The sequence below is a fragment of the thiotrophic endosymbiont of Bathymodiolus puteoserpentis (Logatchev) genome (assembly GCF_900127505.1).
In the GTDB taxonomy this organism is placed as follows: Bacteria; Pseudomonadota; Gammaproteobacteria; order PS1; family Pseudothioglobaceae; genus Thiodubiliella.
The window spans coordinates 1-41,550 of sequence record NZ_UEXF01000072.1; the positions used below are offsets into that span (position 1 = coordinate 1).

Sequence of the window (41,550 nt, forward strand, 5' to 3'; positions counted from 1 at the left end):
TTTTGTTGTTCGTTTAAATCAAGATAGCAACGGCTTAAACGCTTTGATGTTGTTTAGCACCTGAGTAAGTAAGTCATAATATTGTGCTTGGCACTTAACAATCACTTGTCTGCCATGTTGAAGTACTTTAGCGGCGATAGCATAGAAGCGATTGCGCACATACTTGGCTCTTTTATTGGCAAATTCAAGGGGTAATATTTGACGCATTAGTGCAAACAAGTTGTAAGACAAACTACAAATATCAAAATACAAGGCATTGGCATTAAAATCACCACAAGGCATTTGTCTTGCACCAAAATCATTTTTCAATTCTTTGATACGGTTTTCACTGTCTTCACCTCGTTGGTTGTAAAAATGGATAACCTTGCTGTCACTCAAAGTTTCAAGATTGGTGGCGATAGAGCGATAAATATATTGTCCACTGGTGATTTGTTCAGGGGCTTGGGTGCTGTTATTGCTGTCTAATTCTAAGTCTAATTCTACCTGCCCAGTAACAGAGCTCCTTTGCACGACTAAATCAAAGACTTTGCCATTATTACCCATAAAATGGCGCATTCTAAAAGTGGCTTGCCCATCAATGGCTTTGCCTTTTTTATCAACCAAAGGTTGCCATTGGTTGTCCTTATCTACAAAAATATCTTTAAGAGATTGACATATCTTTGCTCTGATACTAAATTCAATATCATGTTCAAAGCAATAATCAATAATACTGGCTTGATAGCCTGCTGCGTCTATTCTAAGTTTTTTGATGTTAGTGCCTTTAGGTAATGCGTCTTGAGAGATTTTGATAAAGTCAAGGTTGTCTTTTGCTGGTGATACATTACCCGCCCTAAAGTTAGTGGCAACAATCTGCCCTGTTTGGGCGATATGTCCTATTATTGGCATATAGCCCTTGTGTTTCTTATAAGTCCACTGAGCATCAGCTTTATTGGCAATGACTTCACTGGCATCAATATCAAGGGTGATGTTTTTGCAATGATTAAGCGTGGCTTTAAGCACAGTTTTATTGACCTTTTGTAAGGCTTTGATTCCTTGGTTGTCTTCACCTAAACGCCGAAGCCAAATGCCAATAGCCTGTGGGGTTGGCACGCTTTGATTGGTGATTAAGCGTAGCGCCTTGTCTTTGGCAATGTGGGTAGTATCATCTAAGCACTGACCACCTTCATGTTGACTTAATATCAAGGTATTGATAAAAGTGGAGGCTTTGAGTGCACAATTGCTACCAAGGGCTGGGAAGTGTTGATCAATGGTATTAGACAAACTCAATGTGTTAATGGTATGTGCAGTAGCAAGTAATCCAATGCGAGCGGTTAAAAGTTCGTTGGTAGAGGACAGTTTGTAGTTTAAAATTTTCATAAACGCAGTAAGATTTGGTTGTGTATAAAAGGGATGTGGTTGTCTTTTGTGTTTTCACCCAATGGGTGAAGCGGTTTTTTGGTTGAAATCATTATACCAGTTGGGGTTTGTGTGTTTTTTTGATTTCTATTTTTGGATTAGGGTATTTGTATTGTCAGTTACCACATAAAGCGTAAAATTTAATCCATCGTTTTTATTTTAGGATTTATCGTGAGTTCAACTGATTTCTCTTCATTAGATTTAAAACCTGATTTATTAAAAAATCTTAGTAGTTTGGGTTACGAATCAATGACACCTATTCAAGCACTCAGTTTGCCCGCTATTTTGTCGGGTGAAGATGTTATTGGGCAGGGTAAGACTGGCTCAGGGAAGACAGCGGCTTTTGGTTTGGGTCTGTTACAAAAATTGGATGTTAAGGCTTTCAGAGTGCAATCGATAGTCTTGTGCCCAACGCGTGAGCTGGCAGACCAAGTGGCAAGTGAGCTTCGAAGACTTGCAAGAAGTATTCACAATATCAAAGTTCTCACACTTTGCGGTGGTGCACCTTTTGGTCCACAAATTGGTTCATTAGAACACGGTGCACATATTGTTGTCGGTACACCAGGGCGTATTGAAGAGCATTTGCGTAAAGCCACATTAAAACTTGAATTTGTCACTATGCTTATATTGGACGAAGCAGATCGCATGTTAGATATGGGTTTTCAAGATACTATAGATAAAATTATTGAAAAAGTCCCTAGTAGTCGCCAAACCTTATTATTTAGTGCGACTTATCCTGATGGGATTGCCGATATCGCCTGTCGTGCACTTAAAAATCCTACGATACTTGAGGCACCTACTGTCCATGAAGAAGATACGATTAAGCAATATTTTCATCTAACCAATACAGACGATGAGCGTATGGGTGCACTTAGATTGTTACTTGCTAAGCATAAGCCTGAGTCTGCATTGGTATTTTGCAACACCAAAAGTGATACGCAAGATGTGGCAGATGAGTTAGCCCATTATGGATTTTATGCACTTGCCATTCATGGAGATTTGGACCAAAGAGAGCGTGATCAAGCGCTTATTCGATTTTCAAATGGCAGTGTTTCTGTGCTGGTGGCGACTGATGTGGCAGCGCGAGGTTTAGATATCAAAGATTTAGATATGGTGATTAATTTTAATATTGCACATGATGCAGAAGTGCATGTACATCGCATTGGCCGTACTGGTAGAGCAGGGAAGCATGGTGTTGCTTGTACGCTTTTTAGCGATAGAGAAACGCACAAATTAGAGACATTAGATATTGATTTATCTAATGTTAATGACCCACTACCAAGTGCTATATATTTAGATAAGCCGATTAAAAAACCGGTGATGACCACGCTAAAAATTGATGGCGGGAAGAAACAAAAACTTCGTCCGGGTGATATTGTTGGTGGGTTGACAGGTAAGGACGGTATTCCAGGGGATAAAATCGGCAAGATTAGTGTCGCTGGTAATTGGTCTTATGTGGCTGTGAGTTCAGAGTTGGTTAAGACAGCGCTTAAAAAAATTCAAAATGATAAACTTAAAGGCAAGACCTTTAGAGTTAGGATTTTGTCTTAAAATTTGCACAATATATAAAACCCCAACAATTTAAGACAACAAATTAAGATTTCTTATTTCGAACAAGTTAAACTTAACCCAACAATTCGGAGTAAAAAATTAGGGAATAACTTACATTAATACCAAAACCACAACAAATACAATAAAATAGGCAACACTTACAACACTCATGGAGCAACAATGACCCAATACACAAACACCATCAGCACATTTGAACTATTAGAAAGGTTTCCAACCGAAGAATCTGCTCGCCTATATTTTGAACAAAAACTTTGGAACAACAAACCCAAATGTCCATCGTGTGCTAATCAAACACCCGCACAAGTTTATCATCATCCTTCACGCACTGGATTATATCGTTGCAAATGTTGTCAAACCCAATTCAGTATTCGTAGTAACACAGTGATGCATGCCAGCAAAATACCGTTAAGAAAATGGCTTTATGGTATGTATTTAGTTGTGACTGCTCGCAAGGGTATATCCAGTTACCAACTTGCAAAAGAACTGGGTATTACCCAAAAATCCTCATGGTTTATGGGGCACAGAATACGCAAGGCTTGCAAAAATAACGACGCTATTCTTTCTGGAATAATTGAAATGGATGAAACCTATATAGGCGGTAAAGAGAAAAACAAACACCAACATAAGAAAACTCAAGGCACACAAGGCAGAAGCACAAAAACCAAAACCCCTGTGGTTGGCATGCGCTCTCGTGGTGGCATGCTCGTTGCTGCCAAAATGGATAAAGTCAATAGTGCCAATATTCAGACTATGATTGATAAGCATGCTGATGCCAATGCCACGCTTTGCACTGATGAAGCAACAATATATAAAGGCATAGAGGGCTATAAACAGCTAATGGTCAATCATTCTGCTGGGCAGTATGTTAACGGTATTGTGCATACTAATGGCATTGAGAGTGTTTGGGCGTTATTAAAACGCGGTTATCATGGTGTATTTCATCATTTTTCAGATAAACATATCGGGCGTTATGTTGATGAGTTTGTTTTTAGGTTGAATGATGGCAATGTTAAACGATCGACACTGGATAGAATTGATTCAATTGTGTTTGGATTTAGTGGTAATAGACTGTCTTATAAGATGTTGGTATTAATGTAAGTTAGTCCCTAATTTTATCACCCAAAACCCCTAACAACTTTTTAAAATTTCCTATATAAAATGCACTAAGAAACCTTCTTCTTATTCGGGTTCAATTGCGTTCTTTTACGCATATTTTTTACTCCGAATTGTCAGGTTAAGTTTAACTTGCTCGAATTTTTCAAAGTAAACTATGCACCAAGTCCCAAAGAATATGATAAGTGGTTAAATGAGATTCTTGCACTCTGTGAATACTGTCTGTTTCCACGGTTAAACAAATATCTACGCTGTTACTTTTTGCTATTTTTCCACCTGTTTGCCCAGAAAACCCGATAGTAGACAACCCCATTTCTTTTGCACACTCAAAGGCTTTAATTAAATTATCTGAGTTGCCGCTGGTGGAGAACCCAATTAAAACATCGTTTTTTTGAGCCAAACACAATAATTGGCGTAAAAAAATATGCTCACCGCCTACATCATTTGCAACTGCTGTCATTGTAGCAATATCAGCGGTGAGATTGGTGAATCCTAATGCTTTTCTGCCTGTGGTTACTGGGTGCATAAATTCAGTAGCAATATGCGCAGCATCACAAGCAGATCCACCATTGCCCATGGCAAATAAATGTCCATTTTGCTGGTAACATTTTGCAATCATTTGTGCAGCTTGTAGAATCTTACGATCATTTTTTTGAAAAAAATCTTGCTTTGCTTTGACACTATCAGCAACTTTTTTATGGATTGAAGAAAGTAATAATTCTGTATTAACCTCTTTTTTATTTTTATCTAAAAAAGGATATAGCCCTGACAATGTTTTATTGTTATCCATATTTTTCCTCCCTTGCGATGCTAATTGCCGCTTGCCCTAAACTGACACTACCATCGCCACAAGGTAATTTTGAATGCGTCAATAGAGTAATACCTTTTATCTTGGTAAATAATTTATTAACCAATGTTAACAATAATTGATTGTGAAATACTCCGCCTGATAATACTACAGTATTAAATTGATATATTTGTTGTAATTGCAATACAGTATCTACTAGTAATTTGGCAAGTGATAAATGAAATCGGTAGGCAATATCTTCATTTTTAACTTTATTTTCAAGATCTTTTATAATTGAAATCCAGAATTTTTTACTGTCAATATAAAAATGATTTTTTATTTTTTTTAATCCAAATTCATAAGCAGGCTGTTCTCCTGTGGTAATACATGCATCTGCCATATTTTCCAGCTCAATTGCCGCTTGCGCCTCATAACTAATTTTGTCTGTGCAAATATCTAGTAAATAAGCCACAGCGTCAAACAACCGCCCGACTGATGAGGTGTAATTTAGCGCCATATTGCCGGCTAATAATGCGTCAAAATCTGTAGTAGGCTTGCCTGAAAAATAACCATCGGCTGGTATTTTATAGTGTTTTAAGTATGCATATGCCATACGCCACGGCTCAGTTTGTGCCTTGTCTCCGCCCAGCAAAGGAATATATTCAAAATATGCCAAACGCTTAAAGCTTGAGTAATCTGCTAATAGAAATTCACCACCCCATAAATTATTGTCTGCCCCTAAACCAAGTCCATCCCAAGCTACACCAAGCACCTTATCATCGCTAATTGCCCTACCATTTTCAAATAAACAAGCAGCAATATGAGCATGATGATGCTGCACTATACTCAACTTTATGTTGTTATTTTCCGCATAATTATCTGCATATTTAGAGGATAGGTATTCGGGATGCAAATCACACACTAAGTGTTTGATTTTACTTTTGTATAATTGCTGATATAACGCAATATTATCTTGAAAATCTTGATAACTTTCCAAGGTTTTTAAATCACCAATATGTTGCGATATAATAGCGTTATTATTGGTGATCAGACAAAAAGTATTTTTTGATTCTGCGCCTACTGCCAATAAACCTTGATGACCTTCGAAACCATGAGGTAAGGGCAAAGTGCTAGGTGCATAACCTCTTGCCCTACGAATTATGGTAGTTTCATTGGCAACATATTGCACGACAGAATCATCAAGACGGTTAACAATATCACGATTGTGCATTAGAAAATAATCTGTGATATTGGTTAATTCCTGTAATGCAACTTGGTTATCTGTAATTTGAGGATTATGGCTTTTGTTGCCAGAAGTCAACACTAAAGGTTCGTCAAATTGTTGCAATAACAAATAATGTAATGGCGTGTAGGGCAACATAAAACCTAATTTTTTTTGCTTGGGCGCAACTAATGATGAAGGTGTATTATTTTTAATTATTAGCAAGACAATCGGTGCGGCATTGCTGGTTAATAATTGCTCTTCTTGCTGTGAAACTTGACAGTATTTTTGCACCATTTCTACATCTTTAGCCATTAAAGCAAAAGGTTTGTGGGCTCTGTGTTTTCTTTTTCGTAGTTCTGCTACTGCTGATTTAGAGCTTGCCAAACACGCCAAATGAAAGCCACCAACACCCTTAATGGCAATGATTTTGCCTTGTTTTAAAAGATCAGCAGTTTTTTTAATAGTATCATTAGTGACAATATCTTCACCTTCTAAGTCGGTTAATTGTAATTGTGGTCCACACTCACTACAAGCATTAGGCTGTGCATGAAAACGCCTATCGTTTGGGTTTTGGTATTCTTGCTGGCATTTTTGACACATAGTAAAACACGCCATACTGGTAGATTTTCTATCATAAGGGATTTTTTTGATAATAGAAAATCGGGGTCCGCAATTAGTGCAATTGGTAAACGCATAACCATAACGACGATTATTCTTATCAGTAATATCGTTAATGCACTCGGCACAAATGCAGGCATCAGGCAAAACTACTGTCGTATTTTTTCCATTTCTGCTGTGAGTGATATTAAAATCTAAATATGTGTTGATTTGACAATCTTCAATGGCAATATTTGTAATTGAGGCGAGTGTCGGAATGTTGTTTTTGAGCGTTGATAAAAAAAAATTGAATTGCACTTGCGAGCATTGGATAATAATAACTACACCAGCGCTATTATTATAAACCTCACCCACAACGCCTAATTGTTGTGCAGCATTGTAGATAAAAGGACGGAATCCAACCCCTTGAACAGCGCCAGAAACAGTTATTTTTTTATCAACGATTACCCCCATGGAGAGTTTATTATCTTTTAACGCTTGGTTTTTTGTCAAACACCACTTTGTATTGTTTCATGTGCTCTTTAAGCATTTTATTGAATTCCTTGGTGTAGAAATCAACCGCTGAATCAATATTTTTTTGATAGTTTTCTTTTGTCTCAGCAAGAGAGGCGGTAATAAAAGCGCTAAAGCGTGCTGATGCATAAAGCAACGCTGCATTCACAAGTTGATGATCAGGATCTTTGACTTCACACAATTGATTTGCCTCTACAATAAACACATCTGCCATTTCTATAAATCCTTTGTCTACTTGTTCTTTATTGGTTTTAATATTTTTTGTTTTATTCATAATTTTCTCTTGATTTTAATATTAACATTGATATTTAACAAATTCTAGGGAACTGGTCGCCAACAAGTTTATCAATAATCTTAGTGCCGCCAAATAGCGTATTAAGTGCTACAACGCCCTTAGGACTGTCAAAAACTTCACCAATAATACAGGCGTTTTCACCTTCTTTAGTTTGTTGCATGATTTTCAATACTTGGTCGACATATTCTTTATCTACTACACAAACCAAGGTGCCTTCATTTGCCAAATATAATGGATCTAAGCCTAAAATTTCACAAACGCCACGGGTTGGTATCCGAATTGGTAAACTGTCTTCCTGAACCAAAATAGAGACCTTGGAGTCTTGAGCAATTTCATTTAATACTGTTGCAACGCCCCCTCGAGTAGCATCACGCATCGCATGAATAGCGCCTGGAAGATTGAGTGTTTTTTGCACTAAATGATTTAACACTTGGCAGTCGCTACTAATATCAGCAGAAATAGCAAGTTCTGCCCTGTGTTGCATAATGGTCGCCCCATGGTCACCAATAAAACCATTGACAATAATTTTATCGCCAACTTGTGCATTATTTGAATGAATGCTCACATCACCTTCAATCACACCAACACCAGCAGTGTTAATAAATATTTGATCAGCGCTACCTTTTTCTACTACTTTGGTATCGCCACAAACGATTTTAACATCCGCTTCCTCGGCAGTTTTTTGCATAGATTTTATAATTTGGTCTAAAGTCTCAATCGGAAACCCTTCTTCGAGAATCAACCCGCAAGTCAAATACAAAGGCTTTGCACCACTCATTGCTAAGTCGTTTACTGTACCTGTGATAGCAAGTTTGCCAATATCACCACCTTTAAAAAACAACGGGCTAACCACAAAACTATCTGTTGTTAAAGCAAGCTGTCCTTTTGGCATATCAAAACGCGCCTGATCTTCCATTGTAGATAGATAATCATTGTTAAATGTATCCACGAAAATATCTTTTATTAAATCGCTACTTGACTTGCCACCACTGCCATGTGCCATGGTAATTTTTTTACCGTTGTATTTTTTATTCATTACTTTTTGTTGATTAAGTCAATATTTTGCCCATAAGAATAATGTGCTGAACAAGCACCTTCAGTAGAAACCATCAAGGCACCTAATGGGATTTCTGGCGTGCATTCTTTACCAAATACTTTACACTCCCAAGGCTTTAAAATGCCTTTTAATACTTCGCCACATTGACAAACATCTGGGTCAGTTACTGTTACTTCTTTGAGTTTAAACTCAACTTCAGCATCAAAATCACGGTATTTATTATTAATTTTTACCCCTGAGTGGTTGATTGACCCCAAGCCCCGCCATTCAAAAAAGTCTCGCAATTCAAACACTTCTGAGATTGGATCTAATGCACTGGCATTGCCGTCATCCAGTACTAAACGCTTGTACTGATTTTCGATTTTTGCCTCACCATTTTTAAGTTGCTTAAGAATCATCCACACAGATTGTAAGATATCTAAGGGCTCAAAACCTGCCGCAACCAGTGGTTTATGATACTCATCAGCAATAAAATCATAAGGCTTGGTTCCGATAATTAAACTCACATGTCCAGGGCCTAAAAATCCGTCAATTCGCATACCTGGAGAGTCCAATACAGCTTTAATTGTAGGGATAATAGTAATGTGGTTGCAAAATAAATAAAAATTATTTACCTCTATTTTCTTTGCCTGCATTATTGATAATGCAGTGGATGGCATGGTGGTTTCAAATCCCAAACCAAAAAACACCACTCTTTTTTCCGGATTGTTTTTTGCAATTGTGAGTGCATCTAAAGGAGAATAAACCATTCGAATATCAGCACCTTCAGCTTTTAAATCAAGCAAACTTTGTTTACTACCAGGTACACGCATTGCATCGCCAAAAGTGGTAAAAATTACATCTTTATTATTGGCAATGCTAATGCAGTTATCCACCACAGATCTTGGTAAAACACATACGGGGCAACCAGGTCCGTGCACAAAGTCTAATTTTTTAGGTAATAATTGATTTAAACCATAACGAAAAATAGAGTGCGTATGTCCACCACATACTTCCATAATTTGAATGGGGCGGTCTTCCGATAATTCAATTTCCAGACAAAGTATCTCTATCTCTTTTAGAATTTTCTTGGCTTGCTTCGGATCTCTAAATTCATCAACATATTTCATTATTTACTCCCCTGCTTTATATCCTCAATAGCTGCAGATAATTCGCCAATTTCAGCTAATATTTTGAGCGTTTTTTGTGCTTCTTCTTCATCAACTATACTGAGTGCAAAACCAACATGAACCAATACCCATTTATCAATTAAATCTTGTGCTTGATAATCTTTGTTTAATACACAGGCAATGTTTATCTCTCTAGAGACCCCCGATAAATCAACCAATGCAATTTGGTTGTCTGCATCAATAATTTTTTTAATTTGTGCTGGAACGCCTAAACACATTATTTTTTCTCCTTTAATTTAGCCGACAAACTCACATAAGTAATTATATCGGATTCACTTAAAACCATTGTTCTTTGGATTTCATTTTGTAGTTCTCTCACATTTCCAGGCCAAGGATAGCGCTCTAACGCCTTCTTTGCATTGTTGTCAACCTCAGAAATATGCTTATCAAATAACAGATTTCCTTGCTTTATAATATTCATGCAAATAGGCAAAATATCTTCCTTCCTTTCCCTTAAAGGTGGAATTTTAAATTCCATACCTGCCAATCTATAAAACAAGTCTTCTCTGAAATTATTTGCCTTTATTTCTTCTTTTAAATTTTTATTGGTTGCAGAAATGACTCTAATGTCAATAGATATATAACGATTCCCACCTAATTTACGGATTGTTTTTTCCTGTAAAGCGCGGAGTAATTTAACTTGAAAGGCAGGTGATATATCACCTATTTCATCTAAAAAAACCGTACCACCATTGGCACGCTCTAACAATCCTGTTTTATCGTTATAGGCGCCAGTAAAAGCACCTTTAACATGTCCAAATAATTCACTTTCTAGTAAATCATCTGGCAAAGCCGCACAATTCTCAATAATCAAAGGCTTACTTGCTCTAGCGCTATAGTGATGAATTGCACGAGCAAACAATTCCTTTCCCGTGCCAGATTCTCCATAAATTAAAACAGGAATGTCATAATTTGAAAATTTCTGAATATCGGCGCATAAACCATTTAACGGGCTTTTTTCAGAACGCACTAATTGATCAAAAGCATATTTTTTGCAACTGTCTTTTTGTTTTTTAGCGGGCTTAATGGTGGCAGTTGTTCTTTTTGACAAGTTACCTTTAAATTCTAAAGGTGCTATTTTATTTTTATCCTGTAAATTAAAAATTTTAACTGCATTACCAACAATAAGCCTTAAATTATCAGGCCGCCAAGGTTTGTAAAGAAATTGATAAATCCCTGCTGTGTTGCCTAATACACACAATTGCATATTTTCAAAATCTGCAATCATTAGGCGCACAACTTCTGGATATTGCTTTTGAACCTGTATTAAAAAATCTACGCCCGTGGTTTTTTCTATCACTTCATCGGCAATAATAACCTGAATGGGGTACTCATATAATATTTCCCAAGCGTCTTGAATGCTATCAACAAAATAACACTTAAAATTCTGACCAAGTGCCGCTGCATAAAGATCCCTATCAGATTTATGACCATCAACAATTAATATCTTTGCTTTGACTGGTTTTCGATACACTGATTTAGCCTTTAAGTGCAATAATACTGCTCATTTGCGCTTTTAGCCACGCATACCATTTGTTCATACCTTCACCTGTGGTAGCAGATATTTGCAGGATTTGAATTTTAGGGTTGACTTGGCGAGCATACTTTATGCATTGTTCTACATCAAAATTAAGATGTGGTAGTAAATCAATCTTATTAAGTAGCATTAAATCTGATGCTGCAAACATATCGGGATATTTAAGCGGTTTGTCTTCACCTTCGGTAACAGACAAAATAGCCACCTTGCAATATTCACCCAAATCAAACGCCGCAGGGCAGACAAGATTACCCACATTTTCAATAAATAAAACACTATCTTCTTCGATTTTTAAAGACTTAAAAGTATGCCCAATCATATGTGCATCTAAATGACAACCCTTTCCAGTATTAACTTGAATTGCGTCAACACCTGTTTTTTGAATTCTATCAGCGTCTTGAGTGGTTTGTTGATCGCCCTCAATAACTTTTAGACTTATCTCGTCTTTTAGTGCTATTAAACTGGTCTCTAAAATGGATGTTTTTCCTGACCCGGGGCTTGAAACTAAGTTTAGCGCTAAAACACCTTTCTTAGAAAAAAAGGCGCGATTTTCACTGGCATAATGATTGTTTTTTGACAAAATATCCATCTCAACCTGAACAATTTTTTCTTGACTCATTCCTGCAATATGTAATCCCGCATCTCCTTTGCCATAATGATGGTGCTGGGGATGATCATGATGTTCATGTTCGTGAGAGTGCCCATGATCATGGTCATGAGTGTGTTCGGTTTCGTTACATCCACATACTGTGCACATATTATTACTCCTTAATTGATATTTGTTTAATTTTTAACTCTTCACCACCTGTTACAGTTAATTGGCTGGAGTTACATAGTGGGCAAGCGTCGTATCTTTGTTTGACCACCACTGTTTTATCACAACTAAAACACCAAGCATTTGCCTGCGTTTGTATAATTTCTAACTGAGCACCATTCGCAATAGTACCACGAATTGCCACATCAAAACTAAATTCTAAAGCGTTAACTTCCACCCCTGAAAAAGGTCCTATTTCTAACCAAACCTTATTAATAGCTTTATAGTTATTTGCTTTTGCACTGGCTTCTAGGGACTCAACAATACTCATGCAGATACTCATTTCATGCATTGTTAATCTCTATTGTATAGCCAACACAAGGATCAATAGCATTAGTTAACAATGTTATTTTATTAACTAAGTCCTGTTTATTTTGAAAATCAAGGGATTGAATCATTTGCTTTAAAACGCCTTGAGGATGAAAATTCCATTGCGTTGGTGAAAGTATCCGATAACTCTTAATTTCTTCGCCTTGAATTGTTAAAGAGTGCATTAATTTTCCGCGTGCTGCCTCTACCTCAACAACAGCTGTATTAACAACAGTAGAGGTGTTAATATCATAATGAATATCCTCAGAATAAAGGTTCACATAGTTGCGCTTAATCCCCTTCAACAACTCAAATATTTCCAGCAGTTGAGAGGCATATCTGCTTAACACGCCATTGCCATATTTTGCAGATAATTTCTGTATTAATGGATGTTTTTTTTGTCTGCTATATGGTGTAGTTTCATAGCAAATATTTTTATAAGTAGGCTGACCAATAAACCCATCATCATTAAGCAATGTTATTATTTCTTCTGTTGTTATATTTGGCAAAAATAAAGAATCAACGCTACCTAAGCCACTTGATTGAGATTGCTGTATATTGTGTAAAAATAGGGCGCAGTCGCTACTTTGGGTTTTTATCCAATATTCAAAATTTTCACTATTGGAAAGTATTGTCTCTGAACGGAACTGTTCGCCAACAAGCTCAAGCATTAGTTGTTGCTCTAATTTTGCAACTAAAGAATTAATGCCACTAAAAGGTTGTAGTGTTTTTTTTTCTAACGATAAAGGGTTGCCTGTTAGAAATAAAGTGGTATTTATTTCTCTAAGCGTAGCAAATAAATCAACAATATTTTTATTTATTTTATTACTATCATCAATACGCCATTTTGTTGCAATACTAAAACAATGCTCCCTAATAGTCTCTAAATCTAACAATAATTGACAGGCCATTATTTCATTTTTGCTCAAAGAAATCACCTTGCATTTATCCAAAAGGTGTAAAAATGCAAATCTGTGTGCAGTATTACATAATTGATACAAAGCATCGAGTGTTGTTGCGACTTTTTGAATAGACTGTCCTGCAAATAATTGAGTGATATGTAGGGGGCGAGAAGAGCTAATTAAAACTTTTTTAATATCAGAGGCCCCTATAACAACTTTGATTACAATTTTTCCTTCAATTGACATTATAAAACTTGTGTATTGTTTTTATTCCCACGAAGAAAATCTCTTCTTGAGGTAACCTTACTTAAGGTCTCATCGTCCTTAATTTTTTGTACTAGCGCTTTCTTATCCTTTTCTGCTTTCTTGAATTCATCATTTTGCAATAATTGCCCCATCACTGCAGTAGCAGTCTCAACTGCTTGAGTCTGGGTTTTAAATTCAAACATAGGCGAAAACAATGAACAAGTTAAATAAACACCAAATTCATCATCTAATTGGGTTAAAAAAGAATATTCACCATCTGGAAACAATATGTTGGCAGTTTTCCCTACCCTAATTTTTTGTTGCATAATGCCATTTGGCAGTAGAACAATATTCATAAACCAAGGTGTGATTAATACTCCGACTTTAGAGGCTTGCTTACCGCTTTCTTCTCCCCAGTTAACAAAACCCACTACTTCAACTTTAAGTTTATTGTTAACAATCGGAATGTCTTTCATTTTGTGCTTATACACATATTGATAATGACTTTTTAAACGCTCAATATTGCTACCATTCATTTTAATAACTATAAAATATCATTTCTATCGATAACCATAAACTGATCCATAAAACCATCACAATTTGGACAATGCCAATGCCCTGGTAATTGAGTAAATGGCGTGTTAGCTGCTATCTGCCAATAATCATCCCCCTCTTCAGGTTTGTAAACATGATGACAAATTTTGCACTCCATGCAAGCATCATCGGCAATTTTCTCCTCATCTCCTAGATAACTGCCTTCAAAAGTTTTCACAATTCGTCAGTAAACTCTTTTAAGCGTTCAGTGCTTGATTCTATATCTTCTTGTGCAGCACAAGCAACAATAGGTATGTCAACTACCTCAATAGTGCTGAGTATTTCATTGTCAGTAGAGTTAAAATATTTCACCCACCAAATAGCAGAAACACCGGTTGAAGTAATACGACAATTACCATAACCTCTTGACAAGATAACAGTATCACCCAAACCTAAAACATTATTAATAGAGATTAAGTCATCTTCTGTGTGAGGCAACAATGTTAAATTAATAGCTTCTAAAGAAGTTTTTAAATTACCATATTCTTCTCTTTTTTCTTTTAATTCAGTCAAAATTGCGGGTGCGTTAATGACATTTTCTGGCAATAAGGCGCTATTAAATATAACTTTACTAGAGTTTTTTTGATTAAGCATAACAATCGCCTCTGGGATATCACCCACTTCAATACAGTCACTAACAAGATTGTTATCGTTATCAATAATAGTGATTCGCCAAACGCCTGTAAAAATTGACTCTTGAATGTTTACTATTTGTTCTTTTTGATTGATAATTGCACTCACTTCCCCCTCGCCTAGCAGGGTATTAAGGTACGCTAAATTATTTTCATCCAAACCATGAACAACAAAAGACAGATTAGGGTTATCAATTTTATAATTAAGCATTTGAAAATGAATGCGTTCTAAAAATTCTTTACACTGAGATAAGTCTTGACTTTCATCCCATTCATAAATTTTACTATTTACATCAAAGGTAGACATTTCTGTCGGCATTTCCATATATTCTAATTTATCTTCTTCCGATGTAGTTTGTGAACCAGCACCTAAAAAATTTGCTGGAATTGGTGGAATAGGGATTGATGACATTTTTAAACTCCTTCTAATTTTGTTTTAAAGCTATTTTAATGGGTGGTGTTGTTGGTTCCGATAATAACAGTTTTTGTATTGTATTGATATAATCATCCCAGTCTTGCACCTTGGAAATGGCACCTAAATAATTTCCATCTTTAAAAAACACCAAAGAAGGCCAGGTGGTAAAACCATAATTTCGCTGAACTTTCATTTCGTCATCGCGACTAATAATAGCGGGAACAATTGCATGTTTAAAAGCTACCATCAATTCTGGCAATATGACAGCAACATCTAAACTTTCTGGAAAAAGTTTAGCGTCATTGCAAAAAAATAAAACACTATGACGGTGCTTACCGATAAAAGCGTTAACATCGTCTGCCAATAAAAGCGGATATTGATTTTTATCGATAAGTTGCTGTATTAGTTCTGGAAACATCATTGTTTGTCCTCGGGTAAAAAAGGGTTAATAGGCGTTCGATCAATTAAATCACCAAATAAAGCGTGTATTCGCTCGCTCTCATCACTATACATCGCCAAACTGACTGCCTTTAAAGCATTATCAATTTCTTTGGCTCTGTCAGCAGAAATAACCTCTCTGGCAGCATCAATAAAAACCAACACCCAAGTACCTGTCATTTGTGGTCCAACCAATTGCATATTAATGGTTTTATTAACCCCATTATCTTGACAAGTCGCAAAAGTATCGCTCATAGAATCCACAACCTGCATAGGAATACCAATACACATTATTTACCCCTCAAAGTGCTTTCGACCATCCACAAAGACATTAGTGTGGCAAGTATTATCAATCAATTCTTCTTCTCGCTGCTCAAAAGCATTGTCCATTAACACCCGGGCATCTCCTTTTCTGCACGCTATTGCTTCAGGTGGTCGATTAATTTCATAATCGCCCATAGCAATTGTTGGGCTGTTAACACCATCACATTCAGAAAGCGGTGTTATGCGCTTTTTGTAAGTAACACCATAACCATCAAGATATTTCAAACATTCATTAATTGCTGGTTGAATTTGCACTTTAACTTCATCACGCAAACTACCACCAAAATCCTCTAATTGCACAGGTTGAACGCCAATTAAAAATATGTGATCTGGTGTTTCCCCTGTTAATTCAGCGGTAGATAGTACTTCTTGAAAGCCTGTTTGATGTAGACTCATTTTTTTAGCGCCCATAAATTTAGGGACATCTTCATCATGAATAAGTTTCATCGTGCCAGGTTTTAAACCATAATCAATTGCATCAAAAACAATCAATAAATCACATTCTTGTACATGTTGAATTAAATACAACCCCAGTGTGCCACCATCCATTAATTTAACTTCATCATTAAATTCGTATTGCTGATTGATTGCCTCAACTGTGCGCACACCAAAACCCTCATCAGCCCACAATATATTGCCAACACCTAATATTAAAACTTTCATTTTTTACCTTTTTTATATAGATAAAAAGAGCTCCAAATGACACTCTTTTTACTAAGAAAATTAAAATAAAATGACTATCTTCGATCGTCTTTCCAAGTTCTCCAGCCATTAATCATTGTACTAACTAACGATTGCCTTGACATTACATCTTCTCTAATAGCGGCATAAATATGAATCATAACGAATGTCAAAATAAACCACATGCCCAAGTGATGCCAAGTATGCACATCCTGACTTTGTCCAAAGAGTGGAATCAGCCACCCAGCAAAGGCAGTATACCACCAGCTATCCATTCCTTGACCTTCTGCATACAATGCAAATCCAGTAAAAATCATAAAGATAGATCCTGTAACAAACATTAAAAACATAAACAGTGATGCCATAGGATTATGTCCCACATATTTTTTAGGCTCTTTTTCTAAGAAGGCATACCAGCGCAACTCATGCAACACCTCTTTCCACCAAGATATTTGAAACAATGGTGGCACGAAAAGCTGTTTGGCATGTCCATTCCCCACAAATGCCCAATACACCCTACCAATCATACCAATGGCAAACACATAAGCCGCCACAAAATGGAAAAAGCGAATATAGCCCATAACATAAAAATCACTTGCTTCACCTGACATGCTAGGCAATGGGGAGCCGATAAAATAACCCGTCAACGCCAAAACAGTAATAGCACCTGCATTAACCCAATGCCACAAACGCACAGGCGCTTCATATACATAAACTGCCTCTACGGTTGATTCAATACCTGATGATTCTAAGTCACCAATAGCCGAACTCATCTTTTTTGTACTCATAATCTACCCCTTGAAATAAAAGTTTATGACAATAAAAGACCTACACCCAATATTGAACTCATAAGGCCTAATACCATTAATATCGTTGATAAAATTTGCCTGCTATTACAAACAAGGACAGCGCTTACTATCAACACCGCACTCATTGCCAACATTGCAGCGATATGGTATGAGCTACTAAGATAGTGTTTCGCTACCTCAATAACACCCACAAATTCAAATGGCGTATGCCCAGAATGAGCAATCGCAGTGACTGAAAATAACAACGACATTGCAACTAATAATAATTTTTTCATTTTTATACTCCTTATCGAACTTTAACATTAATTAATTCTTCACCTTCTTCACTCATTATATGAGTAGAACAGGCAAGACATGGGTCGAAACTGTGCAAAGTGCGTAAAATTTCAACCGGCTCATTGGCACGCTCAACAGGGGTTCCCATTAAGCTGGCCTCAAAGGCACCAATATTTCCCTCTGGGTCTCGAGGTGACCCATTCCAAGTTGTTGGAACAATACACTGGTAATTGTCAATTTTTCCATCTTTAATCACAATCCAATGCGCATTTGCACCACGAGGAGCAGCTACTGTACCTACACCTTTGGCATTTTTTGGCCAAGTTTTAGGATCCCATTTTTCCATGTTAGCAGTTGAGCTATCGCCACTCTTTATATTTTTGATTAACGCATGCCAATCCTCCACCATCATTTCAGCGCAATATTCGGACTCCAATGCTCTTGCAAGCGTTCTACCTATAGTAGATTGCAGCGCTTGCTTCATATTAAGTTCAGTGCCAGCTAAAGCGTTAAATCCAGAAAGTGCCTTAGTGGTTTGTTCTGTGATGTACTCATGACCTTGTGCGATTGCTAAAACATAACGAGATAAAGGACCCACTTCAACTGCATGCCCTCTCCAGCGAGGGGATTTAATCCATGAATATTTAGCACTTTCATCAAGCTCCTTAATATCGGTTCTTGTGCCTTTAGTTTTGGATCCTAACTCATAGTTTGGCTCCGTAATACCATCCCATGGATGTAATCCTTTGGTTTCATCTGGATATTTATACCAAGAATGTGTAACAAATTCTTGCACTTGCTCTGGGTCTTTTGGATCAACTGGAAATACCTCATCCCAATTGTCATTAAGAATAACGCCACCTGGCAATTGATCGGTAGATTTATCATAATTAACTTTAGGATAAGCGCCGTAATCCATGACACTTTTTGCACCAATACCGCCACCCCATAGTTGTCCCTTATAAAAACTGGCAATAGCAATAACATCAGGCACATAAACATTATTATTAAACTGCACCATTTCATCAATGCGTGATTTAACAAAATTTAAACGCTCCATATTTAGGGGTGCACCTGCAGCCATATCGCCATCCATATTAATTGCACACGGGACGCCACCAACAAGATAATTTGGGTGTGGATTTTTACCACCAAAAATAGTATGCAACTTAACAAACTCTTTTTGCAAGTCCAAGGCTTCCAAATAATGCGCTACCGCCATTAAATCTGCTTCGGGAGAAAGCTTATAAGCAGGATTGTCCCAATAACCATTTTTAAAGGGTCCTAATTGCCCCGATTCAATAAACTTACGAATTCTAGTTTGAATATCTTTAAAATATCCAGGGCTAGATTTGGCATGCTTAGGCGATACGATATTTTGCAGCCCTGAGGTTGCCTTCGGGTTTGCCTTTAATGCATTCACTGGATTGACCCAGTCCAACGCATGCAAGTGATAAAAATGCACAACATGATCATGCACTTGCAAAGTTTTTGCCATCATTTCACGAATAAGATGCGCATTAAGTGGGATTTTAATATCCAACGCATCCTCTACTGCTCTACAAGATGCCAGCGCATGGCACCCTGTACAAACGCCACAAATTCTCTCAACAAAAGCCCAAGCATCGCGGGGGTCTCTACCTCTTAAAATCACTTCAAGTCCACGCCACATTGTACCCGTGGAAACCGCATTAACAATCACATTGTTTTTGTCTAAATTGACTTCACAACGCATATGTCCTTCAATTCTAGTAACAGGATCCACAACAACACGCTGACCGCCGTTGTCCAAAGTGTAACCATTGGGTGTATTTATAACTGACATAATTTATTCTCCTGTGTTTTCTGCTTGATTGGTCTTGGCACTTTTAAGTGCACTGGCTGCTGCATGCACAGCAATTACCGCGCCTGTAGCACCAGCAACAGCAAATCCGATTTCATCAGCATCCGCCTCAATACCAAAGCCATGCACCTCGGTTAAGCGGTCATAAAATGAGCCTTTATCCCAAAATCCATCTTCTGAGCAACCAATACAACCATGGCCTGCTTGAATTGGGAAAGAAGTGCCTTCATTCCAACGAATGGTAGAGCAAGCGTTGTAAGTTGTTGGACCTTTACAGCCAACCTTGTATAAACAATAGCCTTTTTTGGCATTTTCATCGTCAAACTCTTCCACAAATTGTCCAGCATCAAAATGTGGACGACGATAACATTTATCGTGAATTCTTTGTGAATAAAACATCTTAGGACGGCCTTGTCTGTCTAAGGTAGGCATTTTGTCAAAAGTTACCATATAAGTAATCACCCCTGTCATAACTTCTGCAATTGGTGGACAACCAGGCACTTTAATGATTGGCTTGTCAGTGATTAATTTATGTGTTGGTGTTGCTTGTGTAGGATTGGGTCTGGCGGCTTGAACGCAACCCCAAGAAGCACATGAACCCCAAGAAATAATCGCCTTACAATGTTTAGCAACTTTTTCAATTTGGTGGTGAAAAGGCTTGCCGGCAATAATACAAGACATGCCGTCTTGATTAAGAGGTGTATTACCCTCAACTGCAAGAATAAAATTACCATCGTATTTTTCAATAGTCTCATCAATAATGGCTTCTGCTTGCTGCCCTGCTGCCGCCATAATCGTATCATCATAATCTAGCGAAATCATAGACAAAATAACATCTTTTGCCAATGGGTGTGCTGAACGAATAAACGATTCTGAACAGCATGTGCACTCTAAGCCATGTAGCCAAAGCACTGGAATTCTTGGTTTATTTTCCATGGCATAAGCAATCTTACCGACAAACGAAGGCCCTAAGCCTAATGCGGTTGCAGTTAAACTACAATATTTAATAAAACTACGACGACTAATCCCCTGTCTTCGCATTACATCATAAAAGCTTTCAGTTGGCGATTTGTCAACCGATCGTGTTAATTCTATATTAGGCATAATCCTCTCCCCTTAAGTTTATTATTTAATAAAAAAACAATATACCCTAATCAATAAAAAGTATACTATTTAATATTAATAACAAGCAATAACTATGCCAAAACACTCATTACAACAAAAATTAAGTTTTAATTTCAACTTAACACCCTTATTAAAAAACTCTATAAATCTACTGTCTATGCCGTATGACGATTTATTAGTTGAAGTGAATAACGCCTTAAAAGAAAATATTATTTTGACTAAAAATACTAAAAAAACAGATGAATTTTATGTCAATAATAAAACCAATGAAGATTCCTTTGCAAAATTAACCTTCAAAGAATCTTTGTTTTCTAGTTTAGAAAACCAATTACCAAATATTGGTTTAACCGAAAAACAACTTAATATCGCCTATATTATGCTTGAGAATTTAACCGAAGTCGGATTTCTAGAGATAAACATTGAGGCAATCATAAGGATTTATTCAAGAAAACACTCCAAGGATCAAGTCAATATTCAGCAGTGTGAGATGGTCAAAAATAAAATGCAAACCAATCTTGACCCTTTTGGTATTGCCTCTTTTAATACGCAAGACTTTTTATTATTACAAGTCAATCATAAGGGAAACCTTGCCGATCAATCTTTAATTGTGAAACTTTTATCCGGTGAGACTGATATTTCCCAAATAACCGAAATACAAAGATGTAACTTCATCAAGGTGGTTAAATATTTGAATAAAACCCCAGCTGATAATTTAGGTAATATTCAAAACTCATATATACAGCCAGATATTTTTATTAACAAAGTAGGCGATGGTTGGCGCATTAGCCTAAAAAAGCTACCCGCTATCATGCTCAATAAAGAATATCTAGCGTTACGTAAACAAATTCCAGACAAAACTTTATTCAATGAACATCTAAGCATTGCCCGTGGACTGGTTGATTTTTTGACTTATCGCAATCAATATTTACAGAGAATTAGCAAGGCGCTGGTCGCCAAACAACATCAAGCGCTTGACAAAGGTCTGGAATACATATTACCATTAACGCAAAAACAATTAGCATTGGAACTGGATATGGGTGAATCCACCTTATCGCGTTTAATTAAAAACAAATATATGGATACACCCATTGGTACGATTAAAATCCAAGATTTATTTTCTGCCAATGTTGGCAATCATGCTGCAAAATCTATTCAACACAGAATTATTCAAATTATTCACAATGAAAGCATTGCACTTTCTGATCAAAAAATATGTGATTTATTAACACGGGACAGGATTGTAATTTGTCGAAGAACAATAACCAAATATCGAAAAAAATTAAATATACCTTGCGCCCGTTATAGAAAATTATTTAACCTTAAACTCAAAAATAATGACGCTAAAAAATGACAACTAATATTTTTTCCATGGTGTTCGCATTGAATTTAGTTAAAAACCCGCTAACAATAACTACTAAAAGCAACTTTGATTAAACAAAGAGCGGATTTTTACAAGCTGGTTTTTTTATTAAAAAACATAATAAAAAGGTTAAGCGTAAGCGCTAAGATAACCAGCACAATGCCCAGTGCAATAGCCTGACTGAATTCTCCTTTACTGGTTTCTAAAGCAATGGCTGTGGTGATGTTTCTAGTATGATGTAGTATATTACCACCTATCATCATTGCACTTCCTACTTCTGCAATAATGCGACCAAAAGCCATAGTGATGGCTGTAATTAAAGTAAAACGACATTCAAACATTAAAATAAGTGCGACTTGCCAGCGTTTTGCACCAAATGTAACCGCAGTTTCTTCCGCTTGTTTGCTAATGCTATTAAGTCCACTATAGCTAACATTTAAAATAATGGGAAAAGCCAATAAAATTTGCCCCAGTATCATTGCTTTTTGTGAAAAAAGCCAATAAAGATCACCCAGCACACCATACTTAGACAATAGTAAATAAATGACCAAACCAACTACAACTGCTGGCACTGCGACCAATGTATGGGTAATAGACAACGCTATTTTTGTAAAATAACAATGACAATTAGACAATAAAAATGCCAATACAAGGGCAATCGGTGTGCTAATTAAAATGGCAAATAAAGAAACTCTCAATGAAACGGCAATTATTTCCCACAGCGCCTTATCGCCAGAGAAAAGGAGGAACAGCGCATTTAAAACCATTGCCCATAAATTATCAGACATTAGTTTGCAAAGAAAAGTTGCTGTTCATTAATTTTATATTGGTTAATGATTTTCTTTGTTGCTGTAGAAGTGAGCCAATTTGATAAAATTTTGGCCGATTTATAATGAGTGTGAGGGTGTTTTTTAGGATTAATTAAAATAACACTATAAGGATTAAATGTAATAGTTTCTGAATCATTGTGATACAGAGAAACCAAGTTTGTTTTATCTTTTAATTTTAACCAAGTTCCCATATCAACGAGAGTATAAGCGTTTAATTCGTCGGTAATTTGTAATGTTTTCCCCATGCCTTGCCCCACTTGTTTATACCATGATCCATGAGGCCTTAGATCGATACTAGCCCAAATACTCTGTTCTTTGATGTAAGTACCCGAATTATCTGCACGAGAAATAAAAGGTATTTTTTGACTGGCAATTTTACTAAATATTATTCCTATTTTATCAGTGATGGCGATATTAGCTGGGTTGTGCCTAGGTCCAACAATTAGAAATTTGTTATACATTAAACTTTTGCGTTGAATACCGTAACCAGATTCAACGAATTGCTTCTCTTTGCTGGGTGCATGTACCATAACAATATCTACATCACCTCTCTCTGCTAGTTTCAGCGCCCTACCAGTACCTGTGGCTATTACCTTCACTTGAATATGATAATGTTGCTCAAACATAGGTAGTAAATAATCCAGTAAACCGGAATTTTCGGTGCTGGTTGTAGTTGCCATGGTGATCTTGTTAGATGCGCCAAATACTGGGTGAATTACCAGTAAAGACATGACGAGCAATAACTTTATATATTTAAACAACATGTTAAGTTCTTAAACTAAATCCAAGCATTATAACAACCGATTAATTAATCTTAATAGATTTTTTTCAAAAGTGAACTTTAAAAACCTTGCATTAGACTGGGTTTAACTTGGTTCAGACTAAGGGAAATTCTTTATCCCCAATCCAAAAATAGAAACTAAAAAAACACAGCAAGCCCAGTTGGTATAATAGTTTTAACCAAAAAACTGTTTCACCCATTGAGTGAAAACAAAAAGATAACAACACCTTTTTTATACACTGTAAATTCGCATCATAAACGCACCACCTAGTTTAACCGCAAAGAATGTATTTTTAACTTGACCCTTTAGGTCAAGTCAAAGTCAAAAATACATTCAATCTTTGAATTTGGGTTCAAAGATTAGCCAGTGTTTATAATCTTTGGTTTTTGCTTAAGAAAACAGGTGGATTATGCATAAACAACTAACCTTTGAACAAAGGCATTATATCAATATTGCCCGTAATAATGATAAATCTATGAGAACAATCGCTAAAGATTTGAATGTATCACACACCACAGTCTCTCGTGAGATAAAGCGTAATAGTGGCAAACGAGGTTATCGCTTCAATCAGGCTGATGGCTTTGCACAGCAAAGACATCAAAGTAAAACTAAATTTATAAAATTAGGTGCAGATGTCAAGAAAATTATTAACAATTGTCTAAGGCTTGATTGGTCACCAGAGCAAGTTTGTGGCTGGCTTGATGCCAACAATATCATTAAGCTACACCATGAGAGTATCTATCGTTATCTGTTAAAAAATAAAGCCAGTGGTGGTTTGTTATATAAGCACTTAAGGCACCAAGGAAAGCCTTATCGCAAGCGTTATGGTCATCCTAATAACCGTACAGGCATTCCCAACCGTATTGATATTGACCAGCGCAGTGATGCTGTGAATAATCGTGAAGTATTTGGGCATTGGGAGGCGATACTATTATTGGTAAGACTCATAAAGGTGTAATTGTTACGCTGGATGAGCGTATCTCAAAACTCAGGCTGGCGTATCCTCTTAATAGTAAACACAAAGATGGTGTCAGTGCTGCTATCAGCACTTTGCTTAGACCTGTTAAAGGTTTTGTGTATTCAATTACCTATGATAATGGCAAAGAGTTCTCAGGTCATGAACAAGTCAATAAATCCATCAATTGTAAAAGTTACTTTGCCAAGCCATATCATTCCTGGGAGCGTGGACAAAATGAGAATGCTAATGGTCTTTTAAGGCAATACTTCCCAAAGACGATGTCTTTGGTAAATGTTGCCTGCAATGAGGTTAAAATAGCTGTGAATAAATTGAATTCTAGACCAAGAAAATGTTTAGGATTTAAAACACCTTATCAGGTGTTTTTTGAAAGGACGGGTATTGATGCTCGTCAATTGGGAGTGGTGCGTTTATGAGTCGAATTCACCTTCCTTTAATTTTTTAACTTTGTTTTTAATAAAAAAGGTCGGGTGGTGGAAGAAATTGCTTGTTTTAAAAATATTCAAAAATCATATGATAAACCTATTTTATCTATTGATGAATTACATCTCATGAGTGGAGAATGTTTAATTATTAAAGGAAAAAATGGTAGCGGAAAAAGCACTTTATTAAAAATAATGGCAGGAGTAATGAGCGCAGATATGGGTGAAATTTATTACCAAAATAGCGTTTTCCCTGCAAAAAAACGACACTTATTAACTGCTGATAGCATCTATTTAGCCAGTAAAGCATATTTGTTTAATTGTAATATTGAGCGCAATATCATCTATCCATTGCGTCTTAAAAAATCTAAGAAAAATCAAGATAACATTGAAAAAGCCCTGCACTGGGCAAACCTAACCCATTTGAGAGGCAAACACCCAAATAACTTGTCTAGCGGGGAAATACAACGCGTTGCTATCGTCAGAGCAAAAATAATAAATCCAAGGATTTGGTTACTAGATGAACCAACAGAAAACTTAGACCAAGATATTAAGCAAAAATTTTATCAACTGTTAAACCAACTATTAGAAAAGGGACACAGTATTGTTATTGCAACACACGCTGAAGAAATAGCACATAATGTCACAAGTAAAACTTTACAACTTACCCATCAAAAACTATCAACATGAGTACTATTAGCAATCAACAAATAACAGCAGTCATTTTGGCGGGGGGTCGTTCTAGTCGCATGAATGGTCAGGACAAGGGATTAATACAACTCAATCAAAAGCCACTCATTCAACATGTAATTGAGGTGATTGAAAATGAAGTTGATAGTATTTTAATTAATGCCAATCGCAACCAAAAAAGGTATCAAAAATTTACTAAAAATCCAATTATTGAGGACAACATAACAAATTTTCAAGGCCCCTTAGCGGGCTTTGCCAAAGCCATGGAGGTTGCTAAAACACCTTATTTGTTAGTATTGCCCTGTGATTGCCCGATGATTGGGGTAGAGTTATTAGCCACTTTAAAAACCGAACTAACAAAACAAAAAGCACAAATTTGTGTAGCACATGATGGCAATAGATTACAGCCTACTTTTGTTTTGTTAAAAACTGATTTACTTAGTAGTTTATTGACTTATTTAGCTGCCGGTGATCGAAAAATCGATTTGTGGTATCAACAGCATACATTGGCAATTGCCGATTTATCTCAATATCAGGATTTTTTTATTAACCTGAACACGCCACAAGATTACGCCTCTTTAACCCAAATAAGTCGCATTAAAAATGTAGCAATATTGGGTTTTTCTGCCTTTAGTGGCACAGGGAAAACCACATTAATCATTCAACTTATTAAATATTTAAAGCAAAAAAATATTCGCCTTGCTTATTTAAAGCACGGACACCATAATTTTGAAATAGACCATAAAGGAAAAGACAGTTACGAATGTTACCACGCAGGCGCCGAACAAGTACTCATCAGTTCTGCTGATAAATTTGCCTTAATCAATCGTTATACTGAACAAGAATTAGGATTGTTTGCGTTGTTTGAACAACTGAATCTGAGTCAATTAGATTTGATTTTGGTTGAAGGGTTTAAACGCGAAATTTTCCCTAAAATAGAACTACAAAGGCAAGCGCTCAATCATCCTAATATTTTTGAAAATGATGTTAATGTGATTGCTTTTGCTAGTGATGAAATTCTAATTGAGTGCGATAGAGTGTCGTTAGATATTAACAACATTAAACAAATTGGTGATTTTATTTTGGCCTATATGCGACATTAAATTAAGGCGTAAAAAGGCTGTATTTTTACTCGCTCCCCAGCCTTAACTGATCCTGTGTTTTCACTAAGCACAATCAAGCAATTGGCATAACTCATAGAACTAAGCACACCAGAACCTTGTTTACTTAGTTTTTGTACGGTTAATTCACCGTCATTATCGCTGAATCTGGCGCGCAAAAACTCAACTCTGCCTTTTGATTTAAAAATATCCGTCTCACTTGTAGCGTTAACAAGTAAAGGCTTAATGTTTTGAGTTTGTCCCATTAATTTTTTAATAAACGGCTGTACAATTTGATAAAATGTAATCATTGTTGCTACAGGATTGCCTGGCAAGCCAAAAAAATACGCCTCATTAATCTTTCCAAATGTTAAAGGTCGCCCAGGTTTGATGGCTAATTTCCAAAAATCAACTGTGCCAATATTGCCTAATACTTGTTTAACAAAATCAGCCTGCCCGACAGAAACACCCCCTGTGCTAATAACTATGTCTACACATTGTGCAGCCTGCATGAAAGTAGAATTTAAGGACGCATAGTCATCCTTCACCACACCCATATCCAATATTTCAACATTTAAATTATGCAACATTCCAAACAAAGAATAACGATTGCTATCATAAATTTCACCTTTTTTTAAAGATTCAGTTAAACCACGCAATTCATCGCCCGTTGATAAAAAAGCAACACGCAGTTTACGCCAAACACTAACTTCGGCAATACCCAATGATGCCAATAAACCTAAATCAGCAGCATTTAACAAGCGTCCTTTTTTCAACACCACGCTACCTTTAGCTAAATCTTCGCCTGCAAAGCGGATATTATCACCACCAATATAATTATCAATGGTAATTTTCTCACCTGCCTTAGTTGTAAACTCTTGAGGAATTACAATATCAGCATTTTGTGGAATAACTGCGCCTGTCATGATACGAATACAAGTATTTTTTTTGATTCTTTCATCATTGTATTGACCCGCATAAACTGTGGCAATAACAGCAAAAGACGCGTTGTTTAACATATCTTCCTTACGCAGTGCGTAACCATCCATTGCAGAATTGATGTGTGCAGGGACATTGATAGGCGCAATAATATCTTGCATGATAACTCTATTAAAAGCAGAACGAATGGCAACTTTCTCAGCAGACAAGTTTTTTTTAATCGCACTAAAACATTTTTCTTGCGCTTGATTGAGCGTTAGAGAGGCATTTTGATCACTTAAACAACTGTTTATTTTTCGCAATTTCCTAATTACTCTTATTTTAAGATGAAGTTCATATATTATATTGCAAGATTGTTTTATTTTTGTCTTTATTTTTTATTATGGAAGAAATACCCTTGAAATTCAGTTGTGACGACATCACCTTAGATGTTGCGATACTGCTACAACGCTTTAAAATAGACAACCCATGGATAACAGAAAAATGGCAGGCTATTGGCGTGATTCCGACCAAAAAAAATACAGGAAAAACAAACGAGATAACCCTAATTAGTAATATTAACAATGAACCCATTTATCGGCACGATGGCTTCATTTTAGAATTGGTGCATGATGAATTAGACAGTTATTACCAAAACCTTGTTTCGGCCAATGCAAGTATCTTTATTGTGTGCCGTGAGGAGGAGGATGATCGCCCAAAACCTTTTTTAGTAACACTGAGTTATGACGAAGCGGCAATTTACATGGAAACCGATGAAACAATATACACCGTGGCAATTGATATTCAGATTTACCAAACCATAGAGCGCTTTGTGCTAGAAAATTACAAACCAGAAAAACGTAAAAAACGCAAACTGGTTAAAGGCACAGCAGGTAAACATTACCAAAAGATGAACATTTATGAATAAACCAGAAAAAAGTATTTTTGCACATTTTGATGAACGCAAACAAGCGGTAAGAGTTGAATCATTAAAAAATGAACACACAAAATTAGATCAACAACAAGAAGTCTCGGTTGAATTTATCAACAGTTTAACTGATGCCGATATGCCTGATATTAGCACTCTAAATGAAGAATCTGATTATTCAATGTTTATGTCTAGTAAAGTTAGCGAGATTTTAAAAAAGAAAGCATTGCGTAAATTATTTCTATCTCCTTCAATTAACATTTTAGACGGTTTAAATGATTACGATGAAAATTACACCACATTTGAGTTATTAGGAGATATCATTCCACATGAATTAAAACAACAAATTGAACGCGAAAAGAAAAAAGCAAAGGAAGAAATTTTAAAAGAAGAGCAAAAAGAAAATCAAAAGCTTGATATAGATGAAGCACAACTAACCAACAATGAAGATGAATTACCCATCTTAACTACCAACAATGACAACAAACACAAATAATCAAGCAAAACAACAAGCAATTAATGCGTTAGAAAAGGTCTATATTAACCCTGCCAGCCTTGTCTCTTATCGTTCTTCAGGGTTTGTGCTGATTGTTGCCACTTCAATTGAACAAGCACACTCAATTGCCAGTCAACTGGGTACTGACTTTACCTCATATTATTTACTACGCAACCAAACAGGGGAAAATAATAACAATATTACTTATGGTAATTTAACATCAATTGGTGGTTATTTAGGAAGTTTTGAAATCAGTGCACAAGTTAATAATGAAAATAAAATTCTAATGGCAGAAGGCAAGTATTTTGATATTGTCTTGGATTTAATTGGAGAAGTAAAAACAGCTGTTGTGCCACCATTTGGTTACTATACACTGAATGAAAACACAAACAATATCAAAGAAGCGCTTGCAGAGGTTAATCAACTTATCGGCATGCTTGATAAGCCTAAATTTTTAAATTTAGACACATCATTATGCGTTCATAGTCGCAACAGAACCGATCTTTGCCAACGCTGTATTGATGCATGTCCAGCAGATGCAATTCGTAGCAATGGCGATCATGTTGAAGCAAATATAAACCTTTGTCATGGCTGTGGAGGGTGCTCCAGCGCTTGTCCCACTGGAGCAATTTCTTACGCTTACCCCACCATTGACGACCAAGCCAAAAAGATGCACAGCTTAATGGACGCTTACTTGAATGCGGGCGGCACATCTGCCAAAATTTTATTTCATTCTGCGGATAATTTAACATTATTGCCAGATATAGCGGAAAATATTCTACCTATTGCTTTAGAAGAGATTGGTTGCTTAGGGTTAGAATCTTTTCTGTATGCTTTTTGCCTTGGCGCTGAAAGTGTTATTGTACATTGTGCTAATGAGCCCACGCAAACCTTGCAAGCATTAGACAAGCAAACCAACCTTATACATAAAATTTTGAGTAGTTTGGGTTATAACTTTAACACCAGTTTTGTGCAATTAGTAGAGGAAAACTCAAAAATATCAGATGGTATAACACCATTGAGCAACACAATAGGAATGATAGATTTATACAATAAACGCATGCGTATTTTTGCTATGATTGATTTTTTATATCACCGCCTGAATAAAAACACCTTATCGCAATGTGATTTCACTGTAGATGATGATGCTTATTTTGGCGAAGTCTTGATTGATAAAAAATTATGCACTTTGTGCATGGCATGTACCTCTGTTTGTCCAACAGAGTCTTTGTCTTCAGGCAATATCAATACACCAATTATTAATTTCCAAGAAAGTTTATGTGTGCAATGCGGTTTGTGTGTTAAATCTTGCCCTGAAAATGCTATGCAATTAAATGCACGTTTAGTTTTTAACGATCAACGACGCTCAGACAAAAGAATTCTTAATCAAGACGATCCCTTTAAATGCATTGATTGTGGCAAAGTTTTTGGCTCCACTCAAGTGGTTAAAAAAATGATGGAAAAATTAAAAGGACATAGCATGTTTACTGGCAATAAATTAACCAACTTAGAAAAATGCGAAGATTGCCGTGTTAAAGCCTTATTTAAATAGATTTAGACTGTTAAACTATTAGACTATTAGACTATCGTGATGGTTATTTTTCTCATTTGCTTTGGTGTTAAAATACGAGTTATAGTAATTTCAATAGTCTCAATAGTCAATGAAAACAACAATTAATGACACAATAGAGAACACCGACTCCTTTTGCCATTTAGAGGCGGAAAGATCAAACATTTATGCTTTATTGAGCGCACTACTAGTTGCACCTATGGATTCAAATTTAATTAATATTATTAACAACTGTAATATTGATACTGACACTTGGAAGGTTCTTAAAGACAACTTCAACCACACTAATTTAGAAAGCCTAGACGATGAGTACCATCGTTTATTCATTGGCTTGGGTACAGGCGAATTATTGCCCTATTATTCTCATTATTTAGCAGGATGCCTTATGGGCAAACCTTTGTCTAATTTAAGGGACGATATTCGTGCTATGGGTTTAGAATTACAGACTACACAAAAAGACCCAACCGACCATATTGCAGGAATTTTTGAAGTGATGCGTTTGTCAATTTCTGAGCTATCTTTGTCACTTGATCAGCAAAAAGTTTTTTTTGAAAAAAACATTGCCTCTTGGGTGGATAATTTTTTTAATGATTTGTCTGAGATACAAGAGATTAAGCATTATCATCTGGTGGCTTATTTTGGGCAGTGGTTTATGCAAACAGAAAGAAGATATTTAAATTTAATATAATTAAAGGGAGAAGAGGATATGAATATGAATCGTAGAAAATTTTTAAGGAAATCTTTGTTATTAGGTGGCAGTGTTTCTTTAGCAACTTATGCATTAAGCAAAACCACACCTTTAGTGATACCAAAGACGACAAATAAGGCCACTTTAGTTAGTGCAACTTACGCCAACACAGCACACAATCGTCAATTCTATTTAAGTGCAAAATTTTAATTAATCGTTTTTAATGAGGAGAGCATATGAAACTAACTGCAAGAACACTCAGTAATCAGACATTACAAAGTAATGCGTTAACTCGCAGAGAATTTATTAAAAAATCAGGTGTCATAACTGGTGGCACGGTTGCCGCTAGTGCTTTGCCAACTATGTTTGTATCACAATCAACTCAGGCAAATAGTGTCACTAAAAAAGCCAAAGTAAAAACTATTCGCTCAGTTTGCACCCACTGTTCGGTGGGTTGTGGCGTTTTGGCCGAAGTTAAAAATGGTGTATGGATCGGACAAGAACCAGATTTTGACCACCCCTTTAGTCTCGGTGGGCATTGCGCTAAAGGTGCCTCAGTGCGTGAACACGGAGTTGGCGAGAGGCGACTTAAATACCCTATGAAACTGGTCAATGGAAAATGGAAAAAAATCTCTTGGAATACAGCAATTGATGAAGTTGGCAGTAAGATGCTAGAGATTCGTAAAAAATCCAGCCCAGACTCTGTCTATTTATTAGGTTCTGCTAAGTTTAACAACGAACAATCTTATTTATTTAGAAAAATGGCAGCACTATGGGGCAGTAATAATGTTGACCATCAAGCTAGGATTTGCCATTCAACCACAGTAGCAGGTGTTGCTAACACTTGGGGTTATGGTGCAATGACTAATTCTTTTAATGACATACATAATTCCAAGGCAATGTTGGTAATAGGTGGTAATCCAGCAGAAGCACATCCTGTCTCTATGTTGCATATATTTCGAGCTAAAGAGCGCAACAATGCACCACTGATTGTGATTGACCCAAGATTTACCAGAACTGCTGCACATGCCGATGAGTATGTGCGCATCCGCCCTGGGTCTGATGTGCCTTTTGTTTGGGGGATGTTATGGCATATTTTTGAGAATAGCTGGGAAGATAAAAATTTTATCCAGCAGCGTGTATATGGTATGGACGAAATTCGCACTGAAGTGGCAAAATGGACCCCAGACGAAGTTGAAAGAGTAACGGGTGTCAAAGAAAAACAAGTCAGAAGAACTGCAAAATTAATGGCAGATAATCGCCCTGGTACTTTTATTTGGTGCATGGGTGGTACTCAACACACCATTGGCAATAACAACACTAGGGCCTATTGCATATTTCAGTTAGCTCTTGGCAATATGGGTGTTTCAGGTGGTGGCACTAATATCTTCCGTGGTCATGACAATGTGCAAGGCGCAACCGATTTTGGCGTACTTAGCCATACTTTGCCAGGTTATTATGGCTTATCTGCTGGCGCCTGGAAACACTGGAGCAAGGTTTGGGATCTTGATTATAACTGGATTAAAAACCGCTTTGATCAAGGCAGTTACGAAAAATCTAAAGGTAAAGCTGTAAAACCAATGAATACCAAGGGTATCACCGTTGGCAGATGGTTTGATGGCGTGTTAGAAGACAAGAAAAACATTGCACAAAAAGACAATATTAAAGCTATGATTTTTTGGGGACATGCGCCCAACTCACAAACCCGAACATTGGATATGAAAAAAGCAATGGAAAAATTGGACATGCTGGTTGTCATTGACCCGCATCCAACTACCAGTGCAGTATTATCCGAGCGTAAAAACAACACTTATTTATTACCTGCCTCTACTCAGTTTGAAACTTACGGCTCAGTAACTGCCTCTAATCGATCATTACAATGGCGTGACAAAGTCATTGACCCTATGTTTGATTCCTTACCTGATCATGTTATTATGTATAAATTGTCTAAAAAATTAGGTATTGACAAACAATTATTTAAACATATTAAGGTAAACAATGATGAGCCTTTGATTGAGGACATTACTCGAGAATTTAACAGTGGCATGTGGACTATTGGCTACACGGGTCAAACACCTGAGCGCTTAAAAAAACACATGCGAAATTTACACACCTTTGATAAAACTACATTGATTGCTAAAGGTGGCGAGTGTCATGGTGAATATTTTGGTTTGCCGTGGCCATGTTGGGGTACGAGCGATATGAAACACCCAGGTACACCCAACTTATACGATACTAGCAAATCTGTTGCTGAAGGCGGTCTAACCTTTAGGGCGCGTTTTGGTGTTGAGCATAATGGCACTAATCTTTTGGCAGATGATTCTTATTCTAAAGACTCTGCAATTAAAGATGGTTATCCAGAATTTAACGATAAAATGCTGAAAAAACTTGGTTGGTGGAATCAACTAACCCCATCAGAGAAAAAATTAGCAGAAGGTAAAAATTGGAAAACTGATCTTTCTGGTGGTATTCAGCGAGTTGCCATTAAAAACGGTTGCTCTCCGTTTGGCAACGCCAAAGCCCGGGCAGTGGTTTGGACATTCCCAGATCCAGTGCCCGTGCATAGAGAGCCGCTTTACACCAATCGCCGTGATTTGGTCAAGGATTATCCAACTGTTGCTGATAGGCGTTCACATTACCGCCTACCAACACGATACGCTTCAATTCAAGAAAAAGACTATTCGCAACAATATCCATTAATTTTAACTTCTGGAAGGTTAGTGGAATATGAAGGGGGTGGCGATGAGAGTCGTTCTAATAAATGGTTAGCAGAATTGCAACAAGATATGTTTGCCGAGGTGAATGTAGTTGATGCCAATAATAACAACCTTCGCGATGGTGAGATGATGTGGTTAGAAGGACCCGAAGGTGGTAAGGTTAAAATTAAAACCATGGTTACCGATAGAGTTGCCCCAGGAGTGGTCTTTATGCCCTTCCATTTTGCAGGTCATTTACAAGGGGAGTCATTGGAGCATAAATATCCAAAAGGCACACAACCTTATGTTTTGGGTGAATCTGCCAATACAGCAATGACTTATGGCTACGATACAGTGACACAAATGCAGGAAACTAAAGCATCTTTGTGCCGTATTTGGTCAGCATAACAAATATTTAAAAAAGGAGAGAGATTATGGCTAGAATGAAATTTTTATGTGATGCAGAAAGGTGTACCGAGTGTAACAGTTGCGTTACTGCATGTAAAAATGAGAATGAAGTGCCTTGGGGAATTAACCGTCGCCGCGTGGTAACAATTAACGATGGCATACCAGGAGAGCGTAGCATTTCAGTAGCATGTATGCATTGTTCAGATGCACCCTGCATGGCGGTTTGCCCAGTAGATTGCTTTTATCAGACTGATGATGGCGTGGTTTTGCATGACAAAGATTTGTGTATTGGTTGTGGTTATTGTTTTTATGCTTGCCCTTTTGGCGCGCCGCAATTCCCAAGCACGGGCGTTTTTGGCTCAAAAGGAAAAATGGACAAGTGTACCTTTTGTAATGGCGGACCTGAAGAAGATCATTCTCACGCAGAAGAACAAAAATATGGTTCAAACCGTATTGCAGAAGGAAAATTACCTATCTGTGCTGAAATGTGCTCCTCTAAAGCTTTGCTTGCAGGAGATGGCGATGAAGTGGCAAATATATTCCGTGAAAGAAGCACTTATAGAGGATCTGGCGCTGGCGCTTGGGGTTGGGGTACTGCTTATAACAAAAAAGGCACTTAATAAACAAATAAAATAGAAGGTAATGACTAGTTTTGATGCCCATCTATCGTTGTTTATGTGATGGAAATACAAAAAAACCTTTGCTAATAAGGACTTATATATGAATAGTTTTATGCGTACTCTTGTTTTGTTTTTTTTACTATTTAATTATAGTTTTGCGGTAGAAAAAACCATTGATGCGCCTGCCTATACTCAAGAGTTAAAACACTCATACATTGTTGAGGATATCGTTGTTAAAACACCGACAAAAACAGGCTATTCTGGCGTTCCAGGAGCAAAATTGTGGCGAAGTGTGCGCTCTGGAGCGTTACATTCAACGCAAGTCATTGGTGATGATGCCGGTATACTTATTAACGCATACGGTGAAGATTGGCGTTTACTTAAAGATCAAATCGCAAGTATAGATATTATCTTAATACCACTTGCACTGATAACAGTTGCGTTGATTTATCTTATTTTTGGCAAGTTCAAATTAAGTAAAGGTTTTTCTGGCAAGCTGATTGAGCGCTTTAAATTTACTGAAATAGTCATACATTGGGGAACTGCCGCCTCGTTTATTATCTTGGGTTTGACAGGTTTAATGTTGCTATTTGGCAGGTTTTTTTTAATCCCTTTGTTAGGTGAAGAAGCTTTTGCCGCACTAGCAGAATTTTCCATGGATACACACGATATTATCGGTCCTGTTTTTAGCGTATTCCTAATTGCCATGATTATTAAATTCATTAAAGACAATTTCTACCAAAAGGGGGATATTAATTGGTTGCTAAATGGTGGCGGATTGTTTGGCAAACATGTAGACGCATGGCGTTTTAATTTAGGCGAAAAAATGTGGTTTTGGATTGTTTTCTTTGCGGGAATGCTTATCACCCTTTCTGGTTATATTATGTTATTTACAGGTATTGTTTCAGGTCAAAGAGAGATAATTGAACTTATGAATATTCTTCACACCGCATCAGCCACACTGATGATTTTGGGTATGTTTGGTCATATTTATATGGGGGTCGCCCTAGAAGGGTCAATGTCGGCCATGACAACAGGTAAAGTTGATGAAAATTGGGCAAAAGATCACCATAATTTATGGCACAAAAATATTAAAGACTAAGTCTAATGCTTGATCTTAGCCAGGCAAGTTTGCCACTTACTTTTAAAACTACGGTTACTAACGAGAGAAATCACCAATCTGACATTTATATTAGTGCTGAACGCCCACTGGTTATTTTTATTGACGACCAGGAAATCGTTACCTTGATGACTCTAGGTATGTTGCCAGAAGCACTGGTTTTGGGTTATCTAAAAAATCAGCACTTGATTGAATCTATGGATGAATTATTCAGTATTAAGGTTAATTGGGATACAGAAAAGGCATTGGTTGTTAGTAAAAATGGCATCAAAAATCTGAGTGAAAAAATATCCAAACGCATTATTACCACTGGTTGTGGACAAGGCACAATTTTTAGTTGTTCAATTGACAAAGTTTATCATACGAAATTATCTACCACCAAAATTACACAAAGAGCAATCTACGCCTTATTAGAAAATTTAAACACTTATAATAAAATTTATAAATCTGCAGGTGCGGTGCACAGTTGTGCACTTTGTCAAAATACAGAAGTCTTAATAGCCATAGAGGATGTAGGCAGACATAATGCCGCTGATATTATTTCTGGTTTGATGTGGCTTGATAATTTAAATCATAAAGATTTTATTTTTTATACTACAGGCAGGATCACTTCTGAGATCGTTATGAAAATAGCACAAATGGGTGTCTCTATCATTCTCTCACGCTCTGGGGTAACACAAATGGGTTTAGAAATCGCAGAAAATATTGGAATGATGATTATTGCTCGCGCTAAAGGGCGACATTTTTTGTTATTTTCTGGGGTAGACAGGCTAATTTTTGACCAACAACAATGAACAAATTAATTGACCCGTTCTTAAGAAAAATAAACTACTTGCGTATTTCAGTTACCGATCATTGTAATTACCGTTGTTTTTATTGTCGAGATGAATTTCATCATAGTCGCACTAAGCGTTCCGAGGTTCTTAATCTTGAAGAGATTACTAGAATAGCCCGAATTTTTAGTGAATTAGGTGTTTCAAAAATTCGCCTCACTGGCGGTGAGCCATTAATCCGTAAAAACATTTTATCGTTGGTTAAAATGCTTGGTGAAATCCCAGGTATCAGCGATATTCCTTTGTCAACTAATGCACATTTATTAAAGCAATATGCGCAAGAATTGCAAAATTTTGGTATTAATAGAGTCAATATCTCAATAGATTCCTTACAAGAAAAACGCTTTGCTGAAATTACCCGTGGTGGCGATTTACACAAAGTAATTGAAGGCATTGATGCAGCGATTGTAGTAGGAATGAACCCCATTAAACTAAATATGGTGGTGATGCAGGACATTAATTCCGATGAAATTGAAGCTATGCTTGATTTTGCTATTGATAGAGAAATTGATATTCGTTTTATTGAAACTATGCCTATTGGTGCGGATGGTATTAAAGCATTGGAACAACATGTTAGTCAAGCCCATATTCTAGCCAGAATAGAAGCGCATCTGCAACGCAAACTAGAGAAAATACAATTACGCGAAACCGATGGCCCTGCACATAATTATCAAATTAATAATTCAAAATCAAGGGTTGGTATTATTTCTGCAGTGTCAGATAATTTTTGTGCCACTTGTAATCGTGTGCGTTTAACCGCAAAAGGTAGATTGATTTTATGCCTAGGGCAAGAACATTCTGTTTCTTTGCGAGACGCTATCCGTGCTGATAAAACTGATGATGAAATCAAACAAATTATCATCAGTGCGATTGGTAAGAAGCCAGAAAAACATGAATTTAATACAAATGTCAAAAATATAGAATTACGCCAAATGGTAGAAATTGGTGGATAGTGCAATTTAGCATATGGTCTGTTGCCAAGACGATGGTAAACACTATAAGAGACCCCTGCACTAACCCAGTGTGATTTAGAGAATACAGAAAATAGCGCATTTTTATCTAAAAATGAGAATAATAGCTAGCTATTTACCGAGTTTTTAGTGGAAAATTCGCTATTTTATGGGTTTTATAAATTATATTGGGGCGAATTCAACCCATAAGTACAACACTTCCATTTAAAAAATAGTCTTTGCCAGTCATTTTGGCAAAGACCTCAAATGGGGTCATCTTGCACCCCAAGCATTTCCTAAGTCTATTATTCATTAAATCTATTGCCCTAAATGCTTCTTTCTCACTCACATTATCTAAAGCCGAAAATTGCCTTAACAGTCCATTGTGATTCTCATTTAAGCCCCTTTAAGACCCCTGCATTAACTTTCAAAACTTAAAATGTGGGTTTTAAAAACTCACTAAATCAGTAAAAATATACTTTTTTGTGTCTATAAATACCACTTTTTATAAAATTTAGCGATTTTATGGTTATTATTTCCCACCAATTTTTAATTATTTTTCTAATGCAGGGGGTCTTATCAATTAGACCAAAGGGTTATTGTTGCCAATCCTTATTTCTTGCGGATAAATCGCACTAGGGTTTTTTTTAGCACCCTTAAGTATTTTAATCGGTTAATTTTAAAAAACTTTAAGTTAACACTGACCTATATTTAATCGGATGTAGTGATAGATGCAGGTGTAGCGCCTCCAAAGCGTGAGTCACCCCACGCCGTGATTGATCTATCGGCTTTAACGGCAACAAAGGCATACTGAGTTGAATAAATCTTGGTATAACCACTATCAGAGGGCGCACCTGTACCTCCAGAACTGCCACCCCACGCCGTGATTGATCCATCGGCTTTAAGAGCGGCAAAGGCGTTAATGGTTGAATAAATCTTGGTATAGCCACTATCAGAGGGTGCACTGCCACCTGAAACACCCCACGCCGTGATTGAGCCATCGGCTTTAAGGGCGGCAAAGGCAAACTGATTTGAATAAATTTTGGTATAACCATTACCAGAGGGCGCAGTACCCCCATAGCCCCACGACGTGATTGACCCATCGGCTTTAAGGGCGGCAAAGGCTTTACTAGTTGAATAAATTTTGGTATAGCCTTCACCATAGGGCGCACCTGCGCCTCCATAATGCGAATTACCCCACGCCGTGATTGACCCGTCGGCTTTAAGGGCAGCAAAGGCAAACCCAGTTGAATAAATCTTGATATAGCCGCTATCATAGGGCGCATCTGTGCCTCCATAACGTGAGTTACCCCACGCCGTGATTGAGCCATCGGCTTTAAGGGCGGCAAAGGCACCCCCAGTTGAATAAATCTTGGTATAACCACTATCAGAGGGCGCACCTGTACCGCCTCCCCAACCCGGACCCCACGCCGTGATTGACCCATCGGCTTTAAGGGCGGCAAAGGCACTCCTAGTTGAATAAATCTTGGTATAGCCACTATCAGAGGGCGCACCTGTGCCTCCAGCGCTTGAGTTACCCCACGCCGTGATTGATCCGTTGACTTTAAGGGCGGCAAAGGCGCCCGAAGTTGAATAAATCTTAATGTAGCCACTACCAGAGGGCGCTGTACCTCCATAACGCGAGTCACCCCACGCCGTGATTGATCTATCGGCTTCAATAGTGGCAAAGGCATACCCAGTTGAATAAATCTTGGTATAGCCACTACCAGAAGGCACATCTGTGCCTCCAGAACTTGAGCCACCCCACGCCGTGATTGATCCGTCGGCTTGAAGAGCGGCAAAGGCATTCCAGTTAGGATGATTTGACGCATTATAAAACCCACCAAAATTATTAATGGCACTAGAATAATCCACCTCAGCAAAGCGCCAATTTTCTGCTGCTCTTTCTGATGTTTTTTGCCAGTAATCTGCCAATAAAGCCGCTCGAGCAGGTAAAAATTGATCGGTTAATGCTGGGGATAAAGCGCCTTGCTCATCAACATGAACAAAATATTTACTCTTTGGCCAGTTAACATTCGGGGCAATTCTTGCATCGTTACTGTTTCGATGGCAACCGCTACAACTCATTGCCTTAGCACGATTCATAATCATTTTTGCGCTGTAATCTGACAAATTTAATACCGCTAGTTTTTTGTTGATGATTGACTTTAAGTCTTTGTTTTCAGCGTTAGCAGTATTATCCTTTGTTGTTTTTGAGTTTGATTGAAATCCATTGTAGTGATTATCAGTCCCTAAACTAAAACCATTGATAATGTCGCTAGAACTAGGATTATTTGCACGCCTTTCAGGTGCTAATAAGTTGTCAACATAACCATCAAAATCACGCACAAAGTAACCCCTTAAAGCCTTTAACGAATAGGAATCTAGATTCCCTTCATTAGAAAAAAGCTTAGCCAACGGATTGGATTTAACGGTATCAGCAACAAAAACAGCCTTTCCTTTAGCGTTGATATCGGTTTTAAATTCTCTAAGCTGCCATGGATCGTTAACGAATGCGCTAGAACGCACTTGACCTGTGCCATGGGTGTAGTGGGTAAAGTTAATGGCCGCAGGTAATTTAACACCCTTGTGTACTAAACCTTGATAAAAGAACTCTTCTAGTTGTACCAACGCATCTGTTTTGTTCATACTTCCTATTTCTTTCCAAAAATCCGCGACTACAAAACAGCCTTTTTTGCCTTTACTGAATTCAGGATTAGGGTATTTAGCCTCAAAGCTTAGGAAGAATCTATCGTCATTACTTCTATCACTATTATTTTTATGATAAATCACTCGGTATTCACCACAATGTTGACCATTACTGGCACTTAGGTCAAAACGGTTGAATATTGCGCTTGGTGACATGTTGTCAATCAACCCAGAAAGAGAAGCTTCTTGTTCTCTTATTTGTAAATCCATTTTTACAAAGCCATTAATTTTTGAACTGATGTTAAATGTGTTTAGCAAGCTTTTTAGGAATTGCGTATTAGAGCCGTCTTCTGTCGCGTCGCTACTACTACGAATGTTTGTGAGTGTTTTGGAAAGTGAGAATGCTTTATCAAAATCATCGTTATCTACACCAGTGGCACCTCGGTTAAAGACTAAAGCGTTGTTACTAATGAGTGTGGATCGTTGTGAGGGAAAAGCAGGAGCATCAGGATTTATTAATGTTGCGTTTTGTAAGTAATCATCCATTAGGTTGCGCTCACTAGAGCGTCCACCTGCAATCGTGTTGATTGAGACAACAAGGGCTGTGCTTAATAGTAGAATGCGAGTAAAGTTTATGTTAAGAGATATTGGGTCCATGATTTTAAATTTAGAAAGATAATTCTCTTAATTATAATGCTATTTCTAACATGTTGGTATCTTTATTAGAGACCTTTGCATAAATAGGAACAATCATCAGAAACCCACTTTTCACCCACTTGGCAATTTTTTAAACCCAGCCTTAGCCCTGCTAGGACAAGGTTTAAA

General features: G+C 37.1%; 40 protein-coding genes and 2 pseudogenes. 16 read left to right on the top strand and 26 right to left on the bottom strand.

The window, feature by feature from the left end:
* Positions 1-18: 18 nt before the first annotated feature.
* Positions 19-1,356 carry an IS1380 family transposase gene (locus BHECKSOX2_RS08525; protein WP_139682100.1) on the bottom strand — a complete coding sequence of 446 codons (1,338 nt, stop codon included), beginning with the start codon at positions 1,354-1,356 and terminating at the stop codon, positions 19-21.
* A 210-nt stretch (positions 1,357-1,566) separates the two neighbouring features.
* Here BHECKSOX2_RS08525 and dbpA point away from each other — a divergent pair, with 210 nt between their 5' ends.
* Both dbpA and BHECKSOX2_RS08535 read left to right on the top strand, forming a co-directional pair.
* A complete protein-coding gene (dbpA, locus tag BHECKSOX2_RS08530; RefSeq protein WP_139683235.1) occupies positions 1,567-2,946 on the top strand; it encodes an ATP-dependent RNA helicase DbpA in 1,380 nt (459 codons plus the stop codon).
* Positions 2,947-3,126: 180 nt separating this feature from the next.
* Positions 3,127-4,065, top strand: a complete 939-nt coding sequence (locus tag BHECKSOX2_RS08535; protein ID WP_139683236.1) for an IS1595 family transposase — start codon at positions 3,127-3,129, stop codon at positions 4,063-4,065.
* 160 nt (positions 4,066-4,225) lie between these two features.
* On the opposite strand, the gene BHECKSOX2_RS08540 is transcribed toward BHECKSOX2_RS08535, so the two are convergent.
* The 20 genes from BHECKSOX2_RS08540 to BHECKSOX2_RS08635 all read right to left on the bottom strand — a co-directional run bounded on the left by BHECKSOX2_RS08540 (position 4,226) and on the right by BHECKSOX2_RS08635 (position 20,668).
* On the bottom strand, positions 4,226-4,870 hold the full coding sequence (locus BHECKSOX2_RS08540; RefSeq protein WP_139683237.1) for a D-sedoheptulose-7-phosphate isomerase: 645 nt from the start codon (positions 4,868-4,870) through the stop codon (positions 4,226-4,228).
* A complete protein-coding gene (gene hypF, locus BHECKSOX2_RS08545; RefSeq protein WP_139683238.1) occupies positions 4,863-7,202 on the bottom strand; it encodes a carbamoyltransferase HypF in 2,340 nt (779 codons plus the stop codon). The genes BHECKSOX2_RS08540 and hypF overlap by 8 nt, the downstream gene beginning before the upstream one ends.
* Positions 7,174-7,497, bottom strand: coding sequence for a DUF3144 domain-containing protein (locus BHECKSOX2_RS08550; protein WP_139683239.1), 324 nt, complete (start codon positions 7,495-7,497; stop codon positions 7,174-7,176). Before BHECKSOX2_RS08550 ends, hypF begins: the two co-directional genes overlap by 29 nt.
* A 34-nt stretch (positions 7,498-7,531) precedes the next feature.
* On the bottom strand, positions 7,532-8,554 hold the full coding sequence (hypE, locus tag BHECKSOX2_RS08555) for a hydrogenase expression/formation protein HypE (protein WP_090714954.1): 1,023 nt from the start codon (positions 8,552-8,554) through the stop codon (positions 7,532-7,534).
* Positions 8,554-9,684, bottom strand: coding sequence for a hydrogenase formation protein HypD (gene hypD, locus BHECKSOX2_RS08560; protein ID WP_090714956.1), 1,131 nt, complete (start codon positions 9,682-9,684; stop codon positions 8,554-8,556). The genes hypE and hypD overlap by 1 nt, the downstream gene beginning before the upstream one ends.
* Positions 9,684-9,962, bottom strand: a complete 279-nt coding sequence (locus BHECKSOX2_RS08565; protein WP_090714958.1) for a HypC/HybG/HupF family hydrogenase formation chaperone — start codon at positions 9,960-9,962, stop codon at positions 9,684-9,686. The genes hypD and BHECKSOX2_RS08565 overlap by 1 nt, the downstream gene beginning before the upstream one ends.
* A complete protein-coding gene (locus BHECKSOX2_RS08570; RefSeq protein WP_180323733.1) occupies positions 9,962-11,218 on the bottom strand; it encodes a sigma-54-dependent transcriptional regulator in 1,257 nt (418 codons plus the stop codon). Before BHECKSOX2_RS08570 ends, BHECKSOX2_RS08565 begins: the two co-directional genes overlap by 1 nt.
* A 4-nt stretch (positions 11,219-11,222) precedes the next feature.
* Positions 11,223-12,038, bottom strand: coding sequence for a hydrogenase nickel incorporation protein HypB (hypB, locus tag BHECKSOX2_RS08575; protein WP_139683241.1), 816 nt, complete (start codon positions 12,036-12,038; stop codon positions 11,223-11,225).
* A gap of 4 nt (positions 12,039-12,042) precedes the next feature.
* Positions 12,043-12,387 carry a hydrogenase maturation nickel metallochaperone HypA gene (gene hypA, locus BHECKSOX2_RS08580; RefSeq protein ID WP_090718065.1) on the bottom strand — a complete coding sequence of 115 codons (345 nt, stop codon included), beginning with the start codon at positions 12,385-12,387 and terminating at the stop codon, positions 12,043-12,045.
* Entirely contained in the window at positions 12,380-13,552 is a 1,173-nt protein-coding gene (locus BHECKSOX2_RS08585) for a nickel-dependent hydrogenase large subunit (protein ID WP_139683242.1), read from the bottom strand. The genes hypA and BHECKSOX2_RS08585 overlap by 8 nt, the downstream gene beginning before the upstream one ends.
* Positions 13,552-14,088 (bottom strand): [NiFe]-hydrogenase assembly chaperone HybE, encoded by a 537-nt coding sequence (gene hybE, locus BHECKSOX2_RS08590; RefSeq protein WP_139683243.1) that lies wholly within the window; start codon positions 14,086-14,088, stop codon positions 13,552-13,554. Before hybE ends, BHECKSOX2_RS08585 begins: the two co-directional genes overlap by 1 nt.
* A gap of 8 nt (positions 14,089-14,096) precedes the next feature.
* A complete protein-coding gene (locus BHECKSOX2_RS08595) occupies positions 14,097-14,324 on the bottom strand; it encodes a rubredoxin (protein ID WP_370460914.1) in 228 nt (75 codons plus the stop codon).
* Positions 14,321-15,190 carry a hydrogenase expression/formation protein gene (locus BHECKSOX2_RS08600; protein ID WP_139683244.1) on the bottom strand — a complete coding sequence of 290 codons (870 nt, stop codon included), beginning with the start codon at positions 15,188-15,190 and terminating at the stop codon, positions 14,321-14,323. Before BHECKSOX2_RS08600 ends, BHECKSOX2_RS08595 begins: the two co-directional genes overlap by 4 nt.
* Positions 15,191-15,203: 13 nt before the next feature.
* The gene (locus tag BHECKSOX2_RS08605; RefSeq protein ID WP_090718087.1) at positions 15,204-15,614 is read right to left on the bottom strand and encodes a thioredoxin domain-containing protein; all 411 of its coding nucleotides are present in this window, start codon (positions 15,612-15,614) and stop codon (positions 15,204-15,206) included.
* Positions 15,611-15,922: a HypC/HybG/HupF family hydrogenase formation chaperone gene (locus BHECKSOX2_RS08610; RefSeq protein ID WP_139683245.1), complete on the bottom strand. Its 312-nt coding sequence runs from the start codon at positions 15,920-15,922 to the stop codon at positions 15,611-15,613. The genes BHECKSOX2_RS08605 and BHECKSOX2_RS08610 overlap by 4 nt, the downstream gene beginning before the upstream one ends.
* Before the next feature lie 3 nt (positions 15,923-15,925).
* A complete protein-coding gene (locus BHECKSOX2_RS08615) occupies positions 15,926-16,618 on the bottom strand; it encodes a HyaD/HybD family hydrogenase maturation endopeptidase (protein ID WP_139683246.1) in 693 nt (230 codons plus the stop codon).
* Positions 16,619-16,692: 74 nt separating this feature from the next.
* On the bottom strand, positions 16,693-17,409 hold the full coding sequence (gene cybH / locus BHECKSOX2_RS08620) for a Ni/Fe-hydrogenase, b-type cytochrome subunit (protein ID WP_370460918.1): 717 nt from the start codon (positions 17,407-17,409) through the stop codon (positions 16,693-16,695).
* Positions 17,410-17,447: 38 nt separating this feature from the next.
* Positions 17,448-17,720 carry a hypothetical protein gene (locus BHECKSOX2_RS08625; protein ID WP_139683247.1) on the bottom strand — a complete coding sequence of 91 codons (273 nt, stop codon included), beginning with the start codon at positions 17,718-17,720 and terminating at the stop codon, positions 17,448-17,450.
* Between the two features lie 11 nt (positions 17,721-17,731).
* Positions 17,732-19,546: a nickel-dependent hydrogenase large subunit gene (locus tag BHECKSOX2_RS08630; RefSeq protein ID WP_090718101.1), complete on the bottom strand. Its 1,815-nt coding sequence runs from the start codon at positions 19,544-19,546 to the stop codon at positions 17,732-17,734.
* 3 nt (positions 19,547-19,549) lie between these two features.
* On the bottom strand, positions 19,550-20,668 hold the full coding sequence (locus BHECKSOX2_RS08635) for a hydrogenase small subunit (protein WP_090718104.1): 1,119 nt from the start codon (positions 20,666-20,668) through the stop codon (positions 19,550-19,552).
* Between the two features lie 94 nt (positions 20,669-20,762).
* On the opposite strand from BHECKSOX2_RS08635, the gene BHECKSOX2_RS08640 reads away from it, so the two are divergent.
* Positions 20,763-22,040 carry an RNA polymerase factor sigma-54 gene (locus BHECKSOX2_RS08640; protein WP_139683248.1) on the top strand — a complete coding sequence of 426 codons (1,278 nt, stop codon included), beginning with the start codon at positions 20,763-20,765 and terminating at the stop codon, positions 22,038-22,040.
* 98 nt (positions 22,041-22,138) lie between these two features.
* Here BHECKSOX2_RS08640 and BHECKSOX2_RS08645 read toward each other — a convergent pair whose 3' ends face one another.
* Together BHECKSOX2_RS08645 and BHECKSOX2_RS08650 are read right to left on the bottom strand one after the other, a co-directional pair.
* Positions 22,139-22,837, bottom strand: coding sequence for an ABC transporter permease (locus tag BHECKSOX2_RS08645; protein ID WP_139683249.1), 699 nt, complete (start codon positions 22,835-22,837; stop codon positions 22,139-22,141).
* Positions 22,837-23,559, bottom strand: coding sequence for an ABC transporter substrate-binding protein (locus BHECKSOX2_RS08650; protein WP_245391363.1), 723 nt, complete (start codon positions 23,557-23,559; stop codon positions 22,837-22,839). Before BHECKSOX2_RS08650 ends, BHECKSOX2_RS08645 begins: the two co-directional genes overlap by 1 nt.
* 508 nt (positions 23,560-24,067) lie before the next feature.
* On the opposite strand from BHECKSOX2_RS08650, the pseudogene BHECKSOX2_RS10640 reads away from it, so the two are divergent.
* The 3 genes and pseudogenes from BHECKSOX2_RS10640 (at position 24,068) to mobA (ending at position 26,852) form a co-directional block, all read left to right on the top strand.
* A pseudogene (locus tag BHECKSOX2_RS10640) lies at positions 24,068-25,053 on the top strand (IS30 family transposase).
* A gap of 57 nt (positions 25,054-25,110) precedes the next feature.
* Positions 25,111-25,749, top strand: a complete 639-nt coding sequence (locus BHECKSOX2_RS08665; protein ID WP_180323735.1) for an ABC transporter ATP-binding protein — start codon at positions 25,111-25,113, stop codon at positions 25,747-25,749.
* The gene (gene mobA, locus BHECKSOX2_RS08670) at positions 25,746-26,852 is read left to right on the top strand and encodes a molybdenum cofactor guanylyltransferase MobA (protein ID WP_139683253.1); all 1,107 of its coding nucleotides are present in this window, start codon (positions 25,746-25,748) and stop codon (positions 26,850-26,852) included. Before BHECKSOX2_RS08665 ends, mobA begins: the two co-directional genes overlap by 4 nt.
* Here mobA and moeA read toward each other — a convergent pair.
* Positions 26,849-28,090: a molybdopterin molybdotransferase MoeA gene (gene moeA, locus BHECKSOX2_RS08675; RefSeq protein WP_245391364.1), complete on the bottom strand. Its 1,242-nt coding sequence runs from the start codon at positions 28,088-28,090 to the stop codon at positions 26,849-26,851. The genes mobA and moeA overlap by 4 nt on opposite strands.
* Before the next feature lie 80 nt (positions 28,091-28,170).
* On the opposite strand from moeA, the gene BHECKSOX2_RS08680 reads away from it, so the two are divergent.
* From BHECKSOX2_RS08680 to moaA, 10 genes are all read left to right on the top strand, one after another.
* On the top strand, positions 28,171-28,695 hold the full coding sequence (locus BHECKSOX2_RS08680; RefSeq protein WP_139683255.1) for a DUF3305 domain-containing protein: 525 nt from the start codon (positions 28,171-28,173) through the stop codon (positions 28,693-28,695).
* Complete coding sequence (locus BHECKSOX2_RS08685) at positions 28,688-29,191, top strand: DUF3306 domain-containing protein (RefSeq protein ID WP_139683256.1); 504 nt, start codon at positions 28,688-28,690, stop codon at positions 29,189-29,191. Before BHECKSOX2_RS08680 ends, BHECKSOX2_RS08685 begins: the two co-directional genes overlap by 8 nt.
* Positions 29,172-30,743 (top strand): 4Fe-4S binding protein, encoded by a 1,572-nt coding sequence (locus BHECKSOX2_RS08690; RefSeq protein WP_139683257.1) that lies wholly within the window; start codon positions 29,172-29,174, stop codon positions 30,741-30,743. Before BHECKSOX2_RS08685 ends, BHECKSOX2_RS08690 begins: the two co-directional genes overlap by 20 nt.
* 109 nt (positions 30,744-30,852) lie before the next feature.
* A complete protein-coding gene (locus BHECKSOX2_RS08695; protein WP_139683258.1) occupies positions 30,853-31,449 on the top strand; it encodes a TorD/DmsD family molecular chaperone in 597 nt (198 codons plus the stop codon).
* Between the two features lie 24 nt (positions 31,450-31,473).
* Complete coding sequence (locus BHECKSOX2_RS08700) at positions 31,474-31,659, top strand: hypothetical protein (protein WP_180323736.1); 186 nt, start codon at positions 31,474-31,476, stop codon at positions 31,657-31,659.
* A 26-nt stretch (positions 31,660-31,685) separates the two neighbouring features.
* Positions 31,686-34,553 (top strand): molybdopterin-dependent oxidoreductase, encoded by a 2,868-nt coding sequence (locus BHECKSOX2_RS08705; protein WP_139683260.1) that lies wholly within the window; start codon positions 31,686-31,688, stop codon positions 34,551-34,553.
* 26 nt (positions 34,554-34,579) lie between these two features.
* Positions 34,580-35,173, top strand: coding sequence for a formate dehydrogenase FDH3 subunit beta (gene fdh3B / locus BHECKSOX2_RS08710; RefSeq protein WP_139683261.1), 594 nt, complete (start codon positions 34,580-34,582; stop codon positions 35,171-35,173).
* Between the two features lie 100 nt (positions 35,174-35,273).
* Complete coding sequence (locus BHECKSOX2_RS08715; RefSeq protein ID WP_139683262.1) at positions 35,274-36,275, top strand: formate dehydrogenase subunit gamma; 1,002 nt, start codon at positions 35,274-35,276, stop codon at positions 36,273-36,275.
* Between the two features lie 5 nt (positions 36,276-36,280).
* The gene (locus BHECKSOX2_RS08720) at positions 36,281-37,087 is read left to right on the top strand and encodes a formate dehydrogenase accessory sulfurtransferase FdhD (RefSeq protein WP_139683263.1); all 807 of its coding nucleotides are present in this window, start codon (positions 36,281-36,283) and stop codon (positions 37,085-37,087) included.
* Positions 37,084-38,079, top strand: coding sequence for a GTP 3',8-cyclase MoaA (moaA, locus tag BHECKSOX2_RS08725; protein WP_139683264.1), 996 nt, complete (start codon positions 37,084-37,086; stop codon positions 38,077-38,079). The genes BHECKSOX2_RS08720 and moaA overlap by 4 nt, the downstream gene beginning before the upstream one ends.
* A gap of 196 nt (positions 38,080-38,275) precedes the next feature.
* On the opposite strand, the pseudogene BHECKSOX2_RS10645 reads toward moaA, so the two are convergent.
* Together BHECKSOX2_RS10645 and BHECKSOX2_RS08730 are read right to left on the bottom strand one after the other, a co-directional pair.
* A pseudogene (locus tag BHECKSOX2_RS10645) lies at positions 38,276-38,482 on the bottom strand (IS30 family transposase); the annotation flags it as partial.
* Positions 38,483-38,787: 305 nt separating this feature from the next.
* Positions 38,788-41,382, bottom strand: a complete 2,595-nt coding sequence (locus BHECKSOX2_RS08730; protein ID WP_139683265.1) for an RCC1 domain-containing protein — start codon at positions 41,380-41,382, stop codon at positions 38,788-38,790.
* Positions 41,383-41,550 lie beyond the last annotated feature (168 nt).

Bases quoted from the DNA above. Each gene is read 5' to 3' on its own strand.
- BHECKSOX2_RS08525 (WP_139682100.1), bottom strand. From the start codon at position 1,356: ATGAAAATTTTAAACTACAAACTGTCCTCTACCAACGAACTTTTAACC.
- BHECKSOX2_RS08535 (WP_139683236.1), top strand. From the start codon at position 3,127: ATGACCCAATACACAAACACCATCAGCACATTTGAACTATTAGAAAGG.
- BHECKSOX2_RS08540 (WP_139683237.1), bottom strand. From the start codon at position 4,870: ATGGATAACAATAAAACATTGTCAGGGCTATATCCTTTTTTAGATAAA.
- BHECKSOX2_RS08550 (WP_139683239.1), bottom strand. From the start codon at position 7,497: ATGAATAAAACAAAAAATATTAAAACCAATAAAGAACAAGTAGACAAA.
- hypE (WP_090714954.1), bottom strand. From the start codon at position 8,554: ATGAATAAAAAATACAACGGTAAAAAAATTACCATGGCACATGGCAGT.
- hypD (WP_090714956.1), bottom strand. From the start codon at position 9,684: ATGAAATATGTTGATGAATTTAGAGATCCGAAGCAAGCCAAGAAAATT.
- BHECKSOX2_RS08565 (WP_090714958.1), bottom strand. From the start codon at position 9,962: ATGTGTTTAGGCGTTCCAGCACAAATTAAAAAAATTATTGATGCAGAC.
- hypB (WP_139683241.1), bottom strand. From the start codon at position 12,038: ATGTGCACAGTATGTGGATGTAACGAAACCGAACACACTCATGACCAT.
- hypA (WP_090718065.1), bottom strand. From the start codon at position 12,387: ATGCATGAAATGAGTATCTGCATGAGTATTGTTGAGTCCCTAGAAGCC.
- BHECKSOX2_RS08585 (WP_139683242.1), bottom strand. From the start codon at position 13,552: ATGTCAATTGAAGGAAAAATTGTAATCAAAGTTGTTATAGGGGCCTCT.
- hybE (WP_139683243.1), bottom strand. From the start codon at position 14,088: ATGAATGGTAGCAATATTGAGCGTTTAAAAAGTCATTATCAATATGTG.
- BHECKSOX2_RS08600 (WP_139683244.1), bottom strand. From the start codon at position 15,190: ATGTCATCAATCCCTATTCCACCAATTCCAGCAAATTTTTTAGGTGCT.
- BHECKSOX2_RS08605 (WP_090718087.1), bottom strand. From the start codon at position 15,614: ATGATGTTTCCAGAACTAATACAGCAACTTATCGATAAAAATCAATAT.
- BHECKSOX2_RS08610 (WP_139683245.1), bottom strand. From the start codon at position 15,922: ATGTGTATTGGTATTCCTATGCAGGTTGTGGATTCTATGAGCGATACT.
- BHECKSOX2_RS08615 (WP_139683246.1), bottom strand. From the start codon at position 16,618: ATGAAAGTTTTAATATTAGGTGTTGGCAATATATTGTGGGCTGATGAG.
- cybH (WP_370460918.1), bottom strand. From the start codon at position 17,409: ATGAGTTCGGCTATTGGTGACTTAGAATCATCAGGTATTGAATCAACC.
- BHECKSOX2_RS08625 (WP_139683247.1), bottom strand. From the start codon at position 17,720: ATGAAAAAATTATTATTAGTTGCAATGTCGTTGTTATTTTCAGTCACT.
- BHECKSOX2_RS08630 (WP_090718101.1), bottom strand. From the start codon at position 19,546: ATGTCAGTTATAAATACACCCAATGGTTACACTTTGGACAACGGCGGT.
- BHECKSOX2_RS08635 (WP_090718104.1), bottom strand. From the start codon at position 20,668: ATGCCTAATATAGAATTAACACGATCGGTTGACAAATCGCCAACTGAA.
- BHECKSOX2_RS08640 (WP_139683248.1), top strand. From the start codon at position 20,763: ATGCCAAAACACTCATTACAACAAAAATTAAGTTTTAATTTCAACTTA.
- BHECKSOX2_RS08645 (WP_139683249.1), bottom strand. From the start codon at position 22,837: ATGTCTGATAATTTATGGGCAATGGTTTTAAATGCGCTGTTCCTCCTT.
- BHECKSOX2_RS08650 (WP_245391363.1), bottom strand. From the start codon at position 23,559: ATGGCAACTACAACCAGCACCGAAAATTCCGGTTTACTGGATTATTTA.
- mobA (WP_139683253.1), top strand. From the start codon at position 25,746: ATGAGTACTATTAGCAATCAACAAATAACAGCAGTCATTTTGGCGGGG.
- BHECKSOX2_RS08680 (WP_139683255.1), top strand. From the start codon at position 28,171: ATGGAAGAAATACCCTTGAAATTCAGTTGTGACGACATCACCTTAGAT.
- BHECKSOX2_RS08685 (WP_139683256.1), top strand. From the start codon at position 28,688: ATGAATAAACCAGAAAAAAGTATTTTTGCACATTTTGATGAACGCAAA.
- BHECKSOX2_RS08690 (WP_139683257.1), top strand. From the start codon at position 29,172: ATGACAACAAACACAAATAATCAAGCAAAACAACAAGCAATTAATGCG.
- BHECKSOX2_RS08695 (WP_139683258.1), top strand. From the start codon at position 30,853: ATGAAAACAACAATTAATGACACAATAGAGAACACCGACTCCTTTTGC.
- BHECKSOX2_RS08700 (WP_180323736.1), top strand. From the start codon at position 31,474: ATGAATCGTAGAAAATTTTTAAGGAAATCTTTGTTATTAGGTGGCAGT.
- BHECKSOX2_RS08705 (WP_139683260.1), top strand. From the start codon at position 31,686: ATGAAACTAACTGCAAGAACACTCAGTAATCAGACATTACAAAGTAAT.
- fdh3B (WP_139683261.1), top strand. From the start codon at position 34,580: ATGGCTAGAATGAAATTTTTATGTGATGCAGAAAGGTGTACCGAGTGT.
- BHECKSOX2_RS08715 (WP_139683262.1), top strand. From the start codon at position 35,274: ATGAATAGTTTTATGCGTACTCTTGTTTTGTTTTTTTTACTATTTAAT.
- BHECKSOX2_RS08720 (WP_139683263.1), top strand. From the start codon at position 36,281: ATGCTTGATCTTAGCCAGGCAAGTTTGCCACTTACTTTTAAAACTACG.
- moaA (WP_139683264.1), top strand. From the start codon at position 37,084: ATGAACAAATTAATTGACCCGTTCTTAAGAAAAATAAACTACTTGCGT.
- BHECKSOX2_RS08730 (WP_139683265.1), bottom strand. From the start codon at position 41,382: ATGGACCCAATATCTCTTAACATAAACTTTACTCGCATTCTACTATTA.